At 68.1% G+C, this 57,671-nt stretch carries 53 protein-coding genes and 3 pseudogenes (2 of these 56 running past the window's edge); 31 read left to right on the forward strand and 25 right to left on the reverse strand.

What is annotated here, in order from left to right:
• Positions 1–71: the 3' portion of an alpha/beta fold hydrolase gene (locus tag BN4348_RS39630; RefSeq protein WP_066911876.1), read on the forward strand. Its footprint begins 832 nt before the window's first position; 71 of the gene's 903 nt are visible here — the last part of the coding sequence; the start codon falls outside the window, past its left edge; the stop codon is at positions 69–71.
• A gap of 375 nt (positions 72–446) precedes the next feature.
• Complete coding sequence (locus BN4348_RS39635; RefSeq protein ID WP_066911879.1) at positions 447–1,685, forward strand: fatty acid desaturase family protein; 1,239 nt, start codon at positions 447–449, stop codon at positions 1,683–1,685.
• A gap of 268 nt (positions 1,686–1,953) precedes the next feature.
• Here BN4348_RS39635 and BN4348_RS60410 read toward each other — a convergent pair whose 3' ends face one another.
• On the reverse strand, positions 1,954–2,178 hold the full coding sequence (locus BN4348_RS60410) for a hypothetical protein (protein WP_167670448.1): 225 nt from the start codon (positions 2,176–2,178) through the stop codon (positions 1,954–1,956).
• On the opposite strand from BN4348_RS60410, the gene BN4348_RS39640 reads away from it, so the two are divergent.
• On the forward strand, positions 2,162–2,503 hold the full coding sequence (locus tag BN4348_RS39640; RefSeq protein ID WP_066912059.1) for an RNA polymerase-binding protein RbpA: 342 nt from the start codon (positions 2,162–2,164) through the stop codon (positions 2,501–2,503). The two genes, BN4348_RS60410 and BN4348_RS39640, sit on opposite strands and share 17 nt — an antisense overlap.
• Positions 2,504–2,550: 47 nt before the next feature.
• Here BN4348_RS39640 and BN4348_RS39645 read toward each other — a convergent pair.
• Together BN4348_RS39645 and BN4348_RS39650 are read right to left on the reverse strand one after the other, a co-directional pair.
• A pseudogene (locus BN4348_RS39645) lies at positions 2,551–2,983 on the reverse strand (DUF4383 domain-containing protein).
• Between the two features lie 66 nt (positions 2,984–3,049).
• The gene (locus tag BN4348_RS39650; RefSeq protein WP_066911881.1) at positions 3,050–4,606 is read right to left on the reverse strand and encodes a succinic semialdehyde dehydrogenase; all 1,557 of its coding nucleotides are present in this window, start codon (positions 4,604–4,606) and stop codon (positions 3,050–3,052) included.
• A gap of 70 nt (positions 4,607–4,676) precedes the next feature.
• Here BN4348_RS39650 and BN4348_RS39655 point away from each other — a divergent pair, with 70 nt between their 5' ends.
• Entirely contained in the window at positions 4,677–5,057 is a 381-nt protein-coding gene (locus tag BN4348_RS39655) for a nuclear transport factor 2 family protein (protein ID WP_066911886.1), read from the forward strand.
• Here the strand turns inward: BN4348_RS39655 and BN4348_RS39660 are convergent.
• Positions 5,050–5,574 carry a GNAT family N-acetyltransferase gene (locus tag BN4348_RS39660; protein WP_235852698.1) on the reverse strand — a complete coding sequence of 175 codons (525 nt, stop codon included), beginning with the start codon at positions 5,572–5,574 and terminating at the stop codon, positions 5,050–5,052. The two genes, BN4348_RS39655 and BN4348_RS39660, sit on opposite strands and share 8 nt — an antisense overlap.
• A gap of 61 nt (positions 5,575–5,635) precedes the next feature.
• Positions 5,636–6,085: a DUF5994 family protein gene (locus BN4348_RS39665; RefSeq protein ID WP_066911891.1), complete on the reverse strand. Its 450-nt coding sequence runs from the start codon at positions 6,083–6,085 to the stop codon at positions 5,636–5,638.
• Positions 6,086–6,364: 279 nt separating this feature from the next.
• Here BN4348_RS39665 and BN4348_RS39670 point away from each other — a divergent pair, with 279 nt between their 5' ends.
• From BN4348_RS39670 to BN4348_RS39710, 8 genes and pseudogenes are all read left to right on the forward strand, one after another.
• On the forward strand, positions 6,365–6,598 hold the full coding sequence (locus BN4348_RS39670; RefSeq protein ID WP_066912062.1) for a hypothetical protein: 234 nt from the start codon (positions 6,365–6,367) through the stop codon (positions 6,596–6,598).
• 78 nt (positions 6,599–6,676) lie between these two features.
• Positions 6,677–7,267, forward strand: coding sequence for a TetR/AcrR family transcriptional regulator (locus tag BN4348_RS39675; protein WP_066911894.1), 591 nt, complete (start codon positions 6,677–6,679; stop codon positions 7,265–7,267).
• Between the two features lie 107 nt (positions 7,268–7,374).
• A complete protein-coding gene (locus BN4348_RS39680) occupies positions 7,375–8,166 on the forward strand; it encodes a cysteine hydrolase (RefSeq protein WP_084454098.1) in 792 nt (263 codons plus the stop codon).
• A 7-nt stretch (positions 8,167–8,173) separates the two neighbouring features.
• Complete coding sequence (locus BN4348_RS39685) at positions 8,174–9,082, forward strand: aldo/keto reductase (protein WP_211145708.1); 909 nt, start codon at positions 8,174–8,176, stop codon at positions 9,080–9,082.
• Between the two features lie 4 nt (positions 9,083–9,086).
• Positions 9,087–9,995, forward strand: a complete 909-nt coding sequence (locus BN4348_RS39690; RefSeq protein ID WP_066911898.1) for a pyridoxamine 5'-phosphate oxidase family protein — start codon at positions 9,087–9,089, stop codon at positions 9,993–9,995.
• Between the two features lie 165 nt (positions 9,996–10,160).
• A pseudogene (locus BN4348_RS39695) lies at positions 10,161–12,754 on the forward strand (SpoIIE family protein phosphatase).
• Complete coding sequence (locus tag BN4348_RS39700) at positions 12,751–13,074, forward strand: STAS domain-containing protein (protein ID WP_066911901.1); 324 nt, start codon at positions 12,751–12,753, stop codon at positions 13,072–13,074. The pseudogene BN4348_RS39695 and the gene BN4348_RS39700 overlap by 4 nt, the downstream one beginning before the upstream one ends.
• A 402-nt stretch (positions 13,075–13,476) precedes the next feature.
• Positions 13,477–14,007, forward strand: coding sequence for a PE family protein (locus tag BN4348_RS39710; RefSeq protein ID WP_066911907.1), 531 nt, complete (start codon positions 13,477–13,479; stop codon positions 14,005–14,007).
• Here BN4348_RS39710 and BN4348_RS39715 read toward each other — a convergent pair.
• Positions 13,991–14,317 (reverse strand): hypothetical protein, encoded by a 327-nt coding sequence (locus BN4348_RS39715; protein ID WP_066911910.1) that lies wholly within the window; start codon positions 14,315–14,317, stop codon positions 13,991–13,993. The two genes, BN4348_RS39710 and BN4348_RS39715, sit on opposite strands and share 17 nt — an antisense overlap.
• Before the next feature lie 119 nt (positions 14,318–14,436).
• Positions 14,437–15,048, reverse strand: a complete 612-nt coding sequence (locus BN4348_RS39720) for a glycoside hydrolase (protein WP_066912065.1) — start codon at positions 15,046–15,048, stop codon at positions 14,437–14,439.
• Between the two features lie 302 nt (positions 15,049–15,350).
• Between BN4348_RS39720 and BN4348_RS39725 the strand changes: the two genes are divergently transcribed.
• Positions 15,351–17,657 (forward strand): MMPL family transporter, encoded by a 2,307-nt coding sequence (locus BN4348_RS39725; RefSeq protein ID WP_084454100.1) that lies wholly within the window; start codon positions 15,351–15,353, stop codon positions 17,655–17,657.
• Between the two features lie 10 nt (positions 17,658–17,667).
• On the opposite strand, the gene BN4348_RS39730 is transcribed toward BN4348_RS39725, so the two are convergent.
• Complete coding sequence (locus tag BN4348_RS39730; RefSeq protein ID WP_066911913.1) at positions 17,668–17,931, reverse strand: three-helix bundle dimerization domain-containing protein; 264 nt, start codon at positions 17,929–17,931, stop codon at positions 17,668–17,670.
• Between the two features lie 80 nt (positions 17,932–18,011).
• Between BN4348_RS39730 and BN4348_RS39735 the strand changes: the two genes are divergently transcribed.
• On the forward strand, positions 18,012–19,043 hold the full coding sequence (locus tag BN4348_RS39735) for an epoxyqueuosine reductase (RefSeq protein WP_066911919.1): 1,032 nt from the start codon (positions 18,012–18,014) through the stop codon (positions 19,041–19,043).
• A 3-nt stretch (positions 19,044–19,046) separates the two neighbouring features.
• Here BN4348_RS39735 and BN4348_RS39740 read toward each other — a convergent pair whose 3' ends face one another.
• Positions 19,047–19,385: a DUF732 domain-containing protein gene (locus BN4348_RS39740; RefSeq protein ID WP_066911922.1), complete on the reverse strand. Its 339-nt coding sequence runs from the start codon at positions 19,383–19,385 to the stop codon at positions 19,047–19,049.
• Positions 19,386–19,462: 77 nt separating this feature from the next.
• Entirely contained in the window at positions 19,463–19,837 is a 375-nt protein-coding gene (locus BN4348_RS39745) for a DUF732 domain-containing protein (protein ID WP_066911924.1), read from the reverse strand.
• 855 nt (positions 19,838–20,692) lie between these two features.
• Between BN4348_RS39745 and BN4348_RS63075 the strand changes: the two genes are divergently transcribed.
• On the forward strand, positions 20,693–21,049 hold the full coding sequence (locus BN4348_RS63075; RefSeq protein ID WP_456238206.1) for a lysophospholipid acyltransferase family protein: 357 nt from the start codon (positions 20,693–20,695) through the stop codon (positions 21,047–21,049).
• Between the two features lie 8 nt (positions 21,050–21,057).
• Here the strand turns inward: BN4348_RS63075 and BN4348_RS39760 are convergent, their stop codons facing one another.
• Positions 21,058–21,963, reverse strand: coding sequence for a phosphatidate cytidylyltransferase (locus BN4348_RS39760; protein ID WP_066911926.1), 906 nt, complete (start codon positions 21,961–21,963; stop codon positions 21,058–21,060).
• Between the two features lie 217 nt (positions 21,964–22,180).
• Here BN4348_RS39760 and BN4348_RS39765 point away from each other — a divergent pair, with 217 nt between their 5' ends.
• The 6 genes from BN4348_RS39765 (at position 22,181) to BN4348_RS39790 (ending at position 32,223) form a co-directional block, all read left to right on the forward strand.
• Positions 22,181–23,986: an N-acetylglutaminylglutamine amidotransferase gene (locus BN4348_RS39765; RefSeq protein ID WP_066911929.1), complete on the forward strand. Its 1,806-nt coding sequence runs from the start codon at positions 22,181–22,183 to the stop codon at positions 23,984–23,986.
• Positions 23,983–25,773, forward strand: coding sequence for an N-acetylglutaminylglutamine synthetase (gene ngg / locus BN4348_RS39770; protein ID WP_066911932.1), 1,791 nt, complete (start codon positions 23,983–23,985; stop codon positions 25,771–25,773). The genes BN4348_RS39765 and ngg overlap by 4 nt, the downstream gene beginning before the upstream one ends.
• Before the next feature lie 54 nt (positions 25,774–25,827).
• Positions 25,828–27,309 (forward strand): MFS transporter, encoded by a 1,482-nt coding sequence (locus BN4348_RS39775; protein WP_066911935.1) that lies wholly within the window; start codon positions 25,828–25,830, stop codon positions 27,307–27,309.
• Between the two features lie 149 nt (positions 27,310–27,458).
• Positions 27,459–29,636, forward strand: coding sequence for a glutamine synthetase III family protein (locus BN4348_RS39780; RefSeq protein WP_066911938.1), 2,178 nt, complete (start codon positions 27,459–27,461; stop codon positions 29,634–29,636).
• A 177-nt stretch (positions 29,637–29,813) separates the two neighbouring features.
• Positions 29,814–31,760, forward strand: coding sequence for a serine/threonine-protein kinase (locus BN4348_RS62445; RefSeq protein WP_066911941.1), 1,947 nt, complete (start codon positions 29,814–29,816; stop codon positions 31,758–31,760).
• Positions 31,761–31,836: 76 nt separating this feature from the next.
• Positions 31,837–32,223: a hypothetical protein gene (locus BN4348_RS39790; RefSeq protein ID WP_066912070.1), complete on the forward strand. Its 387-nt coding sequence runs from the start codon at positions 31,837–31,839 to the stop codon at positions 32,221–32,223.
• A gap of 49 nt (positions 32,224–32,272) precedes the next feature.
• Here the strand turns inward: BN4348_RS39790 and BN4348_RS39795 are convergent, their stop codons facing one another.
• Entirely contained in the window at positions 32,273–34,102 is a 1,830-nt protein-coding gene (locus tag BN4348_RS39795; RefSeq protein WP_066911944.1) for a serine/threonine protein kinase PknE, read from the reverse strand.
• 162 nt (positions 34,103–34,264) lie between these two features.
• Positions 34,265–34,564: a hypothetical protein gene (locus BN4348_RS39800; protein ID WP_372514015.1), complete on the reverse strand. Its 300-nt coding sequence runs from the start codon at positions 34,562–34,564 to the stop codon at positions 34,265–34,267.
• 280 nt (positions 34,565–34,844) lie between these two features.
• On the opposite strand from BN4348_RS39800, the gene BN4348_RS39805 reads away from it, so the two are divergent.
• Positions 34,845–35,330: an SRPBCC family protein gene (locus BN4348_RS39805; protein WP_066911950.1), complete on the forward strand. Its 486-nt coding sequence runs from the start codon at positions 34,845–34,847 to the stop codon at positions 35,328–35,330.
• A 4-nt stretch (positions 35,331–35,334) separates the two neighbouring features.
• On the opposite strand, the gene BN4348_RS39810 is transcribed toward BN4348_RS39805, so the two are convergent.
• From BN4348_RS39810 to BN4348_RS39835, 6 genes and pseudogenes are all read right to left on the reverse strand, one after another.
• Positions 35,335–36,045, reverse strand: coding sequence for a pyrimidine reductase family protein (locus BN4348_RS39810; RefSeq protein WP_066911953.1), 711 nt, complete (start codon positions 36,043–36,045; stop codon positions 35,335–35,337).
• Position 36,046: 1 nt separating this feature from the next.
• On the reverse strand, positions 36,047–36,544 hold the full coding sequence (locus tag BN4348_RS39815) for a flavin reductase family protein (RefSeq protein WP_066911955.1): 498 nt from the start codon (positions 36,542–36,544) through the stop codon (positions 36,047–36,049).
• Positions 36,545–36,592: 48 nt separating this feature from the next.
• Complete coding sequence (locus tag BN4348_RS39820; protein WP_066912073.1) at positions 36,593–37,009, reverse strand: ArsI/CadI family heavy metal resistance metalloenzyme; 417 nt, start codon at positions 37,007–37,009, stop codon at positions 36,593–36,595.
• A gap of 28 nt (positions 37,010–37,037) precedes the next feature.
• Positions 37,038–38,534: pseudogene (arsB, locus tag BN4348_RS39825) on the reverse strand (ACR3 family arsenite efflux transporter).
• Complete coding sequence (locus BN4348_RS39830) at positions 38,531–38,869, reverse strand: ArsR/SmtB family transcription factor (protein WP_066911964.1); 339 nt, start codon at positions 38,867–38,869, stop codon at positions 38,531–38,533. The pseudogene arsB and the gene BN4348_RS39830 overlap by 4 nt, the downstream one beginning before the upstream one ends.
• A 48-nt stretch (positions 38,870–38,917) precedes the next feature.
• Positions 38,918–40,174 (reverse strand): APC family permease, encoded by a 1,257-nt coding sequence (locus BN4348_RS39835; protein ID WP_066911967.1) that lies wholly within the window; start codon positions 40,172–40,174, stop codon positions 38,918–38,920.
• 42 nt (positions 40,175–40,216) lie between these two features.
• Here BN4348_RS39835 and BN4348_RS39840 point away from each other — a divergent pair, with 42 nt between their 5' ends.
• The 5 genes from BN4348_RS39840 (at position 40,217) to BN4348_RS39860 (ending at position 47,061) form a co-directional block, all read left to right on the forward strand.
• Complete coding sequence (locus BN4348_RS39840; protein WP_235852700.1) at positions 40,217–40,957, forward strand: metalloregulator ArsR/SmtB family transcription factor; 741 nt, start codon at positions 40,217–40,219, stop codon at positions 40,955–40,957.
• A complete protein-coding gene (locus tag BN4348_RS39845) occupies positions 40,954–42,444 on the forward strand; it encodes a multicopper oxidase family protein (protein WP_066911970.1) in 1,491 nt (496 codons plus the stop codon). The genes BN4348_RS39840 and BN4348_RS39845 overlap by 4 nt, the downstream gene beginning before the upstream one ends.
• A 24-nt stretch (positions 42,445–42,468) precedes the next feature.
• A complete protein-coding gene (locus BN4348_RS60780) occupies positions 42,469–44,307 on the forward strand; it encodes a serine/threonine-protein kinase (RefSeq protein WP_066911973.1) in 1,839 nt (612 codons plus the stop codon).
• A gap of 90 nt (positions 44,308–44,397) precedes the next feature.
• A complete protein-coding gene (locus BN4348_RS62450) occupies positions 44,398–46,302 on the forward strand; it encodes a serine/threonine-protein kinase (RefSeq protein WP_084454115.1) in 1,905 nt (634 codons plus the stop codon).
• 42 nt (positions 46,303–46,344) lie between these two features.
• Positions 46,345–47,061: a DUF4190 domain-containing protein gene (locus tag BN4348_RS39860; RefSeq protein ID WP_066911979.1), complete on the forward strand. Its 717-nt coding sequence runs from the start codon at positions 46,345–46,347 to the stop codon at positions 47,059–47,061.
• Positions 47,062–47,078: 17 nt separating this feature from the next.
• Here the strand turns inward: BN4348_RS39860 and BN4348_RS39865 are convergent, their stop codons facing one another.
• Positions 47,079–48,203 (reverse strand): FAD-dependent oxidoreductase, encoded by a 1,125-nt coding sequence (locus tag BN4348_RS39865; protein WP_066911981.1) that lies wholly within the window; start codon positions 48,201–48,203, stop codon positions 47,079–47,081.
• 176 nt (positions 48,204–48,379) lie between these two features.
• On the opposite strand from BN4348_RS39865, the gene BN4348_RS39870 reads away from it, so the two are divergent.
• From BN4348_RS39870 to BN4348_RS39885, 4 genes are all read left to right on the forward strand, one after another.
• Complete coding sequence (locus BN4348_RS39870) at positions 48,380–48,835, forward strand: DUF1003 domain-containing protein (RefSeq protein WP_084454102.1); 456 nt, start codon at positions 48,380–48,382, stop codon at positions 48,833–48,835.
• Between the two features lie 68 nt (positions 48,836–48,903).
• A complete protein-coding gene (locus BN4348_RS39875; RefSeq protein WP_211145802.1) occupies positions 48,904–49,740 on the forward strand; it encodes a hypothetical protein in 837 nt (278 codons plus the stop codon).
• Entirely contained in the window at positions 49,737–50,627 is an 891-nt protein-coding gene (locus tag BN4348_RS39880; protein ID WP_235852704.1) for an alpha/beta hydrolase fold domain-containing protein, read from the forward strand. The genes BN4348_RS39875 and BN4348_RS39880 overlap by 4 nt, the downstream gene beginning before the upstream one ends.
• A 351-nt stretch (positions 50,628–50,978) precedes the next feature.
• Complete coding sequence (locus BN4348_RS39885) at positions 50,979–51,359, forward strand: NINE protein (protein ID WP_084454116.1); 381 nt, start codon at positions 50,979–50,981, stop codon at positions 51,357–51,359.
• A 257-nt stretch (positions 51,360–51,616) separates the two neighbouring features.
• Here BN4348_RS39885 and BN4348_RS39890 read toward each other — a convergent pair whose 3' ends face one another.
• The 5 genes from BN4348_RS39890 to BN4348_RS39910 all read right to left on the reverse strand — a co-directional run.
• Positions 51,617–53,509, reverse strand: coding sequence for a serine/threonine-protein kinase PknD (locus BN4348_RS39890; RefSeq protein ID WP_235852868.1), 1,893 nt, complete (start codon positions 53,507–53,509; stop codon positions 51,617–51,619).
• Between the two features lie 124 nt (positions 53,510–53,633).
• Positions 53,634–55,229, reverse strand: a complete 1,596-nt coding sequence (locus BN4348_RS39895; protein ID WP_066911991.1) for a protein kinase family protein — start codon at positions 55,227–55,229, stop codon at positions 53,634–53,636.
• Entirely contained in the window at positions 55,214–56,308 is a 1,095-nt protein-coding gene (locus tag BN4348_RS39900; RefSeq protein ID WP_066911994.1) for a protein phosphatase 2C domain-containing protein, read from the reverse strand. Before BN4348_RS39900 ends, BN4348_RS39895 begins: the two co-directional genes overlap by 16 nt.
• Before the next feature lie 54 nt (positions 56,309–56,362).
• Positions 56,363–57,031, reverse strand: coding sequence for a vWA domain-containing protein (locus BN4348_RS39905; protein ID WP_066911997.1), 669 nt, complete (start codon positions 57,029–57,031; stop codon positions 56,363–56,365).
• Between the two features lie 122 nt (positions 57,032–57,153).
• Positions 57,154–57,671 carry the 3' portion of a serine hydrolase gene (locus BN4348_RS39910; protein ID WP_066912000.1) on the reverse strand. It continues 427 nt past the right edge of the window, so only the last 518 of its 945 coding nucleotides appear in the window; its start codon lies off the right edge, out of view — the gene reads right to left on this strand; the stop codon is at positions 57,154–57,156.

The following is a 57,671-nucleotide window of genomic DNA, read 5'->3' on the forward strand; positions in this document are numbered from 1 at the left end:
CGCAGATCGAGGCGCCCGATGCGGTATTGATGCACTTCCTTGCCCATATCGACCGCATCGCGGCCGGCTGATCCGCAGTTCATGTAGCCTCGGAGGTCAACTAACGACTAGGGGCGACAGGCAGGTGCTCACAGATGGCACAGCCGTCCACCGGGCCGGGTGGTTCGGGCGGGTCGCCGGGCCGACGGGCTCCCGTGACGGGGGCGACGACGGCATCAGAATCGGCTGTGCAGCCGTGCCGGCGAATGCACGCCAAGACATCGATCGGTGCCCGATCGAGTAGATCCCCGCTCACCTGACCCCGCGCGGGCCTTGGCCTGTTGCGCGTACAACCCTCCAAAACAGATCGGATGTGACCCACATTGCTGCGGTTCGTAAACCTTCCTTGGCCGCGCGTCGCCGCCCGGACACCGCGTGCCATGGTGCCCGAATCTCATTGAGATTCCGTGGCCATCACCGAAGTACCGGAATACGCCCATCTGAGTGAGACGGACCTCGAGGAACTCGCGGCCGCGTTGGAAGCGATCCGTCGCGACGTCGAGTCTTCACGCGGCGCCGGCGATCGGGCATACATCAAGCGCGCCATAGCTTTTCACCGCGCCCTCGAGGTCGCGGCGAGGCTGGTCATCGGCACCAGCAGGGGCGCGTTCGGCTGGGCCGTCGGAACGGGCGCCCTGGCCGCGGCGAAGTGCATCGAGAACATGGAACTCGGCCATAACATCACCCACGGTCAATGGGATTGGATGAACGACCCGGAAATTCATTCCAGCACCTGGGAGTGGGACATGGCCGGTCTCACGTCGCAGTGGAGGAACTCCCACAACTACCGGCACCACGTCTTCTCCAACGTCGTGGGCGTGGACGACGACCTCGGCTTCGGAGTCTTGCGGGTGACTCGAGACGAGGAGTGGCGGCCGTGCGCATTGCTGCAGCCATTGCGCGCGGTGCTGCTGGCGCTGCTGTTCGAATGGGGCGTCGCGCTGCATGGCCTGTATTCAGTGCAGGAGCGGGAGACGACGACCGCCGGTAAAGCCGCTCACAAGACAGCGCTGGTCCGCAAGATCGCCGGGCAGGTCGGTAAGGACTACGTGCTGTTTCCCGCGCTGAGCCGCCGGCGGTGGTGGCGCACCCTGGGGGCCAATGTGGTTGCCAACGGGCTGCGCAATGTCTGGGCCTGCGCCGTGATCCTGTGCGGGCACTTCGTGGATGGAGCGGAAAAGTTCACCCCGTCGGTGCTGGAGGGCGAAACGAAGCCCGAATGGTATCTCCGGCAGATGCTGGGGACCGCGAATTTCCGGGCCGGGCGCGTGCTGGCGTTCATGAGTGGACACCTGTGTTATCAAATCGAACATCACCTCTTTCCTGACTTGCCGAGCAATCGATACCCCGAGATCGCCGAGCGGGTGCGCGCCTTGTGCGGCACGTACGACCTGCCGTATACGACGGGTCCGTTGCTTCGCCAGTACCTGCTCACCGCGCGCACCATCTGCAAGTTGGCGCTCCCGGACCGATTTCTTGTCGCGACCTCCGACGATGCACCAGAAACCGCGTCCGAACACAGATTCCGGAATGCCGTCAAACCATCGCAGGTATCAAGCGTGGGAAACGATATGGGGCGGCGCGGATTGGCGACGGCAATACTCAGAAGCACTAACCCAGGCATGTCCAGAGACCGGTCGGCGTAGCGACCGAATCAGGCTGCGGCACAGACGATTGCAGCTCATGTGCCGCTCTGTGGTGTCGTGATACCGATTTCGTACGACTGGTGCCCGAATTCGGCCAGGCCTGGACGATCCTGATGGCTGACTTTCACGCCGCGGCGATCCCCTGGCACTCCAGCCCCGCCACCGGGGTAAGGTAGTGGGCGCGGTTGGGAGACGCGAAAAAGCACCGCCTGGTGTATTGCAGATTGACGGCCGGACGGCTCGGATTTCAAGTCTGGCTGCACGACAATCAGAGCGCCTCAGTAAATCCCTGCCACAGGAAGAAGTCATGCCCACCGTCGAGGCGCAGCTCCGCCAGGACTTGCGCGACTACGCCGTCGAATTGCGGCAACTTGCGTACACGCTGCCCGGAGGCCTGGGCGAGCACGATCTCCTTGGATTGTCTGGTCGGATGCGCGCCAGGGCCGATCAAGCGGAATTGCAGCGGAGCGTTGATCGTGGCTGATCGCGTCATGAGGGGCAGTCGCCTCGGGACCTTGAGCTACGAGGTCGACCGCAACCATGACCTGGCGGCGCGCAAGATCGCGCGGTACCGCACCGACAACGGCGACGAGTTCGACATGCCCTTTGCCGCCGACGCCGAGGTCCCCGGCACCTGGCTGTGCCGCAATGGCCTGGAGGGCAACCTGGTCGGGGACGGTGACCTGGCCGAACCCAAGAAGGTCAAGGTGCCGCGCACCCACTGGGACATGCTGCGGGAACGCCGCTCGATCGAAGAACTCGACGAACTCCTCAAGGAGCGCCTCGACATCATCAAGTCGCGGCGCACTGGCAAGTAGTTTCACGCAACGGCTGGCTAAACACTCAAGAGGTTCTCGGCGTCGAGCTACGGCGCCTTCCGGAGATCGGCGAGCGAGTTCCGGAGGCCGCCGTCGAGGCGGATCTGAACGGCCGCCACGGCGATCATTACCCCCGCGGTCACCAAGTGCACCACCGCGTCGGTCGTGTTGTTGGGAAAGGTGAAGACGAACGCCACCTGGTGCGAGAAGAACGCCCAAATGCCCGGCAGCGCGCCGGCTATCGCGGCGAAGGTCAGATAGCACGGCCCACGACTTGCGCATCGCGAACACCAGGCCCGGCGCGAACAGGGCCAGGCCGGCGACGGCGTGCCAGCCGTTGTAGTCCATCCCGAACAGTTGGACCGTCGTGGCGTTGGGTCCGGTGGCGAAGCTGGGTTCGAGGATGAAGCCGATCACCGCCTGAATGACGTGCAGAACACAGATGATAAGCAGCCCGACCTGGGCGAAACTCCACCTCACGTTGCACCTCCTTGTGCACGGTGGGATCGCCCCGAATACTACGCTCGGTAGTAGGTCATGGCAATGTCACTTCCGGCCGGGCAGCCTCATCACCGCACGCACGACGGGCACCAGCGACTTCTGCCACAGGGTCGACGGAACGCCAAGCGGGGGATCGAGATTGAACACGCGGGCCGCCGCGATCGTCTGCGATTCGGTGTACTTCAGCAGGCCCTCGGGCCCGTGCCGGCGGCCGACGCCGGACTGGCCCATGCCGCCCATCGGCGCGCTGAGGCTGCCCCACGCGAACGCGTAACCCTCGTTGACGTTCACCGTCCCCGACCGGAGCCGGGCGGCGATCTGCTCGCCCTCCGCGGCGGAGCCCGCAAACACGCTGGCGTTCAGACCGTACTCGGTGTCGTTGGCCTTCTGGACGGCTTCGTCCACGTCGGCGACGGGATAGATGGACACCAGCGGTCCGAACGTCTCGTTCGCCGCGCATTCCATCTCCGGCGTGACGTCGGTCAGCACCGTGGGCTCGTAGAACAGCGGCCCGATGTCGGTCCGTGCTTTGCCGCCCGTAATCACTTTGGCGCCCTTGGCTTTCGCGTCGTCCACGTGGTCGGTCACCGTGTCCAGCTGACTCGCGGAGATCAGGCTCCCCATGTCCACCGAAAAGTCATACGCGGTGCCCAGCTTCATGTTTCGGACCGCGGCGCCGAACTTGCCGGTGAAGTCGTCGGCGATGTCCTTCTCGACGTAGATCCGCTCGATGGAGATGCACAGCTGGCCCGCGTTGGAGAAGCACGCCCGGGTGGCCGCCTTGGCGGCCTTGTCGAGGTTGGCCCCGCGCGTGACGATCATCGCGTTCTTGCCGCCGAGTTCCGCCGAGAAGCCGATCAGCCGGCGGCCACAGTGTTCGGCGAGCTGCCTGCCGGTGGCGGTCGAGCCGGTGAACATCAGGTAGTCGCAGTTGTCGATGATCGCGGTGCCGACCACCGAGCCCGGACCCGGCACGATCGCGTAGAGGGCTCGCGGCAAGCCGGCCCGATACAACAGCTCGGCACACGCCAGCGCGCAATAGGGCGTCTGGCTGTCCGGCTTGAGCACCACCGCGTTGCCCGCCAGCAGCGCCGGCACCGAGTCGGACGCCGTCAACGTCATGGGGTAGTTCCACGGCGAGATCACCCCGACCACGCCCTTGGGCTGGTAGACGACCGTGGTCTTGCCGACCCCCGGGAGCAGCGCCTGCACCCTGCGCGGCTTCAGCAGGTCGGCGGCGACGCGCACGTAGTAGTTCGCGTTGGCCATCAGATCGACGATTTCCTCCTGCGCCGCCCAGCGGGCCTTGCCGGCCTCGGCCTGCAGCAGGTCCATGAGGAACTCGCGGTTCTCGACGACCAGGTCGCGATAGCGGCCGATGACGTCGACGCGCTCGCTCACCGGACGGTTCGCCCAGTCGACCTGCGCGGCGCGCGCCTCGGCGAACGCCGCCTCGACGTCAGCGGCCGTGCCGATGGGGATCGTGGCGAGCGGCTTGCCGGTGAAGACCTCGTCGATCGTCTTGGTGTCGCGTGCGCTGGTGTCCTTGATCGCGGCGAGCTGGCGCAAGCGGTCGAAGACCTCGGCTGACGGTGCGGACATGTCGTTACCCCTAGAAAATGCGCAGGCGTCCAAAGCACCAGCCTATAGCCGGCGATTACAGTGCTCCCCCGTGAAGCCTGACGCGGCCGCCTTCAGTCAGCAGTGGGTGGACGCGTGGAACGCCCACGATGTGGAGTCGGTTCTTCAACATTTCGCGGACGACGTCGTGTTCACGTCGCCGGTGGCCGCCGCGCTGCTGCCGGAAACGGCGGGGGTGATTCGTGGCAAACCCGCGCTGCGCGACTACTGGACCCGGGCGTTGCGGCACATCGCCAACCTGCGGTTCACAATCGAGACCCTCTACGAGGGCATCGACACGATCGTCATCGCATACCGCAACCAAGACGGCGGTCTGGTCAGCGAAGTTCTGCAATTCAGCGACGGCCTGGTCATCGAGGGCCATGGAACGTATCTCGTTGCCGCGCAACAGGCTACGGACCCGATCAGCTGATTGGGGTCGGCGGGCGGCCCTGGTCGGCGGCAGGCGGCAGGTCGAGTTGCATCCAGGCGACGTCATGCCATCGGTCGTGTTTCCATCCGACGCGGCGGTACAGGCCCGCATCTTCAAACCCGAAGGATCGATGAAATGCGTTGCTGGCGTGATGGGGTTGGGTAATGCCGGCGAAGGCGCGGCGGTAACCGCGCTCGGCCAGCCGGCGCAGCAGCTCCGTATAGAGCGCGCGGCCGGCGCCCGAGCGGTGATGCGCGTTATCGATGTAGATGCTGGTTTCGGCCGACCATTGGTAAGCGGTTCGGGGATTGAACGCGTGGGCGTAGGCGTAGCCGATCACTCGCCCGGCGGCGTCCGCCGCGACAAGCCATTCATGGGTGGCCCGGGCCGCGGCGATACGCGCGGCCATCTCCGCTACCGTCGGGACTTCCACTTCGAAGGTGATCGCCGTGTTCTCAACGTAGGGGCGGTAAATCGCCGTGCAACCGGCGGCGTCGTCCGGGATCGCCGGCCGCACCCCGCTATCGCTTGCTGCCATGCCGGTAGTGTCCCACTACGAATTCGGCGGGAACCTCGAGTTATTCAGTGACGGCCGTGGCGAGTTGTTGCCGGGCGGCCTGCAGGATCAGGCCGGCGGTCAGAAACGCGGGCTTGCCTTGGTCGCACGAGTCGACGGGCAGGTCGGCGGCGCGGCGCAGCACCATCACGGCGAGCGCGGTGTGGGTGGCATACGGGATGACCAGAAGGTTGACGTGTACCTCACCGCCGCTCAACGTCATCACATGCTGGCGCTTGTGTTCCCAACCCGCCCAATTGAAGTCGGGCGGTCGTTGCAGCGGTGGCCAGTTGACGTTGATGGAGTCGATGTCGCCGAGCAGGGGAGTCAGGGCCGCGACAAGAGTGGGCAATTCATTGGTGATCCGGTCTGCGCGGGGCCACCACGCTCCGTCGATCGCCCCACCCAACTGGCGGGCCACGGAGAGCCGGACGGGATCGGTGCTGCGCCGCCGCGCTCGTGGATAGGTCATCGCTCAGCCGACCGATTTGCGAGCTGTACTTACGCTTAACGCGGCGCGATCCACGGGCTGGTCCTTCACGTTCTGCATCGCCTGCCCCGCGGGCGCGGGCCGAGCGGAGGAATCGCATTGCCCGGGGGTGTCACCCCGCTGATCGCGGTGGATCACCGCGGACAACGAAACGGCTCGCGGTTGACGCTACGCCACCAGCGGCCGGGCGGACCGGTCGGGTGACCAGCGCGGAACGCAAATCCCAAGTAGGGTTGCGGCAACAACCAAAGGATGGACGAAATGCCCATAGAGAATTGGTGCGACGCACCCCAGATCCATCCGTCGCAGGTCCGGGTCGGTGACATCATCGGCACGTTGCGCGACACCAAACTGCGCCTGACCGTGAAACTGATCGGTGGGCCCCAGAGCACTCCGCGGCAGTGGACGTTTTTCACCCGCGACGACAACGGCCTGCAGCGCACGAGCACCTTCGGCGAGGACGAGATGGTCCGCAGGTACGCCAAGGCATATTGACAGCCGCCCGGGCTTCGAATCGGCCGCTGCCCTGAGCGCCCACGAAGATAGCCGACCGGTCGGCTATTATGTAGCGCTATGCCGCGCCCACCGAACCCAGAGGTGCGTCGCCGCCTGCTCGAGGCGGGGCTCGCACTCGTGCACGCCCGAGGTTTCACGGCCAGTGGCGTCAAGGACATCACCGACGCGGCAGGGGTGCCGAAGGGGTCGTTTTACGCGTACTTCGACAGCAAAGAGGCTTTCGCCGCGGCGATCCTCGAACACTACTGGGCCGATGTCGAGGCGCGGCTGCTGCCGATCCTGAACGCGGACGGCACGGCGCAGGAGCGAATCGCGCGCTTCTTCCATGCGCTCGCCGACGAACACGAGGCCGGCGACTTCCTGCTCGGCTGCCTGGTGGGCAACCTGTCGCTCGAACTCGGCGGGTCGAGCGAACCGGTGCGCACCGAGCTCGCCCGCATCCTCGACCGCTGGGACGCGGCGCTTACCACGTGCGTGCGTGCCGGCCAGCGCGGTTCCGGTGGCATCCGCAGGGATCTCGATGCGGGGGAGCTGGCCGCCCAGCTCATCGAGGCGTGGGAGGGCGCGGCACTCCGCGGGAAAGTGACCCGCAGTCGCACCCCGTACGACCGGTTCGAAGCAGTCACCGTCCCCGTGCTCCTGCACTGATCCGTCCGCCACGGGAATGACTGGCCGACCCACCTTGTTGAATAGACGACTGGTCATCTATAGTACAAGCCAGACGCTCGCCCTTCCCGAATCGCAAGGACGGCCCCATGTCAGACCCGACCATCTACGCCGAGCCGGAGCAACCCGCGCTGCCCGATTCGGGGTTTGAGCTCGATCCGGCGCACGCCGCGCTCGTCATCACCGACCCGCAGATCGATTTTCTGAGCCCGGGCGGTGCCGCCTGGCCGGTGTTCGGTGACAGCATCCGCGACAATCGCACCGTCGCCCACATCGGCGAGCTGTTCGACGCGGCGAAGCTGGCGGGCATCACGGTCGCGATTTCGCCGCATTACTTCTACCCAACCGACAAGCAGTGGCGGTTTGGCGATCCGCTCGAGAAATTCATGAGCGCCGTCGGCATGTTCGGGCGCCAGGGCGCCTATACGACGGACGGGTTTGCCGGATCCGGCGCCGACTTTCTGCCCGCTTACCGGCAACACATCCACGACGGGCGGACCGTGATCGCCTCTCCGCACAAGATCGTTGGCCCCGAGTCGAACGACCTCGTCCTGCAGCTGCGCAAGCGCGGGGTAAACCAGGTCATCCTGGCGGGGATGGCGGCCAACCTGTGCGTCGAAGGCCACCTGCGCGAACTGATCGAGCAGGGCTTCGAGGTCGCTGTCGTCAAGGACGCCACGGCGGGCCCGCGGCTGCCCGAAGGCGACGGCTATCTCGCGGCCCTGGTGAACTTCCGGTTCCTCGCCAGCGCCATCTGGACGACTGCCGAGGCCGTCGCACACCTCGCCACGCACACGGAACACATTGTCCCCGAAGAGATTTTGTCAACACAACGAGAGGCAGAAGGCCATGGCGACGAACCACAACCTCAGTCAGCATAGATTTGCCTTGAACAACGGCAGCGGTGCGATTCCTGCGCTCGGGTTCGGGACGTCGCTGTCCGACAACACCAGGACGCGAGATGCCGTTAAGGCCGCGGTGCAGGTCGGGTTCCGTCACCTCGACGCCGCCGAGCGCTATCGCAACGAAGCCGAGGTCGGCGCGGCGCTCAAAGAATTGTTCGCGGACGGCACCGTGCGCCGCGAGGAACTGTTCGTCACCACCAAGCTGTGGAACAACAACCATCGACCCGAACGCGTCAGGCCCGCGCTGCAGGCCAGCCTGGACAGGCTGGGGCTGGAGGCCGTCGATCTGTATCTGGTGCACACGCCATTCGCGTTCGGGCCCGGCGACGATCAGGATCCCCGCGACGCTCGCGGGGCTGTCGTCTACGACGACGGCGTCACCCTCGAGGAGACCTGGGCGGCGATGGAAAGCCTTGTCGACGAGGGTCTTTCGCGAGCGATAGGGCTGTCGGACATCGACGCTGCGGGCACCCGGACGATCGTCGAAACCGCCCGGATCAAGCCGGCGGTCGTCGAGGTCGAGTCGCACCCCTATCACCCGCAATGGGGACTCCACGAATTGTGCACGACGCACGGGATCATCCTGCTGGCATTCGCCGCGCTGGGACACGCGCTGCAACCGCGCCTGCTCGACGACCCCCTCATCGCCTCGATTGCCTCCCGCCTCGGAAAGACCCCCGCGCAAGTGCTTCTGGCCTGGGGCATCCAGCGCGGCAGCGCCGTTCTCACGGCATCCGTGACGCCGGCGCGTATTCGCGAAAACTTTGACGTCACCGCCCTCCCGGAGAGCGCGATCCACGAGATCAACGAACGTCTGGAAACTCGGCACCGGTTCAATTCCGTCGTCGATGCCGGAGAACCGGGGTTCGCCGAAGTCCCGCAGGGCAGTTGAGCAGATGACGATTGAGAGCGAGTCGGCCGGCCTGCGCTTCCACACCGGTGAGCTGGCGGTGCAACGCCAGGCCGGGGTCGAAGCGCAGGCCGCCCGGCTCGCGCCGATGGTCGGCCCGGGGCGGCTGCGGGACGGGATGGCCGCAGCCCTCTCCGAGATGACGTTCGCGGCGCTGGCCGCGCGCGATACGACCGGGCGGCTGTGGGCCTCACCGCTGCTGGGGCCGCCCGGGTTCCTGCGGGCAGCGTCGCCGACCACCCTGCAGATCCACGCGTCGCTGCCGGACGCGGATCCCCTGCACCGCCTGCCTTGCGGGCAACCGGTGGGCGTCGTCGCCATGAACTTCGCAACCCGCCGGCGGGTCCGGATCAATGGTCGCGCCACCGCCGCCGAGGCCGGACTGGCCATCGACATCGACCAGGCCTACGGCAACTGCCCGCAATACATTCAGCAGCGGCGCATCAAGGTCGAAGGACCACCCGACGACAACCGCGTGCGGCTGTATTCCGGAAACACGTTGCGGCCCGACGACATTCGCCTCATCACCTCCGCCGACACGTTCTTTCTGGGTACCGCCCACGCCACCTCCGGCAACGACGCCTCGCACCGCGGCGGCCCTCCGGGGTTCGTCCGCGCCACCGAAGGGCAGCTGTGGTGGCCCGACTACCCGGGCAACAACATGTTCAACAGCCTGGGCAACCTCGCCGCGGACCCCGCCGCGGCCCTGCTGTTCCTGGACTTCCGCGCCGGCATCGCGCTTCAGCTCTCCGGCAACGCGGCGGTCAGCTGGAGCGACACGGCGGCTGCCGGCGACGCCGGTCCCACCGGGCGTCGCGTCCATTTCGTTCCCCAGCGGGTGATCAGCACGGCGCTGCCCGCCCTCGGCGAGGCGGACGACATTCGCCCCGCGTGATAGCGAGCGCGTTCGAGACTGCGCTCAGCGCCTGCGTTGCTGGGCAAACCGCGATCTGTGCGCAGCCTCGATGCCGGGGCCCGCTGACGCAACCGACTTTCCCAGACGCCGCCGTAATGGCCCCAAATGGAAGACGGCCCGAATTTAACAACTAAGTTTGTGGCTATGGGGGTCGACGACCGGGACGAATCGGCGTTCACCTGGCAGGGCCGGCGTGAGCTGGCGGGCCCGGTGCATGAACAGCTCGACGAGCTGGTGGCCGCCCGCGACCAGCTGGAACAACTGGTGCGGGTCATCGTCGAGATCGGCTCCGATCTGGACCTGGACGTCACGTTGCAGCGCATCGTCGATGCGGCGATGGAGCTGACCGGTGCCCCCTACGGTGCTCTGGGAATACGCGCGCCCGACGGCGCCCTGGCCTCGTTCGTGCACGCCGGAATCGACGACGAGACGGCGCGGCGGCTCGGCGAGCTGCCGGTCGGCCGCGGTCTCCGCATCGACGACGTGAGCGGTGACCCGCAGGCCAGCGGGCTGCACGTGGGCGGCACGGCGATCCTGGCACTCCTCGGAATTCCGATCACCGTGCGGGCCGCTGACTTCGGGAGCCTGTACCTGGCCGACGACCGGCCAGGCCGAGTGTTCTCCGACATTCAGGAGGGCGCCGTGCGGGCGATGGCCACGGCGGCGGCCGCCGCCATCGACAACGCGCGGCTGTTCGAGCGAGAACGCGAATCGGCGAAATGGACGAAGGCCAGCCGCGAGATCACGACCGCACTGCTGTCCGGGGCCCCGCAAACGGGACCCTTGCAGCTGATCGTGAACCGGGCGCTGGAGCTGGCCGATGCCGAGCAGGCGATCCTGCTGGTTCCGAAAGAGCCTGATCTGCCCGCCGATGAGGTCGACACCCTGGTGGTGGCCGCCACCGCGGGCCGCTACTCGTCGGAGGTGATCGGCCGGCAGGTCCCGATGGAGGGGTCCACCACGGGCGGGGTGGCCCGGCGCGGCCTGCCGCTGATCACCGATTCCTTCCAGTACCCGATCGAAGGGTTCACCGATGTCGGCGAACGCTCGGCGACGGTCATGCCACTGATCGCCGACGACCGGGTGCTCGGAGTCATCGCCGTCGCGCGCCACCCGCAGCAGCCGCCCTTCGACACCGATTACCTGGAACTGGTGAGTGACTTCGCCCGACACGCCGCCATCGCTTTGGCGCTGGCCGCCGGCCGCGAACATGCGCTCAATCAGGAACTCGCCCAGGCGGACACCGTCGATGACGCGCTGCGCGCCGTGGCCGAGGAACTGCGCCGGCTGTGGCGGGCCCGCCGCGTGCTGGCCGTCACCTTCCCGGCCCACGGCTCCTCCACCGAAACCGCTTATAGCGCACCGCAAGTGGTGTCGGTCGGCGAAACCGCACAGTGGGCCGACCTGCCCGCCGCTACGCGACAGATGCTCGGGCTGGTNAGATGCTCGGCACCCTGCGCGACGGCGACCTGCTCACCCCGACCGCGGCCACGCCCGGGACGGCCGGCATCGCACTGCAGCATCCCGAGGGCGTGCTCGTCGTCTGGCTGGACCTGGCCGAGCAGCGCCCGTTCACCCTCGAGGACCAGACCCTGCTGACCGTGCTGGCGGGCCGGCTAGGCCAGGGCCTGCAGCGGGTGCACCAGGTGGATCAGCAGCGCGAGACCGCCCTGGCGTTGCAGCACGCGATCCTCGGCCCCGCCGATTTGCCGCACGGGTTCGCGGTGCGCTACCAGGCCGCAAGCGCCCCGCTGCAGGTGGGGGGTGACTGGTTCGACATCGTCGATCTGGAGGACGGGCGCATCGCGATGATCGTCGGCGACTGTGTCGGCCATGGCCTCGCCGCCGCCACCGTGATGGGTCAGATGCGCAGCGCTTGCCGCGCGCTGCTGTTCGACAATCCCAGCCCGGCTGCCGCGCTTGCGGGGATGGACCGCTTCGCCGCACGGCTGCCCGGCGCCCAGTGCACCACCGCCGTCTGCGCGGTGCTCGACCGCGAAACCGGTGAACTGGTGTACTCCAGCGCCGGGCACCCGCCACCGATCCTGGTCCACTCCGACGGCACCACCCAGATGCTCGACGGCGGCCACACCATCGCATTGGGAGTGCGATCCCACTGGCCGCGCCCCGAAGCCCACGTGACCATCCCGGCGCGTGCGACCCTGCTGCTCTACACCGACGGTCTGGTCGAACGTCGCCGCAGTGCGCTGCAGCAGGGCATCTCCCGCGCCGCCGCCCTCCTCCAGGATGGCCGGACCTCCACCCTCGATGATCTGGCGAACCACATCATGTCCGGACTCGCGCCGAGCGGTGGATACCAGGATGACGTCGTCCTGCTTCTCTACCGCCACCCCGCACCGCTGGAGCTGACGTTTCCCGCGGACGTCAGCCAGCTCGCCCCCGCGCGCACCGCGTTGCGCACCTGGCTGACCCAGGCTCGGGTGGACCCGGATCAGACGGTGGACGTGCTCGTCGCGGCCGGGGAAGCCGTCGCCAACGCCATCGAGCATGGTCATCGCCACGCTCCGGACGGCACGATTGTCCTGGGCGCGACCGCACTGGTAGACCAGGTGCAGTTGACCATCACCGACACCGGCTCGTGGAAGCCGCCGCAACCGGCCGGCGGCACCAACCGCGGCAGGGGCATCGCGCTCATGCGAGGTCTCATGCAGGACGTCACGATCAGACCCGGTACCGCCGGAACGACGGTTCACCTATCCGCGAGGATCACCTCATGACCACGCCGCTCACCCTCGACACCGCCCGCCGCGACGACGGGAATCTCGTCCTGACCGCCGCGGGGGAAATCGACCTGAGCAACATCGACGTCTTCAACCAAGCCCTCACCACCGCCACCACCGAAGCCGGTGGCGGGGGCGAAACGCTCACTGTCGACCTCAGCGCCGTGGAGTACCTCGACAGCGCCGCCATCAACGCCCTGTTTGCCCGCGCCGACGACATCCGGCTGGTCGCCCACCCGCTGCTGATGCCGATCCTCAATATCAGCGGTCTCACCGAACTGGTCACCACCGAATCCGCGCCGCCGGCTGAACGCTGACGCCGGCGACGACCCTCCGACGATCCGCGGAAAGTCCGTTCTCGTAGCGGGTTCCGCCGCCGATATCGGTCTGGGCATCGTGCGCGCCTTCGCGGCGGAGGGCGCGAACGTGACCGTCATCCGTTTCGGTGACCCGGACGCCGTCGAGCAACAGCGGCGTGGCCGGCACCATCACGGGGCGAGTTATTCGATCGACGGCGGGTGGACCGCGCAATGAGGAGGGATGCGCCGACGAGTTCTGGGGATTTCGGCTATTGTGGGACGCAGAAATTCGCCAAGTTCATTTAGGGCGCGGCAATTGCTGAAAAGCCAAATTTTCATGGCTCTTTCGGTGTTTTCCTATTAGGCTCATGTTGCTTAGGTCATCGGGCGACCGTCGCATCCGATCCACAGGAGGCGCGTGTGTCATACCTGGTGGCCGCTCCGGACGAAATCGGAGCGGCGGCCCAGAATCTGGCAGGTATCCGCTCGTTGCTGGCCGGGTCCGCCGCATCGGCCGCGGCGCCCACGACGGCGGTGGCCGCCGCGGCCCGGGACGAGGTTTCCGCCTTGGTCGCGGCGATGTTCAACAATTTCGGCCAGGAATTCCAAATGATCAATGCCCAAGCCAACGAGTTTCACGGGGAATTCGTGGGCCTGATCAAGGCGGGAGCGGGCGCCTACCAGAGCACCGAGGTGGCCAACGCCGCGGCGGCCGCGACTGGCGCGATGACCGCGCCCGCCCAAGGACTGCTGGTGCAGTCCGTTCAGGGCGCGGCCGGCGCCACCCCGTCGGCCGCCGACCTCAGCCTGGGCGGCGGGAACGTCGGCGTTCCGTCGATCGTCACCGGTGGTGTGCCGACCCTGTCCTCATTGCTCGGCGGTGGGCAACTGACCGTGCCCCCGGTGCTCAGGGGTGGCCTGTTGGGCCTGCTAGCTAGGCCGGCGCCGTAGGGGATTGCGGCAGCGTCCCCGCCGTCGCCGATTCCAGGATTTCCCGGATGCGTCGCCGTGACCGGCGCCAGCCCCGCACGTATTCTTCGTGCACCTCGTCGCCGTCGCATTTGATCACGATCCGCCACCGCAAACCGAGCCAGTGCGCCACAAACCAGAACGGCCACCACGCCCCGACGAGCACCGCGATCGCCACCAAGATGCCTATGCCACCGTCCCCGGGATCGGTCAAGTCCCAACCGGACAGGGAATACCACCGGCGCCGGCGCACCGACCACTGCAGGCCACGCGGGTCGGTGACCTGTGCCATGTCGCCTCACTTCGTCATCGAGTTTTGCCGCACCGCGCGGCGGTCAGGTGCAGTTTGGCGGAGCGGCCTTGGAGGATCCTTGGCGCCGAACGGGATTGGCGCCGCGCGCCGTCAATCCCTCACTGTGACGGCGCCGGGGTCATCGACCCGATGTAATAGGTTTCGTGCCCGGTCGGGTACCCACCGCCGTTGGTGGCGATATGGACGTGGTCGTAGTGGTTGAGGGTTTCGTTGCCGTAGTCCGCGGTCCAGCTCGGCGAGCCGACCCCCGGATAGATCTTCTGCCGCCAGATCACGTGGTTGATTCCCCACCGCTTCGCGTTCGCCAGCGCGTACCCGGCGATTTCGTTGCCCAGCTGGATGCCCTCGGGGGAGGAATGGTTCGGGATCATCACGTCGATCGCCAGGCCATTGGGGTGCCACGGCAGGGGATCCTCCCGGTACCCGTAGATCGTGGTGATCTCCGGAAACAGCACGCTGATGGCGCGGGCCGCCCAAATGGTCTTGACCTGCAACCGCTGCTCGGACGCCACGCCGGGCGATAACGGGAACAAGAACTGCTGGGCCGCCGCGGGCGCACCCGCCGCCAGCTTCTCCACCTCGGCGGGAGTGGCGATCTGCGGCGCCGGGCCGGCGCTGTCTCTTATACCANCTGAGACCACGAGGGAGGCCGCCAATGTCAGCCAGCGGCTCCTGCCGATGGCTAACACACCTTTGCCCACGACCAGCAGCTTAGTGGCGTTTGGGACCCCGGTGGCAATCTTTTTCATTTTCGGTTGGCTACTACATCGAGTCGTCGGGTGGGATCCTGTCCGGATGAGCGTCAACGCTGAATCGGCCAGGCCGGGCGGTTTGGTGTCCTGCGGACTGCCCACCCCCCGCTAGACCGACAACGGACCGTGCTGGGGTGGCTGGTGATGGTGGCCGCGGACAACGCGGACGCCATCGGCACCGCGGACCGAGACCGGCTGTGCGCCTTGGGACAGGCCCATCTACGGTGAACTCATCGAACACGAAATGGTTCCCCACTAGCGTGCTGTACGCATCCGCTCGACTCGCCCTCGCCGCGCCGCGCCGCGTCATCGCCCTGGCGGTTCTGGTCATGGTCGGCACCGCGATCTTCGGTATTCCGGTGAGCAAGACGCTCCTGCCCGGCGGCTGGTTCGATCCCGGCTCCGAGTCGTCGCAGGCGTCCGCGTTGCTCTCCCAGAAGTTCGACCAGGGGGACATGGTCATGCTGATCACCGTCACCGCCGGCGGCGGCGCGGAAGACCCCCGCGCCAGGGCGGTAGGCACCGATCTCGTTCAGCGGCTGCAGAATTCGCCGAATGTCGGGCAGGTGCAATCCGCGTGGACCCTGCCCGCGGCGGCGGCGCGCGCCTTCATCAGCGAGGACGGCAAGACGGGACTGATCATGGCCGCGATCACCGGCGGCGAGGCCAACGCCCAGAAAGCTGCCGAGCGCCTGTCCCGCGAACTCGTGCACGACCGCGACGGCGTCACGGTGCGCGCCGGAGGTGACGCCACCGTCTTCTGGCAGGTGGACGACCAAACCCGCAAAGACCTGCTGGTGATGGAGTCGTTGGCGCTGCCGCTGAGTTTTCTGGTGCTGGTCTGGATTTTCGGGGGCTTGTTCGCCGCGGCGCTGCCGGTGGTCGTCGGCGGGTTCGCGATTCTCGGTGCCATGGCGTCGCTGCGCGCGGTCTCGCTGTTCGCCAACGTGTCGATTTTCGCGCTGAATCTGACGGTCGCGATGGGCGCGGCACTGGCCATCGACTACACGCTGCTGATCCTCAGTCGATACCGGGATGAGTTGGCGGAGGGCCAGACTCGCGATGCGGCGCTGATCCGCGCGATGGCCACCGCCGGCCGCACGGTGCTGTTCTCGGCGACGACGGTGGCGCTGTCGATGGCCACGATGGTGCTGTTCCCGCAATACTTCCTGAAATCGTTTGCCTACGCGGGCGTCGCGGTGATCGCGTTCGCGGTGGCCGCGGCGGTCGTCGTGACGCCGGCGGCGATCGTGCTGCTGGGAGAGCGGCTCGACTCGCTGGACGCGCGCCGGCTGCTGCGCCGGATCCTGCGGCGGCCGGAACCCCAGCCCGCGCTCTACGAGCGGTGGTTCTGGTATCGCTGGACGAGGTCCGTTACGCGCCACGCGGCGCCGATCGTCGTCGCCATCGTCGCGCTGCTGTTGTTGCTCGGCTCGCCCTTCCGCGATGTGCGGTGGGGTGTTGCCGACGACCGGGTCCTGCCCACCTCGGCCTCGGCGCGTCAGGTCGGCGACCAGCTGCGCACCGACTTCCGCGGCAGCGGGGTCCCCGATGTCACCGTGGTGCTGCCCACCGCGACCGGTCTCGGCCCGGCCGATCTCGATGCCTACGCCGCCACGCTGTCGCGGGTGCCGGACGTGTCATCGGTGTCCTCGCCGGGCGGCACGTTCGTCGGCGGCCGGCCGACCGGACCGCCCACCGGGCCCACCGCCCTCAAGGACCGCAGCGCCTTCCTGACGGTGAGCACTGTCGCACCGCTGTATTCCGCCGCGTCGGCCAGTCAGCTTGACCGGCTGCACGCCGTCGCCACCCCCGCGGGCAGACCGGTGCAGTTCACCGGCGCGGCACAGAGCGATCGCGACACCGTGCACGCGATCACAACGCGCCTGCCACTGGTGCTCACAATCATCGCCGTGATCACCCTGGTACTGGTGTTCTTGCTGACCGGGAGCGCGGTGTTGCCCTTCGAGGCGCTGCTGACGAACACCCTGTCGCTGGCCGCGGCGTTCGGCGCGGTGGTGTGGGTGTTCCAGCAGGGGCACCTGGGCGGGCTCGGCACGGCCGCGACCGGCACGATCGGGGTGGACCTGCCAGTGTTGTTGTTCTGCATCACGTTTGGGCTTTCGATGGACTACGAGGTGTTCCTGATCGCGCGGATCCGGGAGTACTGGCTGACCTCGCACCGGGGCTGGGGCGCGAACGACAAGAGCATCGCGCTCGGCGTGGCCCACACCGGGCGGGTGATCACGGCGGCAGCGCTGATCATGGCGATCTCGTTCGTGGCGCTGATGGCTGCCCAGGTGTCGCTGATGCGGCTGTTCGGGTTCGGGCTCACGGTCGCGGTGCTGGTCGACGCCACGCTGGTGCGCATGCTGCTGGTGCCGGCGGTCATGCATGTGCTCGGCCGGGCCAACTGGTGGGCGCCGGATTGGTTGGCGCGGCTGCATGAACGGTTCGGGATCCAAGAAACCGCCAGCCGCGGCCCCGACGATGCCCAACCCGATTGGCGGATGCTGAGCCGCCGCGTGCTGTTCGGTGTCCAGATTCAGCCGCAGCAGGGCCGTTGACACCTCGCGATCAAACGGCGACGGCTTGTTCGAGCTTAATTCGCATGGCCCTCAAGGCCAGCAGTTCGAGTTCCTGCCCCGCCAACCGCTCCACGAGAAGCGGAACGTACTCCCGCACCGGCCGGCCGTCGAAGCGGGCATGCACGTCGCGCACGACCGCGGTCACGGTTTTCGCCGAAAAGCTCGGGTATTTCCTGGTCAATCGATCGGCCACCCCGTCGATGATCTGCTGCTCGCTCAACTCGATCACGGCGCCAGGCTCGCATGCGTTCATGCGGAAGTCAAACGTCGTTAACGAACGCGAGGCCGCCCGCGCCGTGCCCTCATCGCTGAGTATTGTGTACTATATCCAGCATGGCGCAAAAGCTTCCCGACCGGCTGGCCGAGCATCCCACCGTGCGACGGGTGCGCGCGCGCACTACGCAGCGGCCCGGCCCGCTGGACGCCGACCGGTTGCGCGAGATCTGCGTGGCCGCCGGCGTCGACGACGTCGGGTTCGCCAGCATTGACAACCCCGACTTGGCCTCGGAGTCCGAGCACGTCGAGGCCGCGCTGCCGGGAACCAAGAGCTACATCTCGCTCGTCGTCAAGATGAACCGCGACAACGTGCGCTCGACGGCGCGCAGCGTGGCAAACCAGGAGTTCCACCGCAGCGGCGAGCTGCTCAACGAAGCGGCCCACCGCATCGTGCGACGGCTGCAGGATGCCGGCTATCGGGCGCTCAACCCGTCGGCGACCTTCCCGATGGAGATGGACAACTTCCCCGGCCGGATCTGGGTGGTGGCGCACAAGCCCGTCGCCGTGGCCGCCGGCCTCGGCGTTATGGGCATCCACCGCAACGTGATTCACCCGAAGTTCGGCAACTTCATCCTGCTCGGCACGATCTTGGTGGACGCACCGATCAGCAGCTACGGCCGGCCGCTCGACTACAGCCCGTGCCTGGAGTGCAAGTTGTGCGTGGCGGCCTGTCCGGTCGGCGCGATCGGCAAGGACGGCGATTTCGACTTCGTCTCCTGCTCGGTGCACAATTATCGCGAGTTCATGGGTGGCTTCACCGACTGGGTGCAGACCATCGCCGACAGTGCCGATGCGGCCGATTTCCGTTCGCGGGTAAGCGATTCGGAGAACGCCTCGATGTGGCAGAGCCTGTCCTTCAAACCCAATTACAAGGCCGCGTACTGCCTGGCGGTGTGCCCGGCGGGGGAGGACGTCATCGAACCCTACCTGGAGAACCGCAAGGGGTTCATGGACCTGGTGTTGAAACCGTTGCAGGACAAGAAGGAAACGCTGTACGTGCTGCCCAACTCGCGGGCAAAGGCGCACGCCGAACGCCGCTTTCCGCACAAGCCGGTGCAGGTCGTCGACGGCGGAGTCCGCGGACGCTAGAACTTACCCGGACACCGTCGCTCGGTATTGCGGGCAATAGGCGGACGCGGAAATGCCGAGGAAAAAGCCGGCCTGCCTTGCCGTGAGGTTGGTGTCCCGCATCAGCCTCATCACCAGCAGGGGTCGCGTTGTGCCTTGGTCGAGTAGGGCACACATGGTGCGGCCCTCCTGGATCGCGGCGTTGTTATCGGGAACCGGGAGCCCTTGGTTTACCAGCGCCGCGATGAAAGCGTCATCGATCTGGTCCGCCGACGCCGGCGCCGCGGCGAGTGAGGCCGCGGCCGACAGCAGCACGGCAAGAAATGCCGACCACGTCCCGCGACCAGCCCTCGATTGGGTCATGGTTCCCCTTCAAGCGGGCGAAGTGCGTCGATCTAAAAATAATCCCGCCGCGCCTCAGGCGAAAGCGCCGGCCGGGCTCACATCATCGGGGGAAACGGCACCGCCCAGTTGAAGGAGTTGTCGGTGTTTCCGCGGTATTGAGGGCAGTAAGCGGCCACCGAGACGCCGACGAAATAGCCGGCTTGTTTCACCGACAGGGGGGTCTCCCTCGCAATCCCCAGCGCCACGTGGGTCGATGGCTCACCTTTGTCGAAGCCGGCGCACACGGTGTGGCCCAGCGACACCGCGGTATTGCGGTCGGACAGGGGAATCCCGTTCTTCGCCAGGGCCGCGACAAACGCGTCGTCGGTCGGATCCGCCGACGCCGGCGTCGCGCAAAGCAGGGCGGCCGCGGACAGCAGGGCTGCGCCCGCCGCCGACCACCTGGTGCGACCGATATTCCTCGCGGTCATCGCCTTCCCGGTAAATCGACTTCCAGTCAAGAACGACCTGATTGAACGGTAGCTGAAATCTCGTCTTTTCTCTCTCCGAGGGGTCGCAAGAATTCCGCAAGAACTTCGCGACGAACCGGCAAGCCGTGCGGAGTTACGTAGGTGCTGCCGGTCACGGCGACCGGCCCGCGAGAAGTTCGCAAGAAAGTGTCCGACCGCGGGGGAGCGGTGGCTCTTACCTGGGCGAGCGGCTCACCGCGCGGCGGCGGTCGGAGATCTTGGGACCGGTAGCGGCGCGGGGGGTGTCGACTTGCACACAACTACAGACCACCCACCGAGAGGAAACACCCCGTGAGCACCGACCTCGACAACGCGCCGACGCTGCGCACGCGGAGCATCGGCGCACCGAGCACCGTGAGCGAGCCCCGCATCGCCCACCGTGGCTGCTACGCGACGGGATCGCGCGCGCTCGCGGCGACGGACACGACCACGCTCACCCGGCTGCAGGTCGTCAGCGGCGCGGTGGTCCCGCTGCCCACGGCATCGGTCGAACGTGCTCCCCGGAAATGCCAAGGCCTCTACGCGCTGAAGCCGTGGTACACCCGCCGGTTGACGCCGATCGTGAATGTCGCCGTGGCCCGGCGTATCTCACCGGACGTGTTCACCGCGGCCGGGGTCGCGGCGGCGGGCGCGGCGGGTGTCACCGTCGCGCTGGGATGGTGGCCGCTGGCGGCGCCATTCCTCGCGCTGCGGCTGGCCGGGGCGAATCTGGACGGCGCGGTCGCTCGCGCCCGGGGCGTGAGTCGGCCATGGGGATTCGTCGTCAACGAGATCGGCGACCGCGCCTCGGACCTGCTGACCTTCACGGGGCTGGCGATGTGGGCGGCGCGACAGCGCGGCCCCGGGCTGCATTGGNCGGCGCTCAAGGCCGGACGCACCGTCGTGATCTACCCGGAGGGCACTCGCTCCACGGACGGCAGCATCGGTGAATTCCGCTCCGGCGCAGTGCGCTTAGCGCGCGACTGCGGCGTGCCCGTCGTCCCGGTGGCCGTGCTGGGCACCGCCGCGGTGCTGCCCAAGGGCGCCAGCTTCATCTCGCATGCGCCGATGCAGGTCCGCATCGGCGCACCCGTCGACCCGCACAGCGCCTCGGCGCCCCAGCTGCGGGAGCGTGTCATGGCATTGCGCGAAGGCTCCCCGGCAAAGCGCCCCGAGCTCGCGCACGCCGCCTGATCGGCCGGTCATCCCAGCAGATACGCCAGCGGCAGAACCAGCAGTAACGAGTCGATCCGGTCCAGCAGTCCGCCAAAGCCCGGCAGCCAAGTGCCCGCGTCTTTGACCTGGGCCTGCCGCTTCACCATCGATTCGACCAGGTCCCCGAGAACGCCGCCGAATGCCACCGCGACCAGCAGGCCGATCGTGACCGTGCCCAGCAAGGTCAGCACCAGAAACGCCCCTATGACCGCGCCGACCAGCCCGCCGACCGTCTTGTTGGGGCTCAACGGCGACAACGCCTTTCGGGCCCACCGGAAGTGACGCAACCCTTTCCCGCCGCACCAGGCCGCGACGTCGGTGGCCGCGGCCGCGAAGCACACCAGGTACGCGTCCGACCACAGCGTCACCAGGTGCGCCAGCGACCAGCAGATCCACACCGAACCGAACGCGGTGAACGTGGTGCGCCTGCCGCCGTGCTCGACGTCGCCGCTGAACACCGAGGGCAACGCGCACGCCAGCACGATGATCGGCGCGAGCCGCAACAGCGGTGGGTGCAGCCAGGCCGCGGCGGGATACAGCACGGCCAGCGCCAGCAGCAGATAGGTGTCGACCTTGCCGAGTTTCACCAGGCGCGCGTACTCGAACACCGCGACCACGGCCAGCGCCGCGGCCAGCACCGCGGTGGTGCCCCGTCCTATCCAGATGGGAATGCCGACCACCGGCGCGATCATCACCCACGTGGTCCACCGCCGAATCAGCTCACGCCGGCGCGACGCCAGCACCACGACTCCGGCGACCACCAGGATCACCACGGTGACCCACATGAAGAACACCGATCGGGCGTGCAGGTGCACGTGCAGCGGGCCCAGGTCGAAGTTGAGCGGCAGCCGCCGATCCAGGTGCAGGATCCGCAGGTAGTAGTCGACGAGCATCAGCGGGGCCAGGCGTGTCGGTGGTGCGGAGCGGTCAAGCGGTACCGGCCGAACGGCGTCCCGTCCACATCAGCCTCCCAGCAAACTGTGGTCCAGGAAACGATAAGCCGTCCGGCCCTATCCAAGAAACGAAAACGGAGGAACTGGGTCGCCGTTGGCTACCCAACGCCGCCGCCGCACTGTACGCGCCGGAACGGGTCCCGGTAGGGTCAAAGGAGTGTGTGGACTCACCGGTGAGGTGCGACTCGACGGCCGGGTCCCCGATCTAGCGGCGGTGTCGGCGATGGCCGCCGTGATGGCACCAAGGGGGCCGGACGCGGCGGGGGCCTGGTCACAGGGCCGGGCCGCCCTGGGTCATCGCCGCCTCAGAATCATCGACCTGACCGAAGCCGGCGCCCAGCCGATGGTCGATGCCGAACTGGGCCTCACGATCGCCTGGAACGGCTGCATCTACAACTACCAGGAACTGCGACGCGAGCTCACCGGGCACGGCTACCGCTTCTTCTCGCACAGCGACACCGAGGTTCTGCTCAAGGCCTACCACCGCTGGGGCGACGACTTCGTCAGCCACCTGCACGGGATGTTCGCCTTCGCCATCGTCGAAAGGGACAGCGGCCGGGTCCTGCTCGGCCGCGACCGGCTCGGCATCAAACCGCTCTACCTGACCGAGGACGCCCACCGGATCCGGTTCGCCTCGACACTGCCGGCGCTGCTGGCCGGCGGCGGCGTGGACACCCGCATCGATCCGGTCGCCCTGCACCACTACATGACGTTCCACTCGGTGGTGCCGGCGCCGCTGACGATCCTGCGCGGCGTGCGCAAGGTCCCGCCCGGCTCGCTCCTCGCCATCGAGCCCGACGGGCGGCGGGCCACCACCACCTACTGGACGCCCGACTTCAGCAGGCGCGACGACCGTGCCGACTGGTCCGAGCGCGACTGGGAGGACGCGGTGCTGTCCGCGCTGCGGGTCGCGGTCGAGCGCCGGCTCGTCGCCGACGTTCCCGTCGGCTGCCTGCTCTCCGGTGGCGTCGACTCCAGCCTGATCGTCGGGCTGCTCGCCGAGGCCGGTCAGCACGGGTTGTCGACCTTCTCCATCGGCTTCGACTCGGCGGGTGGCGTCGAGGGCGACGAGTTCCGGTGGTCGGACATCATCGCCCGACGCTTCGACACCGACCACCATCAGATCCGCATCGGCACCGACCGGATGCTGCCCGCGCTCGACGGGGCGATCGGCGCGATGAGCGAGCCGATGGTCAGCCACGACTGCGTGGCCTTCTACCTGCTCAGCCAGGAAGTCGCACGCCATGTGAAGGTGGTGCAATCGGGTCAGGGTGCCGACGAGGTGTTCGCGGGCTACCACTGGTACCCGCCGATGGGTTCGCCGGCGGCCGCGACGCTGCCCGGGGCGGTCGCCGAATACCGCAGCGCCTTCTTCGATCGCGATTCGCTGGGCGTCCGAGACCTGTTGGGACCGGCCTATTTCGCGCAGGGCGACCCCAGCGAGCGGTTCGTCAGCGAGCACTTCGCCCGCGCCGGCGCCGAGACCGGCATCGACCGTGCGCTGCGGCTGGATACGACGGTGATGCTGGTCGACGATCCGGTGAAGCGGGTCGACAACATGACGATGGCCTGGGGGCTGGAGGGCCGGGTTCCCTTCCTCGATCACGAGTTGGTCGAGCTGGCGGCGAGCTGCCCCCCCGAGTTGAAGATCGCCCACGAAGGCAAGGGCGTCCTCAAACAGGCTGCGCGGCGGGTGATTCCGTCAGAGGTCATCGACCGGCCCAAGGGCTACTTCCCGGTTCCGGCGCTGACCCACCTCGAGGGGCCCTATCTGGATCTGGTGCGCGACGCCCTGTACGCGCCGGTGGCCAAGGAGCGCGGGCTGTTCAACGCCGAAGCGGTCGATGCCCTGCTGGCCGACCCGAACGGCAAGCTCACCCCCCTGCGCGCCAACGAACTGTGGCAGATCGCCCTGCTGGAGCTGTGGTTGCAGCGCAATGGCGTGACCGGGCAGGCCGCATGACGGCCGTCGACCCCTCCGAGGACCACACCGAAGCCATCACGATGGGCCTGCACGACGCCTCGCCCCCCGAGCTGGTCGACGCGATGGCCAAGGATGTCGAGCTCGAAATGGGTTGGGGCCGTCTCATTTTCGGCCAGACCTTCGCGGATGCGGACACCCTGGCCGAGACGCTGCGCCGGGAGGTCCCGGGCCGGCGCGACATCTGTATCTACGCGCGCGAGTCCCACGTGGTGGTCGCCGGGGCGCCGACCGAGCTGTTCATCGACCCCAGCCACACCTATCGGCTGCGCTTTCATCCGGGGGAGGAAGACTCGGCGCCCTCGCCGGTCGGCATGACGGTGCGCACCCTCAACGACCCCGCCGACGCCGACGCCATGAACCGCGTGTTCGTGCGGTGCGGCATGGTGCCGGCGCCGGTCGAGACGATCTGGGACAACCACCTGAACGCGGAGGCGGTGACCTACCTGGTCGCCGTGCGGGACGACGACGGCGCCGTGGTGGGCACGGTGACGGGCGTCGACCACGAGTTGCTCTTCTCCGATCCGGAGGAGGGCTCGAGCCTGTGGACCCTGGCCGTCGACCCCGCCGCGGCGCTGCCCGGGGTGGGTGAGGCCCTGACCCGGGCCCTGGCCAACCATTTCCGGCGGGCCGGGCGCGCCTACATGGATCTGTCGGTGGCACACGACAACGCCGCGGCCATCGGCCTCTACGAAAAGCTCGGCTTCGTCCGCGTTCCAGTGCTGGCGATCAAGCGGAAGAACGCGATCAACGAGCCGCTGTTCACCGCGCCCCCGGAAACCGTCGAGGATCTCAACCCCTACGCCCGGATCATCGCCGACGAGGCGATGCGCCGCGGGATCTGGGTCGAGGTCCTCGACGCCGAGGCCGGCGAGATCCGGCTCACCCACGGCGGCCGCAGCGTGATCACCCGCGAATCGCTGTCCGAGTTCACCTCGGCGGTCGCGATGTGCCGTTGCGATGACAAGCGGTTGACGCGGCGCCTGGTCTCCGAGGCGGGTATCACCGTGCCGCGCGCCCGCCTGGCCACCTTCGACGACGGCGACTACGCATTCCTGCAGGAGGTCGGTGAGGTCGTCGTCAAACCGACCCGCGGGGAGCAGGGCAAGGGCATCACTGTGGGCGTGCCCGCCGAGAAGGGCCCCGACGAGCTGGCCGCGGCCGTGGCGCGGGCGCGGCAGCACTACCCGGAGGTGTTGATCGAGGAGCGGGTCCAGGGCGACGACCTGCGGCTCGTGGTGATCGATGGCCGGGTGGTCGCCGCCGCGCTGCGGCTGCCGCCCGAGATCATCGGCACGGGGGAGCACACCATCCGCGACCTGATCGCGGCCGAGAGCCGCCGCCGCTCGGCGGCCACCGGTGGGGAGTCCAAGATCCCGATCGACGACCTCACCGAGGCGACGGTCGCCGAAGGCGGTTGGACGCTGGATGACGTGCTGCCCCAGGGGACACGGCTTCGCGTCCGGCGCACCGCCAACCTGCATCAGGGCGGCACCATCCACGATGTCACCGCCGTGGTGAACCAGGAACTGTGCCGCGTTGCGGTGGCCGCGGCCGAGGCGATCGGCATCCCCGTGACGGGCATCGACCTGCTCGTCCCCGATGTCACCGGCGCCGAATACGCCTTCATCGAAGCCAACGAGCGACCCGGGCTGGCCAACCACGAACCCCAGCCCACCGCCGCGGCTTTCATCGACTACCTTTTCCCGGGTCAGCCGGGCCAGCCGCTGGCCTGGACCCCCGAGGAGTCACGCCCGGACCGGGATTGAGGCTTGCCCCACCGCTTGTTTGGGTAATTCTCTGCTCACCCGGATAGGAGTCAGATGAGCGCAGGCGTGCAAACCGGAACGATCACCACCCAGGTGCCGGCCCGGCTGGACCGGCTGCCCTGGTCGCGATTTCACTGGCGGGTCGTCGTCGGCCTCGGCGGCGTCTGGATCCTCGACGGCCTCGAGGTCACCATGGTGGGCAACGTGTCCTCCCGCCTCACCGAAAAGGGCAGCGGCATCGAGCTCAACGCCGCGCAGATCGGGATGGCGGCGGCGTTCTACATCGCCGGGGCCTGCCTGGGCGCGCTGTTCTTCGGTCACCTGACCGACCGCTTCGGGCGGCGCAGCCTGTTCATCCTGACCCTCGCGGTGTACCTGGCCGCCACCGTCGCGACCGCATTCGCTTTCGCCCCTTGGTATTTCTTCATCGCCCGCTTCTTCACCGGCTCCGGCATCGGCGGCGAATACGCGGCGATCAATTCGGCGATCGACGAGTTGATTCCCGCGCGCGTGCGCGGTCGGGTGGACCTGATGATCAACGGGACCTACTGGCTGGGGTCGGCGGCGGGAGCGGCCGGCGCCCTGGTCCTCCTGGACACCTCGAATTTCGCGCCGAACATCGGGTGGCGGCTCGCATTTGGCGTCGGCGCCATTTTCGGCATCTTCGTGCTACTCGTCCGGCGCAACGTCCCGGAAAGTCCCCGGTGGTTGTTCATCCACGGCCGCGCGGAGGAGGCCGAGCGGGTCGTTGGCGAGATCGAGGCGGAAGTGCAGCGCGACACCGGTAAGCCGCTGCCGCAGCCGGGGGGCCGCCCGCTCAAAGTCCGCCAACGCGAGACGATTTCGTTCCGGGAGATCGCCAGGGTGGCGTTCACGCTGTACCCCCGGCGCGCGGTGCTCGGGCTGGCGCTGTTCATCGGGCAGGCGTTCCTCTACAACGGGGTGACGTTCAACCTCGGCACGCTGTTGAGCGGCTTCTACGGGGTTCCGTCCGCGAAGGTGCCGCTGTTCTTCATCCTTTGGGCGCTCAGCAATTTCGTCGGCCCCCTGGCCCTCGGGCACCTGTTCGACACCGTCGGCCGCAAACCGATGATCAGCGCGACCTACATCGGCTCGGCCGTCGTCGCCGTCGTGTTGGCGGTGGTGTTCGTGACGGGGACCGGCGGCGCCTGGACGTTCATCGCCGTCCTCGCGATGGCGTTCTTCTTGGCCTCGGCGGGGGCGAGCGCGGCCTACTTGACCGTCAGCGAGATCTTCCCGATGGAGACCCGGGCGCTGGCGATCGCGTTCTTCTACGCGGTCGGGACGGCGATCGGCGGCATCAGCGGCCCGCTGCTGTTCGGCCAGTTGATCAATTCCGGGCAGCGCGGTGAGGTGGTCTGGTCGTTCCTCATCGGAGCGGCGGTGATGGCCGTCGCGGGCCTGATCGAGCTGTGGCTGGGCGTCGCCGCCGAGCGGCGCCCGCTGGAAGAGCTGGCGCTGCCCTTGACGGTGGCCGACGCCGCGCGCGACGAGGAAGCGCCCCGCAAGCGCTAGCCGCCACCCCGGCACGCGTCTCACGATCGCAACCATCGCGGACCCAGCGTTGACACGGGCGTAACAGATTTGCCATCGAACGTTCCTATGGTGGGGCGGTCCGTCGTCCGCCACGTGAACCGTGGGGCCCCCCAGCGATAGGAATTCAATTGAGCGGAAACGCTGTCCGTCTGCAGGCGATCAACAACGTCGAGGCGTATGTTCCCCCGGCCATCAGCTTCGTGCCCGGGGAGACCCCGGGCGAGATTTTCGGCTCGAACGTCTTCACCAAGGCGGAAATGCAGGCGCGACTGCCCAAGTCGGTGTTCAAGTCCATCGTGGCCACCATCGAGAAAGGCGCCAAGCTCGACCCCGCGGTCGCCGACACGGTGGCGGTGGCCATGAAGGACTGGGCGCTGGAGAAGGGTGCCACCCACTACGCCCACGTGTTCTACCCGATGACCGGCCTGACCGCCGAGAAGCATGACAGCTTCCTGGAGCCCATCTCGGACGGGCAGACGCTCGCCGAGTTCGCCGGCAAGACCCTCATCCAGGGCGAGCCCGACGCCTCCAGCTTCCCCTCGGGTGGGCTGCGCAGCACCTTCGAAGCGCGCGGCTACACCGGCTGGGACGTCACCAGCCCGGCTTACATTCTGGAGAACCCGAACGGCAACACGCTCTGCATCCCAACGGTTTTCGTGTCGATGACCGGCGAGGCACTGGACTACAAGACACCGCTGCTGCGCAGCCAGCAGGCCATGGGCATCCACGCCGAGCGCATCCTGAAGCTGTTCGGCCACAAGGAGCTCAACAAGGTCGTGTCGTTCTGCGGCCCGGAGCAGGAGTACTTCCTGGTCGACCGGCACTTCTTCCTGGCCCGGCCGGACCTGGTCAACGCCGGCCGCACGGTGTTCGGTGCGAAGCCGCCCAAAGGGCAGGAGTTCGACGACCACTACTTCGGCGCGGTGCCCGAGCGCGTCCTCGGTTTCATGATGGACACCGAGCGGGAGCTGTTCAAACTGGGCATTCCCGCCAAAACCCGGCACAACGAGGTGGCCCCGGGCCAGTTCGAGGTGGCGCCGATGTTCGAGCGTGCCAATATCGCCTCCGACCACCAGCAGCTGCTGATGACGATCTTTAAGACGATCGCCAAGAAGCACGGGATGGAATGCCTGTTCCACGAGAAGCCGTTCGCCGGCGTCAACGGCTCGGGCAAGCACGTCAACTTCTCGGTGGGCAACGCCGAATTGGGTTCGCTTCTCGTCCCGGGCGACACCCCGCACGAGAACGCCCAGTTCCTGGTGTTCTGTGCGGCGGTGATCCGTGCCGTGCACAAGTTCGCCGGGCTGCTCCGGGTGTCGGTGGCGTCGGCCACCAACGACCACCGGTTGGGCGCCAACGAGGCACCGCCGGCGATCATCTCGATCTTCCTCGGAGAGCAGCTCGCCGACGTGTTCGAGCAGATCGCCAAAGGCGCGGCCACATCGTCGAAGGGCAAGGGCACCATGATCATCGGTGTCGACACGCTGCCCCCGCTGCCGACCGATGCCGGCGACCGCAACCGCACCAGTCCGTTCGCGTTCACCGGCAACAGGTTTGAATTCCGGGCCCCGGGTTCTGGGCAGACCGTTGCCGTGCCGATGATCGTGCTCAACACGATCATGGCCGACTCGTTCGACTACATGGCCTCTATCTTGGAGAAAGCCGTCGCAGACGGCGAGGACTTCGATGCGGCGGTACAGAAGCTGCTCACCGACGTCATCACCGAACACGGCGCGGTGGTGTTCAACGGGGACGGGTATTCGGAGAACTGGCAGATCGAGGCGGCCGAGCGGGGCCTGCCGAACCTGAAGACCACGCTGGACGCGATCCCCGAGCTGATCAAGCCGGAATCGATCGAACTCTTCGAGAAGTACGGCGTGTTCAACGACCGCGAACTGCACAGCCGCTACGAGGTCCGGCTGGAGCAGTACGCGCTGACCATCGCGGTCGAAGCAAAGCTGGCGCTCGAGATCGGGACGACGGTCATCCTCCCGGCCGCGATCCGCTACCAGACGGAGCTTGCGCAGAACGTCGCGGCCTTGAAAAAGGCCGGCGTGGAGCCGAGTATGGCTGCATTGGAAGGAGTTTCGGCTCCGATTGCCGATCTGTCCGCGGCGTTGGCGACGTTGAAGTCTGCACTGACGGGCCACTCGGCATCGTCGGCCCTCGAAGAGGCCACGCACGCCCAGCACGAGCTGCTACCGGCGATGGAAGCCGTGCGCACGGCCGTCGACACGCTGGAAAGCGTTGTCGCCGACGATCTGTGGCCGCTTCCCACCTACCAGGAGATGTTGTACATCCTGTGACGGACTTCGTCGGGCGTGGGGGCCGGCCGCGTAAGCGGCGGTGATCCGCGGCCCTCACGCCCGGCGATCCGCGCACGCAGCGCAAGAATTCCGCAAGGACTTCACCAAGTTCTGGCAAGTTCGGTGCCGCAACCTTTCTGCTGACGGGCGATCGCCCTGTGGCCGAAAGGATCGGAAGTGCGCAAAACCCCCGAGGGCAAGACTTACGATCTCGCCATGCCGCTCGCGGTCGGCCAGGTGTTTGCCGGATACACGATCCGTCGGCTGCTGGGATCGGGCGGCATGGGCCAGGTGTACCTGGCGGCGCACCCACGGCTGCCGCGCGAGGACGCGCTGAAGGTGCTGCCGCCGGAACTGACCGCCGACGCGGAATTCCGGGCCCGTTTCGCGCGCGAGGCCGACCTGGCGGCGGGGTTGTCACACCCGCACATCGTGCGAGTCCACGACCGCGGCGAGGAGGACGGCCACTTCTGGATCTCGATGGCCTACGTGCCCGGCACCGACGCGGGCCGGCTGCTGCTCGAAAACGACCCCGGCGGACTGCCGCTCGACGGGGTGGTGTCGATCATCACCGCGGTTGCCTCGGCGCTGGACTACGCCCACCATCGCGGGCTGCTGCACCGCGACGTCAAGCCCGCCAACATCCTGTTGACCGACCCCGACGGTCAGGACCGGCGGGTGTTTCTGGCCGACTTCGGTATCGCCCGGCGCATCGAGGATGCCACCGGTCTGACCGCGACCAACATGACGGTCGGCACGGTCGCCTACGCGGCGCCCGAGCAGCTCAAGGGCGAGCCCATCGACGGGCGCGCCGATCAATACGCCTTGGCCTGCACGGCTTTTCACCTGCTGACCGGTGCGGCGCCCTACGTCGATGCCAATCCCGCAGTGGTGATCAGCCAGCACGTCAACGCCGCGCCGCCCTCCATCGGTGCACGGCGGCCGGAGCTGGCCGCGCTGGACCCGGTGTTCGCCACCGCGATGGCCAAGGAGCCTTCGCAGCGATTCGGCAGCTGCGGGGAGTTCGCCGCCCACCTCGGCCAGCAGGCCGGCCCGGGCTACGCCTATGCCGGCCAGATTCCGCCCCGCCCCGACAACGAAGTCACTCAGCCCTCGTTCGGCGGGGCCGGGCCCACCGCGCCGCTGCGGCCGACGAAACGGTTGCGCCGCCGCCCGGCCGTCCTGATCCCCGCGCTGGCGGGCGTCGCGGCGCTGATCGCGGGCGGCGTCTGGGCGGGGGATCGGCTCACCCAGTCCCACCGGCCGTCGCCCGCTGCGGCGCCCACGGCCGCCCCGACCCCGCCGCCTAACGCCGGTCCGTTCACGGGTGTCTACCGGGCCGACTTCGCGCGGATCACCAGCATCGAGGGCATGCCGCCGCCGGGCGCCGCGCCGACCACGGAGACGTGGGGCGTGAGTTCCGCGTGCCGTCCCACCGGGTGCGTGGCGATCGCGACACGCCTGACCGGCGAGACCATGCAGGTGCCGACCATGGTGCTGGACCAGGTCAACGGAAGCTGGCTGGCCGTGAGCGCCGGCTCGAGCACGTGCGGCAAGGCCGACGGTGAAATCTGGGAGACGTTCACGCTGCAACCGCGTCCCGACGGCACGCTGGCCGGCGAGGCCACCGAGATGATGGCCAAGGGGTGCGCCAACAAACGAAGCGTGACCTTCACCCGCACCGGCGATGTCGACGTCACGAGCATGGCCGATCCGAACGCCCTGCCGCCGCGGGTCGTGTCGCCGGCCGTGGGTGTGCACGGCCATTACCAGGAGACGGGCACGCAGCCGAACGGTTACCGCGAGCAGAACGACTTCGTGGTCCGTACGGACTGCCTGCGCAACGGTGACCGGTGCCTGAGCTTCTTCCACAAACCACCGCTGTCGGCCATGGCGCTGGTATTCGATGGCGGGGCTTGGACTTACGACCGCGAATTCGACATGCCCTGCACGCGGGGCGGCGCCATGGAGCACACCAGGATCGTCGCGCACTTCCCGATGCCCCAGCCCCCGCAGGACCCGATTCCGCTGATCAGCGGACACGGTCACGAGGACGTGACCGGGCCGCCGTCGCCCTGCAAGAGCACCGACGTCGATATCAAATTCGCGCGCACCGGCGACTGACCGGCTTCCGGGGGCCCACAAACTAGGGCCAATGGTCCCTACCCCCATGGGGTATTCCTGTGCGATCCTGCAAGCCATGACGGAAACACCCGAATCCACAATCGAACCGACCACCGCGACCGGGCCGCCCCGGCACGACAACCGGTATGGCGCATCCAGCCGCTTGGGCCAAGCCGCGGCGTGGGTGGTCATCGTTGCCGGGACGCTCTTCGTCGTCTCGGTGATTCTGTTCTGGGGGCTGCTGTTGGGCTGGTCCTCGGGCAGCCACTACGGCTGGTACCGCGGGTATTACGTCGGACACTCCGGTAGCTGCCCGATGATGGGAACCGGCGGAATGGGCGGCATGATGGGGCCCGGCGGAATGGGCGGCATGATGGGGCCGGGCGGGATGATGGGCCCGGGTGGGATGATGGGGCCGCCGCAAACACCCTCGGCGCCAACGCCTCCCACACCGCACCCCTAACGCCGCGTGGCCGGGGCAAATCACCCGGCGCGGCAACGCCGTCGGCGGCTTATCCGATCAGTTTGGTGAGCCAGGTCGGATCCTGATAGTTCACCGACTTGGTGCCGTCCCACACGAATGGCGTGCCGGTGGCGTTGAGCCCGCTCAACGTCGCGTCCCCGGCCGCGGCCTTGGCTTTGGCGGTGGCGACATCGTCACCGGCTTTGATGCAGTCGATCACGCTGGCATCGGCGCCGACGGTCTTGGCCAACTGCGCCAGTTCGCCGTCGGTGCGATCCTCGGGGGCGTTCTCTGCGGGCTGGAAGGTGCTGGCGAACAGGCCGGAGTAGAAGTCGCTGTAGAGCTTCGGATCATTCTGCGCCGCAACGCAATACGTGGCAGCCACCGCGCGAGTCGAGTAGGTTTTGCTATGCGACTTGTCGTCGAGGAAGTTGAGCAGGTGATAGCGCACCGCCAGCTTCTTGTTGTTCACCGCGCTTTCGATGTCGCTCGCATTGGACCGGATGAAGCTGCCGCACGGCGGGCAGATGGGCTCGTTGAAGATGTCGATCGTCGTCGGTGCCGCCGCGCTGCCGATGGACACGCCGTCGTCGAGCACTTTGAGCTCGACCGCGTCCGGCGGGGGTGGCGCCGACGTCGGGGCGGGCGTGGGCCGGGACGAAGACGATTGCCACGGATGGGCGGCGACGACGGCCAATACGCCGGCGACGGCGACCACGACGGTCACGGCGGCGCCCACCCACAGCCACGGCTTGTGCCCGCCCCGGGGCGGCTGTCCCCACGGCGGTGCGCCGGTGCTCCCCATATCGCCCGTGCCCCAAGGCGGAGTTCCGGGCCATCCCGTCGGCTGTGGCACCGGTCCACCGCCGATGACCGGTGACCCGGTCGCCGGGGTCGCGGGCCACACCGGGCCCTGGGGCGGCGCGTGGTTGGCCACGGCGGACGGCACCGACGCGTAGCCGCTGGGCTGCTGGCCGGCGAACGCCGCGGGCAGCTTGGCCACCTGGCTGCGCTCCAGGATGTCGGTGGCCCGATCCTGATCGGGTGTGGCCAGCGCGGCGTAGGCGGCCGACGACAGGTCGCCGCACGTCGCATAGCGCGCGGCGGGGTCCTTGGCCATGCCGCGGGCGATCACGGCGTCGAAGGCCACCGGGATGCTCGGCCGCGCGACACTGGGCCGCGGGATTGCCTGGTTGAGGTGCGCCCCCATCACGCTGATGGTGTCGCCCGTGTACGGCGGGGTCCCCGTCAGGCACTCATAGAGCACGCAGGTCAGCGCGTAGATGTCGGCGCGGTAGGTCACTTCGCTGTCGCTGAACCGCTCCGGCGCCATGTATTTGACCGTGCCCACGGTGGTGCCGAACTGCGTCAGCTTGTCGTCCGACGTCGCGCTCGCGATCCCGAAGTCGACGAGATAGGCGAAATCGTCGGCGCTGACGAGAATGTTCTCCGGCTTGACGTCGCGATGCATCACCCCGGCCGCGTGCGCCGCGTCGAGCGCCGAGCCGATCTGGCGCACGATCGCCACGGCGCGCGGCGGCGCCAGCGGCCCGAACCGGCTCAGCGTGGTGGCCAGGTTCTTGCCGTCGATCAGGCGCATGTCCACGTACAGCTGGCCGTCGATCTCGCCGAAGTCATGAATCGGCACGACGTGGGGCTCCTGCAGCCGCCCCGCGGTGCGGGCCTCGCGCTGCATGCGCGAGCGGAAGACCGGATCGCTGGACAGCGTCTGCGACATGAGCTTGAGCGCCACGATGCGTTCGCGCACCGTATCCTCGGCCTCGTAGACGTCGCCCATGCCGCCGCGACCCACCAGCCGCCGCAGCCGATACGGCCCGAACTGCGAACCCTCCCGCGAATCCGCGGTCGTGTCACCCATCGCCGACTCCTCATCCGGGGCCGCAATCACCTACAAGCATGGCCTGCCAGGCATAAGGCTAATGGCTTCGGCGGCGCCCGGGCACCGTGAATAGCGAGAAAGCCAGCTCATGGCGACTTTGCTGGGCGTGGGACCTGCGGGCCGGACGGCGTGGGCAGGGGCTCAGCGGCATTCCTCGTCGCCGGCTTTGCGTTCGCTGAGACCCTCGCGGGACAGCGCCCGGACGAAGCCGTAAGCCTGCATCCCCGCGGGGCCGGGATTTTTGACGATCCAGTCGTTGATCTTTCCCAGGGCGTTGGCCAAGTCGTCGCGCCTGACCCGGATCAGATACGTCTTTCGATCGTCGTGCGGGTCGTCGAGCGATTCGGCGACGGCGACGGGATTGCGGAACGCGTAGGCGATCCCGTGCACCGAGTCGTGGTTGAGCGCCCAGTGCAGCTCGCCGGGCCGCAATCGGTTCACCGCCAGGTTGCGGTATTCGTCCTCGCCGTTTGCATCGCTCACGTGGCCGGTGATCCTCCTCTCCGGTGCCCGCGAGTGGTCGGACGACGATGGGCTGAAGGCAGTGTCGCGCAGGCAATTCGATGAAAATATTCCAAGCTTTCATCATAGGAAGCCGCGTGACTCGCTGCATGCCGAGCGGCCGTCCAGCAATCGCCGCGGCACTGCCCTCAACCGCACCGGGCGACGTAGAGTTACCCGCGACGCAATTTATGGCTATCTCCGCTGGCTGCGAGGACGCATGACCGAACGCATCGAGACCAGTCGCACCATCCCGGCGCCCGCCGCCGACATCTTCGCGGTGCTGTGCGATCCGCACGGCCACGTCGCGATCGACTCCTCGGGGATGCTCCAGGACGCCGACGGCGAATCGGTGACGGGTGCCGGGGACAGCTTCGTGGTGCACATGGACCGCGAGTCGCTCAATGACTTCCCGCAGCTCGGCAAGTACGACGTCACCGTCAGCATCGAAGAGTTCGAGCAGGATCGGCTGATCTCGTGGACGGTTCTCGGCCAGATCCGCCCGCAGATCGGCCATCTCTACGGTTACCTGCTCGAACCGGCCGGCGACGGCGTTTCCACCGTGGTCACCTCGTTCTACGACTGGTCGAACATCGACGCGAAGTGGCGGGACGCCGGAATCTTCCCGGTACTGTCCGAGGGCGCGTTGCGGGCGACCCTGGGCATTCTGGACCGGACGGTCCGCCGGGGCTATCCCCGCGGCTGACCAGTCAACGGCGGTATTTCAGATACAGGTAGTCGTCGCAGGCCAGCGCGTGCTCGAGCCGCATCGCGACCGGCACCGACAGCCGCGCGGGCCGTCGCAGGCCCACGGGCTGGCCCCCAGCCAGCTTGGGCGCCAGGGTCACGCAGATTTCGGCGATGGCGTCGGCGTCCACCAACTTGTCGAGCAGGGTGGGTCCGCCCTCGCACAGGATGCGGCGCATGCCTTGTTCGCGCAGCAACTCGACGGCGCGGCTGACGTCGACGGAGTCGTCGCCGACGACGACGGCCCGCGGGTCGTTGCCGACGTCGTGCCGGGCGGGCGACCGTGCGCAGGTCACCAGGATCGGCGGCTGGTCGGGGTCGCTGAACAGCCTGGCCGGCAGTTCACCGCTGCTGCTGACCACGGCGATCGGTGGCGGCGCGGTCCGCCCTTCGGCGTGCCGCTTCTGCCGTTGCGCATCGGTCAACCGCACCGGGCCATAGTTTTCGGCGCGCGCGGTGCCGGCACCGACCAGCACCACGTCGGCGAAGCTGCGCAGGATCCGCAGCAGGTGCTGATCGGTGGGACACGACAGCGGTCCGGCGCGGCCACCGAAGGCGGCGGCGCCGTCGGCGCTGAAGATCATGTTGGCGCGCACGCCGTCCGGGGGATCGGCGTAGAACGACGCCAATTCGGTGATGTCGCCGACGGCGCCCACCCGTGCGGACTCGGTCACGTCAGGCCTCGTGACCCGGTTCCAGGTGGCGCACGTCGCCGAATGACACCCATTCCTCCAGTTCCTGCGGCGGGCGACCATCCACCGGCTCCAACAAGTGCCCGACGTGGTCGCCCAGGGAGAACCGATCGAGGATCCTGCCGGCGAACCAGGCGGCCGCGTCGTCGAGGATGGGCAGCCGCGCAGGGCCGCGATGCCACGAGCACCGCTCGAACTTGTTGACCGCGTCGCCGGTCTGGCTGCCGAAGAATTCCACGACATCGATGTGCTCGCGGTCGAACACGTGCACAGCCAGGTGGCTGGCCCCGGTGGCCACCCGGAACGTGTGGTTCTTCTTGGAAAGGCCGACCAGGAAACGCGGCGGGTGGATGCTGGTTTGGCTGGCGAAACCGACCAGGCAGCCGGCGTCGACGCCGTCGGCGTGCGTGGTCACCACGAACATCGGATAGTTCAGCAGCGCCACCAGCTTTTCGAATGCTTCCGTTCCGGGCTCGGCCACCCGTTCAGTCTTCCCGTTCGGGCCGGCCGGGAATCGCCGTGGGGGCACCTACGCCTGGCAGCAGGCCTCTTCGGCTTCGCCGCTGGCGGGCCCGAAGGTGTCGGAGTCGGCCAGGACGGTGTAGACCTCCCAGCTTTCACCGCCGGGGGCGGTGACCCACACCTTGTCCTGGGCGGCAAAGCAGCAGGTGGTGTTCATCTCTTCCTCGGTGAAGAGCCCGTGGGCGCCGAGACGGCCGATTTCGGCGTGCACCGCGTCCGTGGACGACACCTCGACGCCGAGATGGTTGAGCGTGCCGCCGTGGCCCGGATTCTCGAACAGCACCAGCTTGAGCGGCGGTTCGGCGATGGCGAAGTTGGCGTAGCCGGGCTTGACCTTGGCGGGTTCGGTGTCGAACAGCTTGGAGTAAAACGCGATCGCCTCGTCGAGGTCGTCGACGTTGAGGGCTAGCTGCACGCGGGACATGTTCATTCCTTTCTGCGGGTGCGGGTCGTCATGAGGGGGTGGACGTGGGCAGGAGTTCGGCGATCAACGCGCGGACGCGGCCGGCGATGTCGTCGCGGATGGCGCGCACGGTGCCCAGCGGTTGGCCGGCGGGGTCGGGCAGTTTCCAGTCGCGGTAGGACACCCCGGGAAAGTACGGGCAGGCGTCCCCGCAGCCCATGGTGATCACCACGTCGCTGCTGCGCGCCGCGTCTGCCGTGAGGATCGCGGGGGTGGCGGCCGCGATGTCGATTCCGATTTCGGCCATCGCCGCGATGGCAACGGGGTTGACCGCCTCGGCGGGTTCGGTTCCCGCGCAGCGGATCTCGATGCGCTCTCCCGCGAGGTGCCTCAGCAAGCCGGCCGCCATCTGCGACCGCCCGGCGTTGTGGACGCAGACGAACAGGACGCTGGGTTTGTCGGCCATCGGTTACGGCTCCCGGAACAACCGGGTTCGCAGCGCGAGGGATACGTAGACCAGCCCGACGAGGACGGGCACTTCGATCAACGGCCCGACGACCCCGGCCAGGGCCTGCCCCGACGCGGCGCCATAGGTCGCGATCGCCACGGCGATGGCCAACTCGAAATTGTTGCCGGCGGCGGTGAACGCCAGCGTGGTGGTGCGGGCATAGCCGAGCCGCAGCAGCAATCCCAGGGCATATCCGCCGGCCCACATGATCGCGAAGTAGGCCAGCAGTGGGATCGCGATGCGGGCGACATCCCATGGCCGCGAGGTGATTTGGTGGCCCTGCAGGGCGAACAGGAGGACGATGGTGAACAGCAATCCGTACAGGGCCCACGGGGCGACGCGCGGCAGGAAGCGGTTCTCGTACCAATCGCGCCCCCGCGACCGTTCACCGAGGCGGCGCGACAGGTATCCGGCCAGCAGCGGGACGCCGAGGAACACGAGCACGGATTGCGCGATCTGCCAAGGGGAGACGGCGATACCGGTTTGAGGCAAACCCAGCCAGCCGGGCAGCACGGACAGGTAGAACCAGCCCAGCGCGGCGAACATGGCAACCTGAAACAGCGAGTTGAACGCGACCAGCACGGCCGCGGCTTCGCGGTCCCCACGCGCCAGGTCGTTCCAGATGATGACCATGGCGATGCAGCGCGCCAGCCCGACGATGATCAGCCCGGTGCGGTACTCCGGCAGGTCCGGCAGCAACAGCCAGGCCAGGGCGAACATCACCGCGGGCCCAATCAGCCAATTGAGCGCCAGCGCGGTCACCAGCAGGCGGCGGTCGCCGGTGACCTCGTCGAGTCGGTCGTAGCGCACTTTGGCCAACACCGGATACATCATGACCAGCAGGCCGATCGCGATGGGCAGCGAAATGCCTTGCACGGCAACCGCGCTCAACGCCGACCCCAGCCCCGGGATGAGGCGGCCCAGCAGCAACCCTGCGGCCATCGCCGCCGCGATCCACACCGGCAGGAACCGATCCAGCGTGGACAGGCGGGTGGCGACCGCGTCGGCGGCGGGCGCCGACGTCGGGGTTTGGGTCACGAGGGGTCGCCCACCCGCAGGACCGCTGAGAGCTGGTGCAAAGCAGCGGGAATCACCCAGTAGTACACCCAGGTGCCGCGCCGCTCGCAGTCCAGCAGACCGGCCGCGCGCAGCAGCTTGAGGTGATGAGAAATCGTCGGCTGCGAGACGTCGAAAGTCGCCGAAATTTCGCAGACGCAGGCCTCGCCGCCCGGGTGGCCGGCGATCAGGCTCAGCAGGCGCAGGCGCACCGGGTCGGCCAACGCCTTGAACATCGCCGCCAGGTCGACTGCCTGCGCCTCGTCCATGGTCGCCGCCCCGAGCGTCGGGCAGCACGCCGGCGACTGATTCGACATCCATCTATATAAACACTTATCGAATCAGTCGGCAAGGCCGGCGTCGGCTCAGGCTCGATCGGTGGGTCGTGCCGCGCGCCGAAGCGCATAGGCCGCGACGCCGATGCCCAGCACGATCGCGCCCGCCAGCACCGAAGACGGCGGCATCGCGAATGCCAGGACCACGCACCCGATTAGCCCGATCACCGGGATCGCGCGGCGCGGGCGGCCCTCGTCGGGCCGCAGGGTGAACGCGGAGGCGTTGGCGACGGCGTAGTAGATCAGCACGGCAAAGGAGGAAAAGCCGATCGCGCCCCGCAGGTCGACGATGGCGGCCGACACCGACACGATGGCCCCGATCACCAGCTCGGCCCGGTGGGGCACCCGGAACCTCGGGTGCACGGCGGTCAGCACATGGGGGAGGTGGTGGTCGCGCGCCATGGCCAGGGTGGTGCGGGAGACCCCGAGGATCAGCGCGAGCAACGAACCCACCGCCGCCACCGTCGCACCCACCCCGACCACGGGCACCAGCCAGCCGATTCCCGCCACCCGCACCGCATCCGACAGCGGTGCCGGGGAATCGGCCAGCCGCCGCGGTCCCAGCGCGCTGAGTGCGGCAACGGCCACCAACGCGTAGACAGCCAGGGCGATGCCGAGCGCGAGGGGGATCGCCCGCGGGATGGTGCGCGCGGGGTCGCGGACCTCCTCGCCCAGCGTGGCGATCCGCGCATAGCCCGCGAACGCGAAGAACAACAGCCCCGCGGCCTGGATCACCCCGCCCGCAGTGACACCGGTCAGGCGCAGGTGATCGGCGCCGACGCTGCGAGAGGTGAACGCGGCCACGACCACCGCGGCCAGCACGGCCAGCACCACCGCGACGATGACGCGGGTCAGCCAGGCCGACTTCTGCATCCCGGCGTAGTTCACCGCCGTCAGCGCGACCACCGCGGCGACGGCCACCGCGTGCGCCTGCGCGGGCCACGCGTAGGAGCCGACGGTCAATGCCATCGCCGCGCAGGAGGCGGTCTTGCCGACGACAAAGCCCCACCCCGCCAGATATCCCCAGAACTCCCCGAGCCGCTGGCGGCCATACACATAAGTGCCGCCGGAGGCCGGGTACAGGGCGGCCAGCCGAGCCGACGAGGTGGCGTTGCAATAGGCCACCACCGCCGCCAGCGCCAGCCCCACCAGCAGCCCCGAGCCGGCGGCACGCGCGGCGGGGCCGAGTGCGGCGAAAATCCCGGCGCCGATCATCGAGCCCAACCCGATCACGACCGCGTCGAACACACCCAGGCTTCGTCGAAGCTCGGGGTTCGTCGCGTTCACGGCCGGTAACCTATCAAATCTGTTTGATGTATTGTGCGAAGGGTGGCGGCGACCGATCGGGCGGTGGTTCCCCAGCTGATGCGGATGGCCTCGCATCCGGTGCGCTGGGCGCTGCTGACCGAACTCGCGGCCGGCGACCACCGGGTGCGGGAACTGGCCGCCGCCGTCGACGAACCGCAAAACCTCGTCTCGTATCACCTGCGGCTGTTGCGCTCGGCCGGCCTGATCGACGCGCGGCGCAGCAACTTCGACGGCCGCGACACCTATTACCGGCTGAACCTGACCAGCTGTGCGGGGGCGTTCGCCGACGCGGCGGCCGCGCTTCATCCGTCGCTCGCGGCGGCCCCCACCACGCAGCCGGCCGGATCGGTGCTGTTTTTGTGCTCCGGCAACAGCGCGCGCTCACCGATGGCCGAGGCGCTGCTCCGCAAGAAGGGCGGGACCCGCATCCGTGCCGCCAGCGCGGGCAGCCATCCCAAGCCCGAGTTGCACCCCAACGCGGTACGGGTCATGCGCGACATGTACGGCATCGACCTTCGTGACAGTCGGCCGCGGCCCCTGGCGGCGGTCGCCCGGCGGCGTTTCGATTACGTGATCACGTTGTGCGACAAGGTCCGCGAGTACGCCCACGAGCATGGCGTGGCCACGGCGATGCATTGGAGCCTGCCCGACCCGTCGGCCGCCGCGGGGAAGCGGGAGACCTACGCCGAATTCCGGCGCGTGGCAAGCGAACTGGATAGCCGTATCGAGTTCCTGCTGCCCGTTTTGGCCCGGGAGCGGTGAGCATGGCGGTCGATCGACGTCGATTCCTGAGAGGCGGTGGCCTGGCGCTGATCGCCGCGAGCGGCGGCGCGGGCCTGGCAACGGCCGCGTGTTCGCGGAGCGCACCTCCCGCCCCACCCAACGGCAAGCCGGATTACACCCTGCGGATCGGTACGTCAACGGTGGAGTTGGCACCGGATCGCATCGCGTCGACCTTGACCTACAACGGCCAATTCCCGGGTCCGTTGCTGCGGTTCGAGGAAGGCCGGCGGACGTGGGTGGACATCTTCAACGACACCGATTCGCCCGAGCAGCTGCACTGGCACGGCCAGCATGTGGGCGTCGACGTCGACGGCGCCGCCGAGGAGGGAACGCCCTACATCCCCGCGCACGGCATGCGGCGCATCTCCTTCGTCCCCGGCCCGGCCGGCTTCCGGTTCTATCACACTCACGTCGTCCCGCGCTCCGACCTGTCCCGCGGCCAATACAGCGGCCTGGTCGGCCCGGTCTACATCGAACCCCGGCAGAACGCCGGCTCCTACGACCAAGAGATCTTCTTGACGCTCAAGGAATTCGACCCCACCTTCAGCCGGCTCGGCGACATGGCCAGCGAGTTCTTCGCCGGCGAGCAGGACCCCGATCTCAGGGACAAGGGCGAGTCGGCGATGAAGGCCTCGCTCGACCGCGGCGATCCGCGCGGCTATGAGGTCAGCTACGGGGCGTTCGCGATCAACGGTCGCATGCTCGGCCACGGCGATCCCATCCGCGTCCAGACCGGGCAGCGGGTGTTGCTGCACGTCCTCAACGGCAGCGCCACCGAGACGCGTAGCCTGGCGTTGCCCGGGCATACCTTCAATGTGGTTGCGCTGGACGGGAACCCGGTGCCGAATCCGGCGCCCGTGCCGGTGCTGTGGCTCGGTGCGGCCGAACGCATTTCGGCGGTGGTCACAATGAACAACCCGGGAGTGTGGGTGCTGGGCGACCTGTCCGACGACGACCGCGGCCACGGCATGGGCGTGGTGGTGGAATACGCGGGCCGCGGCGGAGATCCGCAGTGGGCGCCGCCGCCGCCGTTCACATGGGATTACCGGCTGTTTGCGCCGCCCAACCCCGCGCCGCCTCCGGCGCCCGACCGCACCATCGGAATGCTGATCGAGAAGCGTAACGCCGCCGAGGGCGGCTTCAACCTCTGGACGATCAACGGGACACCCTTTTCGATGGACGCCAACGGGCCGGTGCTCGGCGTGCAACGCGACAAGCGCTATCGGCTGCGCTTCCGCAACGCCACCGACGATCTGCACCCGATGCACCTGCACCGGCACACCTTTGAGATCACCCGCGTCGCGGGGACACCGACCGGCGGCGTGCGCAAGGACGTCGCGATGCTGGGCGGCTACCAGAGCATGGAGATCGATTTCGTCGCCGATCAACCCGGCCTGTCCCTGTTGCACTGCCATCAGCAGATCCACATGGACTACGGGCTCATGCTGCTGCTCAACTGCAGCTGACCGGCGAGACTCTACGATTTGCCTATGTCGCTTGACGCCGGGCGGGCGTTTGCCGGATACACCATCCTGCGGGTGCTGGGTTCGGGCGGCATGGGCCGGGTCTATCTGGCCGCGCACCCGCGGTTGCCGCGCGAGGACGCGCTGAAGGTGTTGCCGCCCGAGGTGACCGCCGATCCGCAGTACCGGGAGCGTTTCGAACGTGAGGCGGAGCTGGCCGCCGGCCTGTCGCATTCCCACATCGTGGGTATCCACGACCGCGGCGAATACGAGGGCCAGTTCTGGATCTCGATGGAATACGTGGCCGGCACCGACGTGGCCCGGCTGCTGCGCGAGCGGTTCCCGGGCGGCATGCCGGTCGACGAGGCGATGACGATCATCGCCGCGGTCGCCGCGGCGCTGGACTACGCGCATCGTCGGGGCCTGCTGCACCGCGACGTCAAGCCCGCCAACATTCTGGTCACCGATTCCGGCGGGCAGGGGCGGCGGATTTACTTGGCGGACTTCGGCATCGCGCGGCACATCGATGATGTGGCGGGGCTGACGTCGACCAAGATGGCCGTCGGCACGGCGGCCTACGCGGCGCCGGAGCAGCTGATGGCCGGGCCGGTCGACGGCCGCGCGGATCAATATGCCTTGGCGTGCACCGCGTTTCACCTGCTGGCCGGCGTCCCGCCGTACGGGGGTCCCAACCTCGCGGTGCTGATCGGCCGGCAGCTCAGCGCCCCGCCGCCGTCCATCGGTGCTCACCGGCCGGAACTGGCGGGGCTGGACCCGGTGTTTGCCACCGCGATGGCCAAGGACCCGTCCGGGCGGTTCGGCAGCTGCGGGGAGTTCGCCGAGGCATTGCGTGCGCACCTCGGGGCGGCCGGTTCGCACTCCGAACCGGCGGTTGACCGGACCGCGCTCGCGTTGCCGCCCGCGTCGCCGGCGAAGGGGAGAGCGGGACGGCGCCCGGCCGCGGTGATCGGCATCGTGGCGGGCATCGTGTTACTCGTCGCGGGTGGCGTCGTTGCGGGCATGAAGCTCACGGGGCAGCGCCACCCGGCCGCGGCGTCGGACCCCTTCACGGGCACCTACCGGACCGACTTCGGGCCGACCATCTCCCTCGACGACATTGCGGATTCGGCTGCGCCCCCGGCGCTCACGAGCACCTACGCGATCCGTTCGGTGTGCCGCGCGCAAGGTTGTGTGATGACGGCGCAACGCCTGGGCGGCGCGTCCGTGGCGGTCCCGACGCTGGTGTTCGACCAGATCGGGGAGAGCTGGGTGGCGGTGTCGCTCGGGTCGGACACGTGCCGCGATGCCCCCGCGGAGTTCTGGCAGGTGTTCACGCTGCGGCCCGGCCCCCGCGGGAGTCTCTCCGGTGACTACACCGCGACCGCCGCCAATGCCTGCGCGACCAAGCGGACCGTAACCTTCACCCGCACCGGGGATGTCGACGTCAAGGGCATCCCCGACCCGGCCGGCAACCCGCCGCGGGTGGTATCGCCGGCCCAGGCGCTGCGCGGCCACTACCACGTGACGTGGACCCTGACGAGCGGGGACCCCCTGCAGCAGTTCGATACCGCCGTCACCACCCATTGCCTGCGCACGGGCGACCGATGCATGAGCTACTTTCACGAACCATCCAACGACCTGCCGCTGGTATTCGGTGGCGGCAGGTGGACCTGGAACGTCGACGCCACCAGCACGTGTCCGCGGTCGGGGGACACGACGCACCTGAAATCCCGTGGTGAATATCCGCTGCCGCAGCCGCCGATGGACCCCATCGCGAAGCTCACCGGGCGCGGTCACCAGGAACAGAGCGCACCGTGCCCACTCGACGCGGACTTCGACGAAACATTCACGCGCACCGGCGATTAGCGCGGCCGGAGCGGATAAGCCTGCCCGGTGAGCGGCCGTGTGTGCGCGAATCGCACGTGCCGCTGCGGCTTCAGCATTTACGATCTGCCCATGTCGCTCGAAGCCGGCCAGGTGTTTGCCGGGTACACGATCCTGCGGATGCTGGGCTCGGGCGGCATGGGCGAGGTGTTTGTGGCCGCGCACCCGCGGCTGCCGCGCGAGGACGCGCTCAAGGTCCTCGCGGCGGACTCGACCGGTGATCCGGAGTTTCGGGCCCGGTTCCTGCGTGAGGCCGACCTGGCGGCTGGCCTGTCGCATCCGCACATCGTGGCGATCCACGACCGCGGCGAGGAAGACGGCAGGCTCTGGATCTCAATGGATTACGTGGCCGGCACCGACGCGGGCCGGCTGCTGCGCGAGAACCACCCCGGCGGGATGCCGCCCGAATTGGTGGTGGCCATCGCGACCGCGGTCGGCTCGGCGCTGGACTACGCGCACCAACGTGGGCTGCTGCATCGCGACGTCAAGCCGGCCAACATCTTGCTGACCGAACCCGACGGGCAGGGGCGGCGGGTCTTTCTGGCCGATTTCGGCGTCGCGCGGCGTGTCGACGACGCCACCGGGCTGACGGCGACCAACATGACGGTCGGCACGGCGGCCTACGCGGCGCCCGAGCAGCTGAAGGGCGAGCCGATCGACGGGCGCGCCGACCAATATGCGTTGGCGTGCACGGTCTTTCACCTGCTGACCGGCGCGGCGCCCTACGCCGATTCGAATCCCGCCGTGGTGATCAGCCAGCACATCGGCGCCGCGGCCCCCTCAATCGCCGCCCATCGTCCGGAGCTCGCCGCGCTGGATCCGGTGTTCGCCACCGCGATGGCCAAGGGGCCGGCCGAACGGTTCGCCAGCTGCCGAGAATTCGCCGACCAGCTGGCCCGCGCTCTGGGCGCCGGCCCGTCCGGGCCGGGTGCCGTTCCGTTCCCCGACACCCAGCCCGCGATCGACGCCACCATCCCCGCCGTGCGGCCCCCCGTCGGCCAGCGGTCCGCGCGGCGGCCCCGCGTGCTGGTCGGCGCGCTGGCCGGAATCGGGCTACTCGTCGTGGCGGGTGGCGTCTTCGCCGGTGTGAAGCTCCTGCAGCACCACGATCCCGGTCGCACCGCGTCGCCTACCAGCGTGCCAACGAAGAGCCCGCCGCCGAACACGGGCCCGTTCACCGGTATCTACCAGGCGTATTTCGGGCAGGGCGGCACCCTCGACGATGTCCCGGCGGCGGCTGCCAAGCCGACGACGGACACCTACGCGGTGCGCTCGGCGTGCGGGTCGACCGGTTGCCGGGCGACCGCGTCGCGCCTCAGTGGGGAGCTGAGGCTCGCCTCGAGCACGGTGTTCGACGAGGTGGACGGGCGCTGGGTGGCCGTCAGCCTCGGCTCGGACAAATGCCGGGATGCCCCGGCCGAAGTCTGGCAAGTCTTGACGCTGCAACCGCAGCCCGACGGCACCCTCACCGGCGAATACCGCGGGGCCTCCGAAAACGCCTGCAACGAAAAGCGGGCGGTGACGTTCACCCGCACCGGGGACGTCGACATCAACAGGCTGCCCGACCCGGGCGCGCTACCGCCGCGGGTCGGCTCGCCGGCCGAAGCGCTACACGGCCGCTACCACGTCGCGCGGAAATTCAAGAAGGCCATCCCGCCGCAGCAGGGGGATCAGGCGGTCGTCACCGACTGCCTGCGGGGCGGCGACCGGTGCATGAGTTATCTCCACTCCAAGACGATCGACACACCGCTGGTCTTTGCCGGCGGGACCTGGAGCTTGCACGTCGAGCATGACGACAACGACCCCGGTTGCGGTGGCCTGGTCTACGCGAAAGCCACCGGGCAGTATCCGCTGCCGCAACCGCCGCAGGACCCCATCACGATGCTCGCGGGGCACAATCACCTGGACGAGTCCGGCGGACCCAACTGCCAATGGAGCCTGGATTACGACGAAACACTCACGCGCACCGGCGATTAGGGCTCACCGAGCGGGAAGTCACGTCGGGCCTTACAGTGAGGCATGTCGCATCCGCTGGGCCCCGGCGCGCCGCCCCCGTACCCGGGTGGACATCCGCCGCCGTATCCGGGGGTGTATCCCGTCGTTGCGCACCCCGCGCCGTACCCGCCGAGTGGATATCCACAGCCGTACCCGCCGTACCCGTACCCGCCGCCGTACCGCCAGACGACCAGCGGGTTCGCCGTCGCGTCGCTGGTGTGCGGGATGGTGGGTGGAGTCCTGCTGAGCGTCATCTTCGGCGTCATCGCGCTGGGAAAAACGAAACCCGGTGGGCAGCGCGGCCGGGGGATGGCCATCGGCGGACTCGTGCTGTCCGCCGTGTGGGCGATGGTGATCGCCATCGCGATCGCTTTCGTGGCCCTCTGGCCGACTCGCACGGTGAGCGCTCAAGACATCAAGGTCGGGGACTGCTTCGCCGAGTTGCCGACCGGAAACCGGATCTCCTCGGTGAACACCGTCAGCTGCGACCGGCCCCACGTGGCGGAGGTGGCCGGCGTCGTGACGATTCCCGACGGACCGTTCCCCGGAGACTCCGGATTCGGCGCCTACGGCAAGCAATGCAAGGAGTCGCTGGCGTCGTACTCGGCCACGGCGCTGCTGGATCCGGCCGTCGAGCTGGCGGTCATGAAGCCCACGCAGGATTCGTGGCAGCACGGCGACCGGGCGATGGTGTGCGTCGCGACGTTCGCGAACAAGCGAACCGGGTCGATCAAGAGCTGAGCCCTCGGCGGCGGCCACTAGCGCAGTGGCTGGTTTTCGCGCACTCCCCGATACATGCCCCATCGGACGATCCACGGCATCACCACCCGCTCGACCGACCACGACGGGAAGCGGAACGCATGACCGGTGGGAAAGAAGACCTCGAGCCCGTTGGGCTGGATGCCCAGCAACGAACCCCAGCGGCGTCCCGGCGTTCGGAAACGGCGCAGGTCCCGACCCGCGAACTCGGCGCGAATGTTGCGGGCTACCAGCGCATCCCCGCGATTGCGGGCGGAGCTGCGCAGCGGGTCGGTGGCCGCGACGTCGCCGACGGAGAAGACGCCTTGGTGGCCGGGCACCCGCAGCTCCGGGGTCACGCGCACGAAACCGCGTTCGTCGAGCAGTTCGGGCGGCAGCCAATCGGTGTTGGGTCGCGCCCGACCGATGGCCCAGAGCACGGCGTCGGCCGAGCTCGGGGGTTGCCCGGTGCTCCAATCGACCGCTTCGCCGGTGATCGCGTCGCCCGAGAAGCCATCGGGAACCCGGGCACGATGCCCGGCGTGCAGGCCCACGCCGAGGTCGGTCAGTCGATTGCGGACACGCCGCCAGGTGGCCGGGTGATACTCGCCCAAGGCGCGCTCGCCGGGGAAGTACAGGTCGATCCGCTTGCCCGGCCAGGTCGTCGCCAGGTTGACAGCGCTGCTGACCGCGGCCGCGCCCCCACCGATGACCAGCACCGAATCCGCGGCGGACAGCCGGTCGTGGGCGGCGCGCAGCTCAGCGCCGACCTCGGCGGCGGACTGCAGCGTCGGCCGGCGCCAGAATCCGTTGCTGACCCCGGTCGAGATGACCAGCGCGTCGTACTCCTCGGCGAGGGGTGTGCCGTCCGCGCGGCGGCCCACGACGGTGCGGGCCGCCAGATCCAGGCCCGTCAACGAGGCGTGCTCGGTCCGCACCCCGTCCAGGCGGCGGAACCTGTCGAACGGAATCCAGTAGTCGCGGGCCCAGTCCGCGGGGCGGGACAGCCGGATGCCGAGTTCTTGACCGCTCACCAGCGCGGGTTTGCTGGAAATCCCCACGACGTCGGCGTGCCGGGCCAGCCGGATCGCGGTCAGGACGCCGACGTCGCCCAGTCCCGCGATGACGACGCGCTTGCGGTTCATGTCACAGGCCCTCCGCCACGGTCGGCAAACTGTAACACGTTCTACCGGCGGGGCATTGGGCATGGCCCACCCCGACGCCGCATCAGTAGCATTAGCCAGCGGCACCTCCGACCGTCGAAAACGTGTCAGCTGACAAGGACCGGCGCACCGCACTGGCACCGAAAGGAACGGCCCACATGACGACACCGGCTGACGCCCATCGCCACGCCCCGCAACTCATTCCGCGGCGGCTGCTGCGGAGCGGGCAGGTCCACCACCCGGCGGTACTCGGCGAGGCCAGGAGGCGAAGCGAGAGCTTCCAGCTGCGCTTGGCCGACCGGATCACCGCGTTTGCCGGGTCGATGAACTTCGTGTGGCTGCACGCGGCCCTGTTCGGCGCGTGGATGGTGTTTCTGGAACGGAACCCGTGGCCCACCCTGACGCTCGCGGTGTCGCTCGAGGCGATCTTCCTGTCCACCTTCGTGATGATCGGCCAGAACCGTCAGGCCGCTTTTCAGCAGGCCCGGGCCGACCATGACTTCCAGACCCAGGAAGTGGAGCTCAAGACCGACCTCGAGCTGACCCGCCAGATTCACCTCCTCACCGAGGAGCTGCACAAACGCATCATCGGGGAACCGGGCCGGCGAGGATAGCCAAAAGCGTTGCGGGGCGGGCGTTAACGAGTCTGGCGGGGGAGCGGATGGCGGAACTTCAGGCGACAATGCGGCCACGGCTGGACGCCGCGCTGCGCGCCGCCGTGCGGGCGTCGGCCCCCCGCCCCGCCGCCGNCGCCCGGCGGGCCGCCAAGGATTTGCAGCAAGCCCTCTGGACGGCGGTCGGCGCCGAGATCCGCTGGGCGTTCACGCCGCCACGCACCTGGCTGATGGGAGTGCTGGCCAACGTCGTCTTCGCCGCGACGTGGTTGCTGGTTCAGCCGCTGACGACCGGCCGCCACCACTCGGATTGGGTGATCCTGATCGGCACCTACTTCTCTTCCTGGGTCCTCGCCGATGTGACCACCACCAACCTGCTCGGCGCCGACCATTACCGTGTCCGGCAGGCGCTGTCCCACGGGGTGCCGTTCTGGCGGATCATGCTGATCAAAAACCTCGCCCTGCTGGCGATCGTCGGCCTGCCGACCCTGGCGGCGGCGATGGCCCTCACGCTGTTGTTGGAGTCGCCGGGGCGCCTCGTGGTGACCATCCCCACCGTCGCGGTGCCCATCGTGTCCTGGCTGGGGGTCGGTAACCTCATCTCGGTGTTGCACCCGGTGAGCGTCGAGCCGCTGATCCGGCGGTGGCGCCAGCGCGGCGATCGTCTGCGCACCGGCGGCTGGGTGCTGGCCCTGTCGCTGCCGTATGCGCTGTATTACGTCGCCGACCCGATGAACGGGGTCGAGCACCGGGTGCTGTGGACGCAGGTGCCCAAACTGATCTGGCCGGTGTTGGGACGGGACACGAAAAGCTTCGTGCACCTGGCCATCGCCGCCGGGGTTTATCTCGGGGGGACCGTCGCCGCCTTGCTATGGGTGCGCAAGCGGGGGTTGCAGATCAGGTGACGCTGAGCTGGCGAAGTCGGGCCCTCCCCACCGTCCTCCGCCTCACCCGCGGGCGGCCCTACCGAACCGCGGAGAGCGCCCGCCAGCACATCGACCAGCGGGCGTCGCTTCCGAAGGCGTTCGGGCCGCCACCGCGGTTGCGGTCCGACCTTGACGTGCACATGGAGGTTCGCTCGGACTGGCCGATTTTCAGCCTGACATCGAAGAACGGCGCGACGCCGCGCGGCACCGTTTTTTACCTGCACGGCGGTGCCTGGGTCAACGAAATCGCCTCTCAGCATTGGCGATTGGCGGCGCAGATCGCCGCGGAGACCGGGCTGCAAGTGGTCGTACCGATCTACCCGCTGGTGCCGTTCACCACCGCGGCAGAGGTCATGCCCATGGTCGCCGAGCTGGTGGCCGAGAAGGCGGTGGCCGATCACAGCGTGTGTTTGGCCGGGGATTCGGCCGGGGGGCAGATGGCTTTGTCGGCCGCGCTGATGCTGCGCGACGAGCACCGCGTGGTATTGCCGCGGACCGTGTTGATCTCACCGGTCCTCGACGTGTCGTTGACCAACCCGCTGATCAGCGCCGTCGACGATCCGTGGCTGACCCGCGCGGGCCTGCTGGAATTCGCGGGGCGCTGGCGCGGCGATCTGGCGACGACCGACCCGATGGTGAGCCCGTTGAACGGCGACCTGAGCGGGCTGGGGCCCTTGACCGTCTTCAGCGGCACCCGCGACATCCTCAACCCCGACGCGCGGCTACTCGCCGAGAAGGCCGCGGCGGCCGGTATCGACATCGAATATCACGAACGGCGCGGCCTGGTGCACGTCTACCCGCTGACGCCGACGGCGGAAGGTCACGCCGCGCGGGCCGTCATCGTCGAACGTCTACGCGAGAACTGAGGGGATCGGCTCCTCAACCGGACATCCGGTGCGGCCGTCGCTGGAAAATCTGGCCCTCCATTGCAGGACAAATCAGGGTCGCCGATGCAATGATTGGCGTCGACACTGGTCAAAGAAGATCAATGACCAAGCGAGAAGTGGCGACAATGAAGCATGCCGGCTATCACGGCTACCTGCGGTCGAAGTGTATTCGGCTGAGCCACAGGGGCATTCGGCACATTCACCGGCGCTCGTCCAACCCCCCGGGCACGCACCCGCCAAGAATCCTCCAAGGCGTCTCCACCAACCTTGCCATGACCCGCCGCAACGAGCGGTAACAGCACCGATCACCTTCAAAAGAGAGGGAACAAAATGACCGAACAACCAGCCGCGGGGTGGTACCCGGACCCCAGCGGCGGGCCCGGCCAGATGTACTGGGATGGCCAGCAGTGGCGCGCCGACGCCGCCTCGGGCGCCGGCGTCGCCCCATACGCGGGCGACGCACCATATGGCGTCGACGCCTACGGTCGCCCGCTGTCGGACAAGAGCAAGGTGGTCGCCGGGCTGCTGCAGATTTTCCTCTCCACGTTCGCGGTGGGTCGGTTCTACCTTGGCTACACCAACCTCGCCATCATTCAAATCGTGGTGACCGTGTGCACCTGCGGCATCGGCGCCTTCTGGCCGTTGATCGACGGGATCATGATCATCATGGGCAAGGTTCCCGACGCACAGGGGCGCACGCTGCGCGATTGACCGCGTCGCCGGCCGCAAGAACTGAATTCCGCACCCGTCGCCCATGAAGGACATCGTGGGCTCACGAGAGGTGCTCGCCGGCAGGCCAATTCGCGTCACGGACACGTCATGACCGAGACACCCGAAGGTCCCGGGTGCCGGCAAGCGGCGGACCACAAGTGGCATCCACCCGAGTCCGGCTGTGCATCCGGCGATCCGGGCCGCAGCAGCGGTCCTGGCAAACTCCCTGGGGCACAAGGCGTTCACAACGGGTGAGGCTATCCCGCCAGCTTGACCACCCGGTTGTGCCCGGCATCGGTGACATAGACGTTGTCCGAGGTGTCGACCGCGACCCCGGTGAGGTTGCTCAGGCCGGTGGTCGGCAGCGCCGTTTGCGTGGTCGAACCCGCGGCCAGCTTCACCACCCGGTTGTTGCCCCGGTCAACGACATAGAGATCGCCCGCAGCGTCCGCCGCGACGCCGCCCGGATCGTTGAGGGCGTTGAACGGCACCACGGTCGGGCCGCCCGCGTCGGCCGTCAGTTTCAGCACTCGGTTGTTGCCGCTGTCGGTGACGTAGACGGCGCCGGTGCCGTCCACCGCAACCCCCGTGGGATTGCTGAGGCCGGTGAAGGGCAACGCGGTCGGATCGGCGGAACCCGCTGCCAGTTTCAGTACCCGGTTGGAGCCGTCGGTGATGTAGAGGTTGTCGGCGCCGTCCACCGCCACCCCACGGGGGCCGTTAAGCCCGGTAACCGCCAGCTCCGTCGGGCTGCTGGAGCCCGCCGGGAGTTTCAGCACCGGATTGTTGCCGGGGCAGACGACATAGACGGTGCGAGCGGCATTCACCGCCACGCCGCTGGCCCCGCCCAGGCCGGTGAACGGCAGCGCGGTCGGGCCGTTGGAACCTGCCGCCAGTTCCAGCACCTGACGATTATCCGTGTCGGCCACATAGACGTTGCCGCTGCTGTCTACCGCGACACCGCTCGGATTTTTGAGGCCGGTGAAGGGCAACACGGTTTGTCCCGAAGACGTTGCGGGTTGGGCGGTTTGCTCCGGTTGTGGCCCGGGCGGAGCCGCTGAGGTGCCCGGGACCGACGCTTGCGGTCGCAACAGGTAAGCGGTGGTGACCGCGGCGACGGCCACCACGATGGTGGTCCCGACGATCACCGGCCACTTGAGGCGGCGGCGGCGCGCCGGCGGCGATGGCGATGGATGCCGCGGCGGGTCAGATCGCTGCCGCGCCGGCGCGGGTAGCGGTTTGTCCGGCGGGCTGGTCCTGGGTACCGGCCGGGTCGGATCGAACAGGCCGGGGGGCGGCTGGGCCGTGGGCCGGTTAACGGGTGGGGCGGGCGCAGGCGCCGGTGTGCTCGCGTCGAGCAGGGTGGGTGTGCGGCGTGCGCGTTGGGCCGAAGCGGTGGTGAGCGCGTGCTGGGCGGCGGTGGCCAGGTCATGGGCGCTCGCGTACCGCGTCTGGGGGTTCTTGGCCATGCCGCGGGCGATCACGCCGTCGAACCCGGCCGGAATGGTGGGGTCGGCCTCGCTGGGCCTCGGCGGGTCGACAAAGAAGTGCCCGCTGGATTGCTGTTGCAGGCTGTCGCCCGGGAATGGATGGGCGCCGGTCAGGCACTCGTATAGCACGCAGGCCAAGGCGTAGATATCGGCCCTGGCGTCGGTGGCGCCGGTGCTGAAGCGTTCCGGCGCCATGTAGGGCCAGCTACCCACGATCATCCCGGTGCGGGTGAGCTTGACGGCCGTGGCGTCCTGGGCGAGACCAAAGTCGATCAGATAGACGAAGTCGTTCGCTGTGACGAGCGCGTTGGAGGGCTTGACGTCGCGGTGCACCAGCCCGGCGGCGTGCGCCGCGTGCAACCCGTCGGCCAGCTGCTCGATGATCCGCACCGCCCGCTGCGGGCTCATCGGCCCCTCGCGCTCCAACAGAGCCTGCAGGTCGGTCCCCTCGACGATCGGCATCACGAGGTAGAGCTGGCCGTCGATCTCGCCGGTGTCATAGATGTGGATGATGTGCGGCGCGGCCAACCGCGCGGCGGCGTGGGCCTCCCGTCGAAACCGCTCCCGATACCCGGGTTCTGCGCCCAGCTCGGTGGGCAGCACCTTGATGGCGACATCGCGACCGATCACGGTGTCATAGGCCTTGTATACCTTGCCCATGCCGCCTTCGCCGATGAGCGAGAGCAGCCGGTAACGCCCGAAGGTCACCTCATCCACCGACAGGCCTCCCACACCACGCTTGGTGGGACATCGAAAACCGTTGCCATTGAGGGGGATACATCCGCTAGTAGAGGTAGACCCTGGCGCCATTGCCGCCGGTGCAGGTGATCCAGGGGTCGCTGCCTTCCACCGCACAGGTCATCACGAAATCGTCTCCGGAGCACGGGAACGACGTCGGCGCGTTCGCACGCACGCTCGGGCACGTGGCTTTGCTGCCGGCGATCACCTCACGCGAGTCGCGGCTGGGCGACGGATAAGCGTTCCAATACGCGATCAATACGTTGTAGGCAAACAGGCACGACGTCTTGTCCGTCCCCCGAGCCGAATTGCTCGCCCACCCGGACTGACTCGGATGGTGATACCCGTTGGGACAGCTTTCACCGTAGGAGTCGGGGGTCTGCACCATGGGCGGGGGCACCGACACGGCCGGCGGCGTCCAAGACGGTGGTGCAGCGGCATAGGAATAGGACGGGGAGGTTTCGGTGGCCGACGAGGTCGCCGGGGTGCTGGCGGGTGAATAGTTGCCTTTGTTGGCCAGGGCCACCATGACCACCACCAACACGGCCACCGCCAAGGCGGCCACGCCGACACCGATCCATACCCCGGTCCGCGATGAGGTCGGGGCGGTCGGTGGGGGCGACCACGCCGGCGTTGGGGGGTTGATCGGTGGTTGGGCTTGAGCGGCCGGCACCGGTGGCCGGGACCGCGCGGTGCCTGCCGATGGCCTGGAGTGCACGATGGGTGCCGGTGGTGGGTCCAGTGGGGTGCTGACGGGCGTTGTGGCTGCGGTTTTTTCGCGGTGTTGTGCGTCTTCGATGGCGTGGCCCAGGACGTAGGTCCAGGCTTCGGGGAGGGGTCGTCGTTGGGGTTCGTTGTGCAGTGTGTCGGTGATGATTTGGCGCAGCAGGCCGGGGGTGGTGGGGGGCAGGTGTTGGGGGTTTTTGGTGTCTTGGTCGCCGGCGAGCAGTCGCAGGGCGAGCAGGCCGAGTTTGTAGGTGTCGGAGTAGATGGTGGCCAGTTCTTCGCCGGCGGGCACGTCCCAGCCGGGGGTTTCCATCTGCGGTAGTGCCGAGATGGTGTTGATGCGCATGGCGTCGCAGTCGATGAAGAAGACCCCGGGGTGTGGGGTGAGGGTGAACAGCAGGTTTTTCGGGGAGATGTCGCCGACGGCGACGCCGTGTTTGTGCAGGAATGCCAGTCCGGAGGCGACTTCGCGGAGCAGCGAATAGCGTTGGGCGTCGTCGAGGTCGATGCCGCGGGCGTGCAGTACCGAGGAGTGGTTGAGTAGGTGTTGGAATTCTGCGGTGGATGACGAGGCGCCCTTGGCGGTTTTGAGTTCGACGAAGAACTCCTCGGGGATGGCCGGCATCACGAATCCGGTTGGGGTGCCGTTGTCTTCGACCAGGGCACACGGCCAGGCCGCCATCGAGACCAGTCGTTCGGCTTCGGCGTAGGACAGTGCGTCCTCCACCAGGGCGGGCATGGCCGCCAGCGCGGTGAAATCGATCTCGGCCCGGGTCTGGGCCTTGTACTCCTTATAGACCATCGAATCGGCGAACTTCGTCTTGACGTTGGGAGCGCCATAGACCACCCCCTGCCCACCCTGCCCAATCTTGCTCAGCGCACCCAACTTATCGCGCTCGATCAGCTGCCGTGCCATGGCAGACCTCCCTCGCCGGTCAGGAAGCCGGGCCGTCGTGGCGGCGCGGCGGGCACAGGGGAAACCTGTTTTTTCGGCCATACCGCGACCAAAGTCCGGTCGTCGTCGAAGGTTTCGCGGCTGAAGTCCACGGCATGGGCGAATTCGATCAACGACGGCGGACACGGTCTGGTCAACACGTCGCGGAAAAGGTTTCCCACGCCGCCCTGCCCGGCGCCGAGCGGATCACCGATTCCGTCCGTGGCGATCAGCAGCACCTCGTCGCCTTTGATGTCGACCTGAACGGCGGTCACTTCCGGTGCGACGCGGGGCAATCCCACCACCGCCGACGACGTGATCCCGGATTCCGGCTCGCTCTTGCCACCGAGGATCTGTGTGAACCGCCCCGATGACAGCAGCCAGGCCGCCGAATCGCCCGCGCCCACCAGGTAAGCGCGCAGGGCGCCGGGGCCAACGGGCTCGATGACCGCGCACATCAGGGTGGTCGCGAGTTGCTCCTCGGCGCGAACGGGGTCCGGTTCGGCAAGCCCCAGAAGCGATTGGGCCCGTTCGTTGAGCGCCCAGGCGGTGCTCTTGAGCAGGCCGACCCAATCGGTGGCGGCGAGGTTCTCGTCGAGGTTGGCGTGCAGCCATTCGGCCGCTTGCCTGGTGGCGGTGCTGGCGCCGATGTGTGATTGCGGTGCACCCGAAACCCCGTCGGCGACAAGGGCGATCACGCGTCCATCGGCCAGATGGTGCAACGCGAAATCGTCCTGGCGCGGCGCGCCGTTGTAGCGGTGCAGATGACCTCGCAACGACGCCCCCCGCAGGGTGATGGCGTCGGTGGACCACCCGTCTATCACCACGTCCGGACGAAACGGCAACGAGCGGTAGTCCGCAGCGATCGCTACCGGCTCCACCCGGGGCGACGGTGAGCCCACGACGATCTGAGGGATGACGGTGGGGCCGACGACTTCGGAAACTGCCGACGCCTCGCGCGTCGATGCGGCGGCACGGACCGCGGGCGCGCCGACGGGCGGCGCGTGCGGTTCGAACTTGGGCAGCGCCAGCGGGGCCGTGGGGTCCTCGTTGGGCGGCACCGCTGCTCTTCGCCGTCGCTTGAAGGGGACCATGAGCAGCCGACCGGGGCGGGTTTAGACGACGTCCACGGCGAGGGTGAAGCCTTCGGGCTTTTCGAATTGCAGTTCGGCGGAGCCCGAGGCGAGGGCTTGTCCGGAGCTGATCACTGATTGGGTCAGTGAGGTGAGGAATTCGGAGATGGCCGCGCCGGTGTCGACTCCGCGTGCCGCCACGAACGCGAAGTGGGGTTTGGTGGCCAGCTCGGCCACGGTGGCGGCGTCGGCGTCGCCGATGCCGAAGGCCAAGATGTTGGGCGCGGCGGCCTGGGTGAGCAGCTGAGCGCGTACCGCGCGCCAGTCTTCGTTGCCGTTGGGCAGCCCGTCGGTGAGGAAGAACACCGCGGGTCGGTGCACGGTGTAGCCCTGGGCCTTGAGGCTGGGCACATCGACGCTGATGCGGTAGGCCAGTTGGTCGAAGGCCGCCGCGTAGGAGGTGAGGCTTTGGGCAGTCAGCACCGGCATGCCTTGCAAAAACCGCAAGTCGGCGGGCTCGAGGTAGGTAAATGCGGTATCGGAAAAGCCGATCACCGACAGCCGGATCTTGGCCGCGGCAAACGACTCCCGCTGCAGGGCGTCGTGTAATGAGGCCAGGCCCTCGTTGAGTTCATCGATATTGCGGCCCATTGAGCCCGACTCGTCGGCCACGAAATAGACCAGAAGAATTGATCCTTTAGGCTCCACCATCGGACACCTCCTCATATCGAATGATTGGGTCGACCAGCCCAACGACCGAACCGGCCGTCAAAGTGTACTGCCGAATACACACAATCAACACCACCTTTCGTGCACGTGCCGTTAGCGGCCGCCTAGCCATGACATTGACCCGCCGGCAGCGTTGCGATCCGCTTGTTCAGCCAATCGCCAATTTTGGTGAGATCCGCTGTGCCATCCGAGAACGAACCCGAAGCGGGTTCCACGGCCACCGCGACTACGCTCACGGCGCCGGACGGATGAGTGAGGAAGCCGAATTGCCGAACCAGGTAGCTGCCTTCCTCGGATGGCCCCCAGCCGCCCTTGAATTCAGCGTTGGGAATATCGCCCAATCCCCATCGTTGGCCTTGCTCGATTTGGCCCATCAGCGCGCGCACCGGTGCATCCCGCTCGTCGCAGGCCGCGAAGGCGGCAAAACGGATTTGAGCGGTCAGGGACCACTGTGTTTGGCCGAATGCGGTGAACTGAGGGCGGATTTTCCGCGACTCGACCGTGGTGTGGTCATCCGCCTCAACAAGCACCTGTTCGACGGTATGAGCCGCGGTGGCCGGATCGCCCAAGCCGTCCCAGATCGATTCGGCCGCCGCATTGTCGGAGTTGACGATGGCAGCCC

Source organism: Mycobacterium interjectum (genome assembly GCF_900078675.2).
Classification (GTDB): Bacteria; Actinomycetota; Actinomycetes; order Mycobacteriales; family Mycobacteriaceae; genus Mycobacterium; species Mycobacterium interjectum.

Bases quoted from the DNA above. Each gene is read 5' to 3' on its own strand.
- BN4348_RS60410 (WP_167670448.1), bottom strand. From the start codon at position 2,178: ATGACGCGATCAGCCACGATCAACGCTCCGCTGCAATTCCGCTTGATC.
- BN4348_RS39650 (WP_066911881.1), bottom strand. From the start codon at position 4,606: ATGTCCGCACCGTCAGCCGAGGTCTTCGACCGCTTGCGCCAGCTCGCC.
- BN4348_RS39665 (WP_066911891.1), bottom strand. From the start codon at position 6,085: ATGACCTATCCACGAGCGCGGCGGCGCAGCACCGATCCCGTCCGGCTC.
- BN4348_RS39670 (WP_066912062.1), top strand. From the start codon at position 6,365: ATGCCCATAGAGAATTGGTGCGACGCACCCCAGATCCATCCGTCGCAG.
- BN4348_RS39675 (WP_066911894.1), top strand. From the start codon at position 6,677: ATGCCGCGCCCACCGAACCCAGAGGTGCGTCGCCGCCTGCTCGAGGCG.
- BN4348_RS39680 (WP_084454098.1), top strand. From the start codon at position 7,375: ATGTCAGACCCGACCATCTACGCCGAGCCGGAGCAACCCGCGCTGCCC.
- BN4348_RS39690 (WP_066911898.1), top strand. From the start codon at position 9,087: ATGACGATTGAGAGCGAGTCGGCCGGCCTGCGCTTCCACACCGGTGAG.
- BN4348_RS39700 (WP_066911901.1), top strand. From the start codon at position 12,751: ATGACCACGCCGCTCACCCTCGACACCGCCCGCCGCGACGACGGGAAT.
- BN4348_RS39715 (WP_066911910.1), bottom strand. From the start codon at position 14,317: ATGGCACAGGTCACCGACCCGCGTGGCCTGCAGTGGTCGGTGCGCCGG.
- BN4348_RS39730 (WP_066911913.1), bottom strand. From the start codon at position 17,931: ATGAACGCATGCGAGCCTGGCGCCGTGATCGAGTTGAGCGAGCAGCAG.
- BN4348_RS39735 (WP_066911919.1), top strand. From the start codon at position 18,012: ATGGCGCAAAAGCTTCCCGACCGGCTGGCCGAGCATCCCACCGTGCGA.
- BN4348_RS39740 (WP_066911922.1), bottom strand. From the start codon at position 19,385: ATGACCCAATCGAGGGCTGGTCGCGGGACGTGGTCGGCATTTCTTGCC.
- BN4348_RS39745 (WP_066911924.1), bottom strand. From the start codon at position 19,837: ATGACCGCGAGGAATATCGGTCGCACCAGGTGGTCGGCGGCGGGCGCA.
- BN4348_RS39760 (WP_066911926.1), bottom strand. From the start codon at position 21,963: ATGCTCGTCGACTACTACCTGCGGATCCTGCACCTGGATCGGCGGCTG.
- ngg (WP_066911932.1), top strand. From the start codon at position 23,983: ATGACGGCCGTCGACCCCTCCGAGGACCACACCGAAGCCATCACGATG.
- BN4348_RS39775 (WP_066911935.1), top strand. From the start codon at position 25,828: ATGAGCGCAGGCGTGCAAACCGGAACGATCACCACCCAGGTGCCGGCC.
- BN4348_RS39790 (WP_066912070.1), top strand. From the start codon at position 31,837: ATGACGGAAACACCCGAATCCACAATCGAACCGACCACCGCGACCGGG.
- BN4348_RS39795 (WP_066911944.1), bottom strand. From the start codon at position 34,102: ATGGGTGACACGACCGCGGATTCGCGGGAGGGTTCGCAGTTCGGGCCG.
- BN4348_RS39805 (WP_066911950.1), top strand. From the start codon at position 34,845: ATGACCGAACGCATCGAGACCAGTCGCACCATCCCGGCGCCCGCCGCC.
- BN4348_RS39820 (WP_066912073.1), bottom strand. From the start codon at position 37,009: ATGTCCCGCGTGCAGCTAGCCCTCAACGTCGACGACCTCGACGAGGCG.
- BN4348_RS39830 (WP_066911964.1), bottom strand. From the start codon at position 38,869: ATGTCGAATCAGTCGCCGGCGTGCTGCCCGACGCTCGGGGCGGCGACC.
- BN4348_RS60780 (WP_066911973.1), top strand. From the start codon at position 42,469: ATGTCGCTTGACGCCGGGCGGGCGTTTGCCGGATACACCATCCTGCGG.
- BN4348_RS62450 (WP_084454115.1), top strand. From the start codon at position 44,398: ATGTCGCTCGAAGCCGGCCAGGTGTTTGCCGGGTACACGATCCTGCGG.
- BN4348_RS39860 (WP_066911979.1), top strand. From the start codon at position 46,345: ATGTCGCATCCGCTGGGCCCCGGCGCGCCGCCCCCGTACCCGGGTGGA.
- BN4348_RS39865 (WP_066911981.1), bottom strand. From the start codon at position 48,203: ATGAACCGCAAGCGCGTCGTCATCGCGGGACTGGGCGACGTCGGCGTC.
- BN4348_RS39870 (WP_084454102.1), top strand. From the start codon at position 48,380: ATGACGACACCGGCTGACGCCCATCGCCACGCCCCGCAACTCATTCCG.
- BN4348_RS39885 (WP_084454116.1), top strand. From the start codon at position 50,979: ATGACCGAACAACCAGCCGCGGGGTGGTACCCGGACCCCAGCGGCGGG.
- BN4348_RS39890 (WP_235852868.1), bottom strand. From the start codon at position 53,509: ATGGGCAAGGTATACAAGGCCTATGACACCGTGATCGGTCGCGATGTC.
- BN4348_RS39895 (WP_066911991.1), bottom strand. From the start codon at position 55,229: ATGGCACGGCAGCTGATCGAGCGCGATAAGTTGGGTGCGCTGAGCAAG.
- BN4348_RS39905 (WP_066911997.1), bottom strand. From the start codon at position 57,031: ATGGTGGAGCCTAAAGGATCAATTCTTCTGGTCTATTTCGTGGCCGAC.